This window comes from Amaricoccus sp. (assembly GCF_017995835.1).
Lineage (GTDB): Bacteria > Pseudomonadota > Alphaproteobacteria > Rhodobacterales > Rhodobacteraceae > Amaricoccus.
In genome coordinates this window covers 1-53,946 of sequence record NZ_JAGOID010000008.1, presented here as the reverse complement: position 1 = coordinate 53,946, position 53,946 = coordinate 1, and the positions used below count along the sequence as shown (strand labels likewise).

The window sequence follows — 53,946 nt, the reverse complement described above, 5'->3', positions numbered from 1 at the left end:
GTCGAGATCGAGGCGATCTTCGAGCTTGCCTGAGCTCGCGGCCGCGTTCCTGCGGATGCCGCTCGCGCATCGCGGGCTGCATGACCGCGCCGCGGGGGTGATCGAGAACAGCCGGGCCGCGGTCGCGGCCGCGGTCGCGGCGGGCTATGGCGTCGAGATCGACGTGCAGCGCGCGGCGGACGGCGAGGCGATGGCGTTTCACGACGAGGCCCTGCCCCGCCTGACCGGCGCGCCGGGGCTGGTCGCCGATCACACGGCCGCGGCGCTCGGGCGGATTCGGCTGAGCGGGAGCGACGAGACGATCCCGACGCTGGCGGAGATCCTTGCCATCGTCGCGGGGCGGGCGCCGCTCCTCGTCGAGGTCAAGGACCAGACCGGCGTGCTCGGGCCCGAGGTCGGGCCGCTGGAGGGCCGGGTGGCGGAACTCCTCGCCGGCTATGGCGGGCCGGTGGCGGTGATGTCGTTCAACCCGCATTCGGTGGCGGCGCTGGCGGCGGCGGCGCCGGGGGTGGCGCGGGGGCTGACGTCCTGCGCCTTCGACGGCGAGGACTGGGCCTTGCCCGACTATCGCCGGGCGGAACTCGCCTCGATGGCCGAGGTCGGGCCAACCGGGTCGAGCTTCGTCTCGCACGACAAGGCGGATCTCGCCAGCCCGGCGGTGGCGCGGCTGAAGGCCGGCGGGTTGCCGGTGCTGACCTGGACGGTGCGCTCGGCCGCGGAGGAGGCGCTGGTGCGGCGGGTGGCGGACAACATCACCTTCGAGGGCTACCGCCCCGCCATCCCCCGATGATCCGGGGACTGCTCGCCGGGGCCGCGGTCGCGGGCGTGCTGCTCGCCGCCGGGACCGTTCTCGGCGCGCTGCGCGTCCTCGTCGCCGCGCCCCGGCTGGGGGAAGGGTGGGCGCTGGCGCTGGAGTTGCCGGCGATGCTCGCCATCGCCTGGACCGCCACCGGCCGGTTCCTGCGCCGCCTCGCGGCGCCGGGCGCGCTCGCGGACCGGCTCGCCATGTCCGCGGCGCTGCTCCTCGTCCTTTTCGCCGGCGAGGCCGCGCTCGCCGCCGGCCTCGCCGGCGCCTCTCCGGCGGCCTGGCTCGCGGGGCTCGCCGATTCCGCCGCCTGGCCGGGCCTCGCCGCCCAGATCGCCGCGGGCCTGATGCCGCTCTGGCCACGACGGCATTGACGCCCGCCGGTTCCCGGCCATCACTGGAGGCGATGGACGGCGGCGAAAGCATCGAGATCAGCGTCCTCGGGGGCCTCGGCGAGATCGAGGCGGCCGAATGGAATGCCTGTGCCGCGCCGGAGGCGGCGGACGGGGGGCGGCCGGTTGATCCTTTCACGACGCACCGCTTCCTCGGGGCGCTGGAGGCGTCGGGGTCGGTCGGGCCGGGCGCCGGCTGGGGGCCGCGGCATCTGGTGGCGCGGCAGGGCGGCGTCGCGATCGCGGCGATGCCGCTCTACGTCAAGGGCCACAGCCAGGGCGAGTATATCTTCGACCACGCCTGGGCGGACGCGCTGGAGCGGGCCGGCGGGCGCTATTATCCGAAGTTGCAGGCGGCCGTGCCGTTCACCCCGGCGACCGGGCGGCGGTTCCTGACGCGGCCGGGCTTCGAGGCGGCGGGGCGGGCGGCGCTGATCGAGGCGGCGACGACGATCGCCGAGCGCAACGCGGTGTCGTCCTTCCACGTCACCTTCTGCACCGAGGCGGAGCGGCGCTGGGGCGAGGCGGCGGGCCTGCTGGCGCGCTCGACGCAGCAGTTTCACTGGGTGAACCGGGGCTATACGGATTTCGAGGGGTTCCTCGGCCAGCTCGCCTCGCGCAAGCGCAAGGCGATCCGAAAGGAGCGGGCGCAGGCGCAGGGGTTCGGGGGCGAGATCGTCGAGCTGACCGGGGACGCCATCGAGCCCGGGCACTGGGACGCGTTCTGGCGGTTCTACCAGGATACTGGCGGCAGGAAATGGGGGCGGCCCTACCTGACGCGGGCGTTCTTCGAGCGGGTGCAGGCGACGATGCGCGGCGACGCGCTGCTGGTGCTGGCGCGGCGGAAGGGGCGCTGGGTGGCGGGGGCGCTGAACTTCATCGGGCGCGACACGCTTTATGGCCGGTACTGGGGCTGCGTCGAGGATCACCCGTTCCTGCATTTCGAGCTCTGCTACTACCGGGCGATCGACTGGGCGATCGCCCACGGGCTCGAGCGAGTCGAGGCCGGGGCGCAGGGCGAGCACAAGCTGGCGCGGGGATATCTGCCGGTGGAAACGCACTCGCTGCACTGGATCGCCCTGCCCGCGCTCAGGAAGGCGGTGGCGGCGTATCTCGACGCCGAGCGGCGGGCGGTCGGGCAGGAGATGGAGGCGCTCGCGAGCTGGGGGCCGTTCCGGCGCGGCGAGGGCGGTTGAGGGCTGACAGCGGCGGCGGGAGCGCTATGTTCCGCGGCGACGCAAAAGGAGTGGTCCGATGACCAACGAGATCGTTCTCTACACCAACCCCCGTTCGCGGGGCCGGATCGCGCACTGGATGCTGGAGGAGGTCGACGCGCCCTATCGGACCGAGTTCATCGAGCTCGGCGCCGGGACGCGAACGCCGGAATTCCTCGCCATCAACCCGATGGGAAAGGTGCCGACGCTGGTCCACGGGGCGGAGGTGGTGACGGAGGCGGCGGCGATCTGCGCCTACCTGGCCGACACCTTCCCCGAGGCCGGGCTCGCGCCGCGGCCGGGCGAGCGGGCGGCGTATTATCGCTGGCTGTTCTTTGCGGCGGGGCCGCTCGAGTCCTCGGTGACGAACCGGGCGCTCGGCTTCACCCCGCCGGAGGAGCGGCAGGGGATGGTCGGCTACGGCTCGTTCGAGGCGGTGATGGACACGATCGAGCGGGCTCTGGAGGCGGGGCCGTTCGTGGCGGGCGACCGGTTCACCGCGGCGGACGTCTATTTCGGCTCGCAGGTCGGCTGGGGGCTGATGTTCGGCTCGATCGAGGCGCGGCCGGCGTTCAAGGAATACTGGGGCCGGCTGGCCTCGCGGCCGGCGCTGGCGCGGGCGAACGCGGCGAACGACGCGGCGATGGCGGCGGAGGCGTCGTGACATGGCGGAGTTGCTGACCGCAGCGGAGCGGACGGAGGCGCTGCCGGCGCTGGGCGCGGCGGGCTGGGGCGCGGTCGAGGGGCGCGACGCCATCCGCAAGGTGTGGAAGTTCCGGAGCTTCGTCGAGGCCTGGGGCTTCATGTCGCGCGCGGCGCTGCACGCCGAGAAGCTGAACCACCATCCCGAGTGGACCAACATCTACAACGTGGTGGACGTGACGCTGACCACCCACGACTGCCGGGGACTGAGCGGGCTCGACCTGAAGCTGGCGCGGAAGATGGACGCGCTGGCGGGAGCGGACGTGGAGGTGCAGCGCGATCATTCCGAGCCGGTGGAGTGCCTGTGCGAGATCCACGCGCGGACGGGCGGGGCGGAGTGAGCGGCCCCCGCCCGTATAGGCGCCGGCTGCACACGTCGTGACAGCGCCACGGCCGCGTTGCGGCCTTGCCGTGCGGGGTTGATCTCGCCGGCGCAGGCGGCCAACGTCGATGGAAGCCCGGGGGGGGGACGTCATGGCGGAGACGCTCGCATCGCTGATCGCAGGCCATGCCGAGGACGCGCCGGCGCTGGGGGCGCCGGAGCGGGAGTGGCTGAGCTTCGGGGGGCTCGGGGCGCTGGCGCGCGAGGTGCGGGCGACGCTGGCCGAGGCGGGGATCGCGCGGGGCGACCGGGTGGCGATCGTGCTGCCGAACGGGCCGGAGATGGCGGCGGCGTTCGTGACCATCGCGCAGGCGGCGACGACGGCGCCGCTGAACCCGGCCTATCGACGCGACGAGTTTGACTTTTATCTCGACGACCTCGGCGCCAGGGCGATCGTGCTGGCCGAGGGCGCGGAGGGGCCGGCGGCGGAGGCGGCATTGGCGCGGGGGCTCGCGGTGCTGCGGCTGTCGCCGGACGGGGCGGCGGGGCGGTTCCGGCTCAGGGCGGAGCGCAAGGCGGGGGCGCCGGCCTTCGGGGCGGAGGCCGAGGCCGAGGACATCGCGCTGATCCTGCACACCTCGGGCACGACCTCGCGGCCGAAAATCGTGCCGCTGCTGCAATCGAACCTCGCGGCCTCGGCGCGGCACATCGGGGCGGCGCTGGCGCTGTCGCCGGCGGACCGCTGCCTGAACGTGATGCCGCTCTTCCACATTCACGGGCTGGTCGCCGCGGTGACGGCGAGCCTCGCGGCGGGGGGCTCGGTCTGGTGCGCGCCGGGGTTCGACGCGCTCAGGTTCTTCGGCTGGCTCCACGACGCGCGGCCGAGCTGGTACACGGCGGTGCCGACGATGCACCAGACGATCCTCGGCCGGTCGGCGCGCAACGCGCAGATCGTGCGGGCGGCGGGGCTGCGGCTGATCAGGTCGTCGTCGGCGTCGTTGCCGCCGCAGGTGATGATCGCGCTCGCCGAGACCTTCGCGTGCCCGGTGATCGAGAGCTACGGCATGACCGAGGCGGCGCACCAGATGTGCTCGAACCCGCTGCCGCCGCGGGCGCAGAAGCCGGGCTCGGTCGGGGTCGCCGCAGGGCCGGAGGTGCGGATCGCGCACGAGGTCGAGGACCGGCTGCTGCCGGGCGGGACGGGCGAGGTGGTGATCTCGGGCCCGAACGTGACGCCGGGCTACGAGGCGAACCCGGAGGCCAACGCGAGGAGCTTCTTCGAGGCCGAGGGGCGGCGCTGGTTCCGCACCGGCGACCAGGGGGCGTTCGACGCCGAGGGCTATCTTGGGCTGACCGGACGGCTCAAGGAGATCATCAACCGCGGCGGCGAGAAGGTGAGCCCGCTCGAGGTCGACGCGGTGCTGATGGACCATCCGGCGGTGGCGCAGGTGGTGACCTTCGCGCTGCCGCACCGGACGCTGGGCGAGGAAGTCGCGGCGGCGGTGGTGCTGCGCGAGGGCGCGGCGGCGAGCGAGGGCGAGATCCGCGACTTCGCGCGCGAGCGACTGGCGGAGTTCAAGACGCCGCGGCGGGTGGTGATCCTCGCCGAGATCCCCAAGGGCGCGACCGGCAAGCTGATGCGGATCGGGCTCGCGGCGAAGCTCGGGCTCGGCGGGGGCTGATGCGGATCTGCGTCTTCGGCGCCGGGGCGATCGGCGGCTACATGGCCGCGATGCTGGCCCGGGCCGGGGCGGAGGTGAGCGTCGTGGCGCGCGGGCCGCATCTGGCGGCGATGCAGGCGCGCGGGCTGGCGCTGGTCGCGGCGGAGGGCGAATTCACCGTCCCGGTCCGGGCCACCGACGATGCGGCGGCGCTGGGGCCGCAGGACTACGTGGTGCTGACGCTCAAGGCGCATTCCGTGCCGGCGGCCGTGCCGGCGATCCTGCCGCTGCTCGGGCCGGGGACGACGCTGGTGAGCGGGGTGAACGGCGTGCCGTGGTGGTATTTCCACGGGCTGGAGGGGCCGCTGGCGGACACGCGACTCGAGAGCGTCGATCCCGGCGGCGTGCAGTGGGAGGCGTTCGGACCGGAGCGGGTGCTCGGCTGCGTCGTCTATCCGGCGGCGGAGGTGGCGGAGCCCGGGGTGATCCGGCATGTCGAGGGCAACCGATTCTCGCTCGGCGAGCCGACGGGCGAGCGGTCGGCGCGGGCGCTGCGGCTCGCGGCGGCGCTGGAGGGGGCGGGGCTGCGGGCGCCGGTGCGGCCGCGCATCCGTGACGAGATCTGGGTGAAGCTGTGGGGGAACCTGAGCTTCAACCCGATCTCCGCGCTGACGCTGGCGACGCTCGACCGGATCTGCGCCGATGCGGGGACGCGCGGCGTGGCGCGGGCGATGATGCTGGAGGCGCAGGCGGTCGGCGAGAGCTTGGGCGTGCGCTTCCCGATCGACGTTGACCGGCGGATCGACGGGGCGGCGGCGGTCGGCGCGCACCGCACCTCGATGTTGCAGGACCTCGAGGCCGGGCGACCGATGGAGATCGACGCGCTGGTGGGCGCGGTGCAGGAACTCGGCCGGCTGACGGGCGTGGCGACGCCGGTTCTCGACACGGTGCTCGGGCTGATTCGGCTGCGCGCGCGGGTGGCCGGGCTCCATCCCGGGTGATGTTGCGCTGCGGCGATTATGCCGCGCAGCAGCAAAAATCGTCGCGTTCTCAAGGCGCGCGGGCGGAAAGTTGCCGATAGATCCGGCGCGCCTCGACTTGCTGCAATGCAGCATGGCAGCTTGGGGCTCCCAGGAACGCCCAGGGAGTGCGAGCCATGCGCCTTCTGACCAGAACCTTCGCGACCGTTCTCGTCGCCCTCTCCCTCGCCCCAGTGGCGCAGGCGAACGGGGCTTCCGGGCAGCGTGACCACTCGCAGGCGGATCAGGTCTGCCTGACCGAGGCGATCTATTTCGAGGCGAACCCGCACGCGGAGTCGCAGCAGGCGGTCGGCCACGTGATCCTGAACCGGGCGCGCGATTCGCGGTTCCCGAGTTCGGTCTGCGGCGTCATCAAGCAGGGCTGCCAGTTCTCGTACCGCTGCTCCGGCCGGTCGCTGGCGCTGCGCGACAAGGTGAAGCGGCAGCGCGCGGAGCAGGCCGCGACGGCGGTGCTGGCGGGCAGCGACGACCCGACCCGCGGGGCGCTGTTCTTCCACTCCGCCAAGGCCCGCCCGGGCGGCTTCTTCTCGAAGCGCCCGCGCGTGGGCGAGATCGGCGGGAACGTGTTCTACCGCTGAGCGGCTTTCCCGCCGCTGCGAGGCGTGGCGTCCCCGACAGGACTTGAACCTGTGACCTATCGCTTAGGAGGCGATCGCTCTATCCGCTGAGCTACGGGGACGGCGGGCCCACATAACCGGAAACCGGCGCGAAGGCCAACCCGTCACAGGCGGGCGCGGGTGCTGCGCGGGGTGGTGAGAAGCAGGCTGGTCTCGCTCGTGGCGACGCCCGGCAGCAGGCGGATGCGCCGGAGCGTGGCGTCGAAGTCGGCGAGGCCGGCGGCTGCCAGTTCGACCACCAGATCCCAGCGGCCGTTGGTGGTATGGACCGCGGCCACCTCGGGCATGGCGCCGAGCGTGCGGATCACCCGGGCCGTGGCCTGCCCGTCGATCGCGATCGACATGACGCCGCGCACCGCCGCCTCGACCGCGTCGGCGGGAAGAATGACCGTGTAGCCGAGGATCTCGCCGCGCGCCTCCAGCCGGGCGATGCGGGCGCGCACCGTGGCCCGGGCGACGCCGAGTTCGGCCGCGAGGTCGGAGACCGAGCGGCGGGCGTCGTGGCGCAGCAGCGACACGAGCTTCTGGTCGAGCGGGTCCATCTGTCCGTACTGGTCGATCCGACTGCCGAAATGATAGATCGGCCTGCCGGATGCGCCAATCCTGTCTCTCAACATTGCCGCGACGTGATGTCGATATGGCGGCATGGGACACATCAACGATGCATTGCATATCCGCCTCGTCGGGGCGCCCGTCGAGGAGGGCGCGGGCCGGCCCGGCTGCGCGCTGGGGCCGCAGGCGCTGCGCGCCGCAGGGATCGGCGCGGCGCTCGGGGCCGCCGACCTCGGCGACGTGGCGCCGCGGCCGTCGCGGCCGCTCTGCCACGGCAACGCGGCCCTGAAGGCGCTGCCCGAGGTCTCGGCCTGGACCGAGGCGCTGGCCGAGGCGGCGCTCGCGGCCTCGGACGGCGGCCTGCCGGTCTTCCTCGGCGGCGACCACAGCCTGTCCGCCGGGACGGTGACCGGGCTGGCGCGGCGCGCGGCGGAGGCAGGCCGGCCTCTTTTCCTCCTCTGGCTCGACGCGCATCCGGATTTCCACACGCTCGACACCACGACGAGCGGCAACCTGCACGGGACGCCGGCCGCCTACGCGACGGGGCGGCCGGGGTTCGAGGGCTATTTCCCGGCGCTGGCGGCGCCGGTCGATCCGCGGCGGGTGTGCATGCTCGGGGTGCGCAGCGTCGATCCGGCCGAGGCGCGGGCGCTCGCGGAGGCGGGCGTGGCGGCGCACGGGGTGCGCGGCATGGGGCGGGCGCTGGCGGCGTTCCTGGCCCGGGTGGCGGCGGAGGACGGGTTGCTGCACGTGAGCCTCGACGTGGACTTCCTCGATCCCGGCCTCGCGCCGGCGGTGGGGACGACGGTCCCGGCGGGGGCGAGCCGGCGGGCGGCGCTGGCGGCGATGGACCGGCTGCGGGCGTCGGGACGGGTGACGAGCCTCGACGTGGTGGAACTGAACCCGCGGCTCGATCGCGGCGGCCGCACGGCGCGGCTGATGGTCGAGCTGGTGGCGCGGCTCATGGGAGATCGCAGATGAACACCGCCGCCCTGAACCTCGTCCCCTTCGTCAGCGTCGACCACATGATGCGGCTGGTGCACGCGACCGGGATCGAGCGCTTTCTGTCGGAACTCGCCGCGCGGATCGAGGCGGACTTCGCCCGATGGGAGAGCTTCGACCGGACACCGCGGGTGGCGAGCCACAGCGCCGAGGGCGTGATCGAGCTGATGCCGACCTCGGACGGCGCGACCTATGCCTTCAAGTGCGTGAACGGTCATCCCGGCAACGCCCGGGACGGGCGGCAGACGGTGGCGGCATTCGGGATGCTCGCCGACGTCGCGACCGGGTATCCGGTGCTCCTGTCGGAGATGACGCTCCTGACGGCGTTCCGCACGGCGGCGACCTCGGCGGTGGCGGCCAGGCACCTGGCGCCGCCGGGAGCGCGGACCCACGCGATCATCGGCAACGGGGCGCAGTGCGAATTCCAGGCGCTGGCGTTCCGGGCGATCTGCGGCGCGGCTCTGGGACCTCGACCCGGCGGCGACGGAGAAGAGCCGACGCAACCTCGCCGCGGCCGGGCTGCGGACGACGGCGTGCCGGTCGGCGGAGGAGGCGATCGAGGGCGCGCGGATCGTGACCACCTGCACGGCGGACAAGACGCGGGCGACGATCCTGACGGACAACATGGTGGGCGCGGGCGTCCACATCAACGCGATCGGCGGCGACTGCCCGGGCAAGACCGAGCTGCACCGCGACATCCTGATGCGGGCCGACATCTTCGTCGAGCATCCGCCGCAGACGCGGGTCGAGGGCGAAATCCAGCAGCTCGCGCCCGACCATCCGGTGACGGAGCTGTGGCGGGTGATCGCCGGGCGCGCGCCCGGGCGCCGCTCGGCGGCGGCGATCACGCTGTTCGACTCGGTCGGCTTCGCGATCGAGGATTTCTCGGCGCTGCGCTACGTGCGCGAGCGCCTCGCCGCGACGGGCCTCGGCCAGGAGCTCGACCTCGTGGCCGACCCGGACGACCCGCGCGACCTCTACGGCATGCTGATGCGCGCGGCCGGACCGGGGATGCCTCAGGCATTCATTCAGGTTTGCTAACCTGGAGAGCAGTCGGTTTCGCGCGAACGCGCGCGAAACAGGCAAAGAAGACTCTGCGCGCACCTGCGCGCACCTTGTGGCCGCAAAGGCGGCCTTCCGACGGCGGCGCCGGGCGCGGCGTCAGGCCGGCTCGCGGGCGTGGTCCTGGACGATGCGCTCGGCGGCCTTGCCGTGCATCTCCTCGTAGTGGTCGAAGCTCTCGGAGAACCAGCCGACGCCCTGGGTGGAGGCGCGGACGTCGTTGGCGAGACCCGGGAGCGCCGCCGCCGGCAGGAGCGCCTCGAAGACCTCCCAGCCGCGCGCCTCGGGGTCCGGCTCGAAGCCGAGCGGCTGGCCGTGGAGCGCTGAGACGATCGGGCCGAAGCCGCCGGTGAAGATCGAGGGCGCGTGGATGCGGGCGCGGTGGATCGGCTGGAGGAGGACGGGGCCGGCCGCCTCCAGCGCCTCGCCGACGCCGCGGCGGCCGGCGATGCGGAAGGCCATGTCGGAGCTGTCGACCGCGTGGGCCTGGCCGTCGGTCAGCGTCACCGCCACATCGACGACCGGAAAGCCGAGCGGGCCCTTCTCCATGGCGTCGCGCGCGCCGGCCTCGACGGCGGGGATGTAGTTCCTCGGCACCGCGCCGCCCTTGACCGTCTCGGCGAAGGAGAAGCCGGCGCCGCGGCCGGTCGGGGCGATGGTCATCTTGACGTCGGCGAACTGGCCGGCGCCGCCGGTCTGCTTCTTGTGGCGGTAGGCGACGTCGTGGCTCTTGGTGATCGTCTCGCGGTAGGCGGGGCTCGGGTCGAGGTCGGCGACCTCGAGGCCGAAGGCGTCCTTGAGCCGCTGGCGCACGAGGCGCAGGTGGAGCGGCCCCTGAAGGCTCGCCAGCGCGCCGCCGGTGGCCGGATCCTGGGCGACGCCGAGGCCGCCGTCGGATTCGGCGAGGGTGGCGAGGGCGCCGGAGAGCTTCACGCCGTCGCGCTCGTTCGACGGCGCGATCAGGCGGTGGAGCATGGCGGGCAGCGCCGCGGTCCAGCCGGGGGCGTCGTGGACCGCGCCTTGGGTGACGAGGCGTCCGGGGGCGAGGTGGTCGGCCTTGACCGCCTGGACGATCTCGCCCTCGGCGACCTCGTCGAGGTGGCGCTGTTCGCGCGGGTCGGCGGGCGAGAGCTGGCCGGGGGCGCGGCCGCCGAGCGGACGGGTGGCGGGCAGGGTCTCGAAGGCGCGCAGGAGCGCGATCCGGCCCATGTGCTTGCGATAGCCGCCGGCGAAGACCACGGCGGCGGGGGACTCGGTGAGGCCGGCCTGCTGCTGGAGGCGGGCGCGCAGGGCCTCGGGCTGCGGGGCCTCGTGGCGCAGCGCCTTCAGCAGCCGGACCACGCCGTTGCCGTGCAGGCCGGAGCCGATCAGCGCCTCCTCGACCTTGTTCTCGGCCAGGGCCCGGGCGCAGAGGGCGTAGACCTCGCCGGAGGGGGGAACGCGCTCCTCGATCAGTTCCTCGAGCAGGTGGTCGTCGAACTCGGAGAGCGATTCGAGCAGGCTCTCGCGGGCTTCGTGCTCGCGTTCGATCATGCCGGCGGGAAGCTCGATCAGCTTCGAGGGCTCGCCCTCGCGATAGGACCAGGCGCGCTCGGAGACGAGGTCGACGGCGCCGGTGATGCGGTCGCCGTCGCGGATCGGCACCTGGCGCAGGATGATCGGGTGCTCGGCATAGTCCTGGAGCGCGGCGACGAGGTCGCGCATCCGGGCCGTCGCCTCGTCGATGCGGTTGACGAAGATCAGCGCCGGCGTGCCGGCGGCGGCGACGGCGTGGAGGTAGGGCGCGGCGAGCGGCGCGGCGTCCGGGTCGGGGGTGACGCAGATCACCGCGACGTCGGCGGCGAGCAGCGCCGCCTTGGCGACGTGCAGCGCCTCGATCGAGCCGGGCGTGTCGATCGCCTGCCAGCGCTCGCCGAGATGGGCAAAGCCCGCCACCCGCGCCTCGCCCGGCGCGGCGGCGGGCTGGATAGCGCCGCCCTCGAGGGTGCAGAACCGGTCGACGAGCGTCGATTTGCCGGTGTTCGACGCGCCGAGCACCGCCAGCGTCCGCGTCATGGTCGTCCTCCCCGTCGGTTCTGTTGGAGGGATCATAGGCCGGGGGCGGGCGCGATTCCTAGCGGGGATCCGTGGGAGCCCACGCCGCCGCCGCGGGCCGGGCCGGCCCCGCTGCCGGCCGTATCACGCGTGATAGCTGCGTAAGCTATTGATATGATGAAACGAACGCGACGCCCGCATCGCCGGCGCAAGCTGCGCACTCCGCGCCGCGTTCGATCGGTTCGGTCGATGCGGCGTGGGGATCCCGCCGGTTCCCCGGCGATTTCGCCTTGGCGAGATCGGATGCAGCCCGCGCTTGCGGCGCGGGCCGGCCGGCGCGCGCCGCCGGGTCGCCGACGCTCAGGACGCCATGGGGGCCTTGTAGGCGGCGGTCGCCTTGCTGGCCATCCCCATCGCCTCCTTCGCCTCGGCGGCCGTCAGCAGCTTGACGGTCTCGGACCGCGAGACGGTGCCCGCGGCGGCGACCGCCAGCGCGCCGGCCGCCATCATCCTGTCGTCGGGGCCCTCGATCAGGCAGACGACGTCGAACTTGCCGAACGCGAAGAACAGGTGATGCAGCTTGCCGCCGATCGCCTCGATGAGCTTGGCCGCGGCGGCGGTGCGGTCCTGCGGGTTGGCGACCATCGCCTTGATGGCCTCGGGGGAATAGGCGATCTGATAGAGATAGAAGGGCATGGATTTCCCCTCGTCGCGAAGGGGTCGGCCCAGGCCTTGCGCTCCGGATCCCCACATGCCCGTGACCGCCCGGTCCGCGCGCGCCGCCGGGAAGCGGCATGCAGCCGGAGCCAGGTCTGCGGGCGGAACATACCACGCCCGCAGGACCCGAGTCGCGGGCCTTCGCGCTTCCGGAAGGCCCGGGGCCCTCGCCTACCGACGGTTGCGGGCGGAGAGGAGCTTCAGGCGCAGCGCGTTGAGGCGGATGAAGCCGGCCGCGTCCTTCTGATCGTAGGCGCCCGCGTCCTCCTCGAAGGTGACGTGCTTCTCGGAATAGAGGCTGTCGGGCGAGGAACGGCCGACGACGGTGGCCGAGCCCTTGTAGAGCTTCACCCGGACGCTGCCGTTGACGTGCTCCTGGCTGCGGTCGATGGCGGCCTGGAGCATCTCGCGCTCGGGCGAGAACCAGAAGCCGTTGTAGATGAGCTCGGCATAGCGCGGCATCAGCTCGTCCTTGAGGTGGCCGGCGCCGCGGTCGAGCGTGATCGATTCGATGCCGCGATGCGCGGCGAGCAGGACCGTGCCGCCCGGGGTCTCGTAGACGCCGCGGGACTTCATGCCGACGAAGCGGTTCTCGACGAGGTCGAGCCGGCCGACGCCGTGCCGGCCGCCGAGCTCGTTCAGCCGGGTCAGCAGCGCGGCCGGGGTCAGGCGCGCGCCGTCGATGGCCACCGGGTCGCCGCGCTCGAAGGCGATCTCGACGTATTCGGGCGTGTCCGGGGCCTTCTCCGGGTCGGTGGTGCGCTGGTAGACGTAGTCGGGCGCTTCCTCGGCGGGGTTCTCCAGCACCTTGCCCTCGGAGGAGGTGTGCAGGAGGTTGGCGTCGACGGAGAACGGCGCCTCGCCGCGCTTGTCGCGGGCGATCGGGATCTGGTGCTCCTCGGCGAAGGCGATGAGCCGAGTGCGGCTGGTCAGGCCCCATTCCCGCCAGGGGGCGATGACGCGGATATGCGGGTCGAGCGCGTAGGCCGCGAGTTCGAAGCGGACCTGGTCGTTGCCCTTGCCGGTGGCGCCGTGGGCGACGGCGTCGGCGCCGGTCGCCGCGGCGATCTCGACGAGGCGCTTGGCGATCAGCGGGCGGGCGATCGAGGTGCCGAGGAGGTACTGGCCTTCGTAGAGGGCGTTGGCGCGAAACATCGGGAACACGAAGTCGCGCACGAACTCCTCGCGCAGATCCTCGATGTGGATGTTCTCGGGCCGGATCCCGAGGAGGATCGCCTTCTGGCGGGCGGGCTCGAGCTCCTCGCCCTGGCCGAGGTCGGCGGTGAAGGTCACCACCTCGCAGCCGTACTCGGTTTGCAGCCACTTGAGGATGATCGAGGTGTCGAGGCCGCCGGAATAGGCGAGCACGACCTTCTTCGGTGGGGTCATCGGGCAGGCTCCGCTCTGTCGATGCGCGGGGTAGCGGGATTCGCGGCGCGCGGCAACCGCGGCGGGGCGGTCTGGTCCTCGTCCAGCGCGATCTCGGCGGCGCCGGGCGTCGGGCGGATCACATAGCCCACGGTCCGCGCTCCGGGGGGCGGGGTGTATTCCCAGAAGTCGTCGCTGTGGCGGAGGTTGCGGAAGAGCGCGAGGAGGGCGGGCGAGGTCGCGGCGGCGAAGTGGTCGAGCGGGTCGCCGGCCTCGACTTCCGTGATGTCGTAGATCGTCACCGGCAGGCCGCCGAGTTCGGACTCGTCGCGGAGCGATCCGAGCCGGTCGTGCTCGCCGCGAAGCCATGCCGAGATCCTGAGCGCCTCGTCGTGCTTCGAGGCGAAGACGACGATCGGCACGCCGCGCTCCAGAATCGGCCGGGCCTCCTCCTTGAACACGTCGAGGTCGATGTCGGGCGCCAGCAGGAAGATCGCGTTGATCTTGCGCTCCGCCTCGTCGTAGCCGAGCCGCATCATCGTCGAGAACGTGTCCATCAGCAGGAACGCTCCCATGGAATGGGCGACGAGATTGAATTGCCGCGCGTCGGAACTGGCCACCGACGCGATGGTCTCCTCCAGCGCGCGGCGGGCGAAGAGCGCGCTCTCGCGGTCGTCGAAGTAGCGCCAGGTCTTGGCGGCGGAGGGCCAGGAGAACAGCACCGCGACGTCGTGGCGGTCGTAGTCGTGCTGGATCTGGGCGTGGCGCAGGACGCCCTCGGCGAAGTTCACGTTGAAGCCATGGACGAAGACCATGGCCTCGGCCTCGCCCGAGGGATCGGCGGCAAGGGCGGCGTTCATCGCGGCGCGGAACTCGGGTTCTCCGGCGAAGCGGCGGGCGGACGTGACGAGGAACTGCGTCTCGGGGTCCGGGTGGCGTGGGTCGGGGAAGGTCACGGTCCCTGCGTCGCGGCGCGGCGGGACCGCAACGTCGAAGATGGCGAAGTCGGGCGGCGCCTTGCGGTCGTGGCCGTAGAGCTCCGGGCCTGCGACCGGCGCGCGGGCGGTGCTGACGAAGACCTGCTCGCGCGCGCCCACCGTGGCGGCGGCCGGGTCGAAGACGATCTGCCCGCGGGGCGCGCAGCCGGCCGCGACGGCGAGAGCGACGAATGCGACGGAGCGGGCGCGGCGGCGTGCCGACATCAGGATCCCCGAAGGCGGCCGGGGCCGCCGCGCCGCGCGACCGGTCGCGTCAGAACGGGATCTCGTCGTCGATCTGGCTGGAGGGGCCGGCGCCGCCGCGCGTGCCGGGCATCCCGCGGTCGTCGCCGTAGTCGGGGCCGCCCGCCATGCCGCCATCGCCGCGGCCGTCGAGCATGGTCAGTTCCGAGCGATAAGGGCGCAGCACCACCTCGGTGCTGTAGCGGTCCTGGCCGGACTGGTCCTGCCACTTGCGGGTCTCGAGCTGGCCCTCGAGGTAGACCTTGGAGCCCTTGCGCAGGTACTGCTCGGCGACGCGGACGAGCGGTTCGGAGTAAATCGCGACCGAGTGCCACTCGGTTTTTTCCTTGCGCTCGCCGGTCTGCTTGTCGCGCCACGTCTCCGACGTGGCGATGCGCAGGTTGGCGACCTTGCCGCCGCTCGGGAACGACCGGACTTCCGGATCGCGACCGAGATTGCCGATCAGGATCACCTTGTTGACGCTGCCGGCCATGCCGCTCTCCCAAATGGCTCTTCCGCTGGCCCGGGGTGGGTGCGGGCGGGGCGGAACGTCGCCCTGAATAGGTTAACGCGGCATGAAGGACAACCGGGTAGGTTGACCGCATCCCGACGATAACAGAGAGGCTGACAGCGCGGAAAGTTTTTGCCATAGTCCGCGCAATTCCGGCGCAGGCCGGGCGGCGATCGAGGCGGGCGCCGACAAGCAGGACGAGGGACCATGAGACGGATTGCGATCGCGCTGGGCGCCTGCCTTGCGTTGTCCGGCCCGGCGGCTGCGGAAGTGCAGTTGAGCCGCGTGCTGTCGGGAAGCTCCAGCCTTTCGTCGGAGTATCGCTCGCTGATCCGCGCGCCCGTGCCCGGCGCGCTGAAGGGCCAGCCGCGGCGGCCGTCGCGCATCGCCGAGACCGACGACTGGGCCATCCCGCGCTACTACGGCTCGAACGGCCAGTTCCAGGAGCTGGCGCGGGCGGCGGCGCGCAGGCACAACGTGCCGGAGGATCTGTTCCTGCGGCTGGTGCGTCAGGAATCGAACTTTCACCCCGCGGCGGTGTCGTCCAAGGGGGCGATCGGGCTGGCGCAGCTGATGCCGGGCACGGCGCGGCTGCTGCGGGTCAATCCGCACGATCCCAAGCAGAACCTGGAGGGGGGCGCGCGGTATCTGTCGATGCAGTACCGCAAGTTCGGCGACTGGCGACTGGCGCTCGCCGCCTACAACGCCGGTCCGGGCGCGGTGGAGAAGCACGGGGGCGTGCCGCCCTACGCCGAGACCCAGCAATACGTGAAGAAGATCCTCGGGCGCTGAGGCGGCCCGACCCGGGCGATCCGTCCTCGACCTCCCGGGGGGAGCGCCGCCCTCGGGGACCCCGCAAGGGGGTCCCGCTCGGACGGCGCTGACGGTCGGCCGCCTTTGCGGCCTCCCTGCGAAGGAGCGGCCTTTCGCCGCGAGTCCTCGTTCTCCCCGCCCTTTGGCGGGGCCCCGGCGCCTGCTCGATAGGGTTTCTGCCAGTATGAATGCCTGAAGGCGGAGTGCGGCGCCGGCAGCGCACGCGCCGACGCGGTCACGACTCGGCGGCGAAACGCTCGGCAAGGAGCTCGATCAGGGCGCGGACCCTGGCGGGAGCCGGGTCCGCCGGCGGCGGGCGGACGACGAAGAGGCCGACTTCCGGCATGGCGTGGTCGGGAAGGACGCGGACGAGTTCGCCCGCCTCGATCGCCGGGCGGCACAGGAAGGCCGGCAGTCGCGCGACGCCGAGGCCGAGGCGCGCCGCGGCGAGGAGGGCCGGGCCGCTGTCGGCGAGGAACCGCGCCTGCGGCGCGAGCGTGATTTCGCGGCGGCCTTCGCGGAAGCGCCAGGTCTCGTGCACCTGGGCGAGGATGGCGTGGGCGCGGAGGTCGGCCACGGCGCCCGGCGTGCCGTTCTTGCGCAGGTAGGCCGGGCTGGCGACGAGGACCGCCCGGACCGGGGCGATGCGGCGGGCGACCAGCGTCGAATCGGGCAGGCTGCCGACGCGGATCGCCGCGTCAAAGCCCTCGCCGATCAGGTCGACGACGCGGTCGCTGTAGGCAGCGTGGACGTCGAGCCGCGGCCAGCGCAGCGCCAGTTCCGGCAGGACCGTGGCCAGGTGGGTTGCGAGGAACGAGAGCGGGGCGGACACGCGCAGACGACCGGCGATCTCGCCGCCGCCCCGGCGGATCTCCTCGCGGCCGGCGTCGAGTTCCGCGAGGATGCGGTCGGCATGGGCCTTGAACGCCGCGCCCGCCTCGGTCGGCGCCACGCCGTGGGTGCTGCGCGCGACGAGCGGCGCGGCGAGTTCCGCCTCGAGCCGGGCGAGGCGGCGGCTGACCACGGATTTCGACAGGCCGAGCCGGCGGCTGGCCGGCGTCAGGCCCCGCGCCTCGATGACCTCGACGAAGACGCGCAGGTCGTCGATGTCCACCGCCAGCGTTCCGTTTTCTGCAACACAGATATGCCGGTCGAAAGGCTACCGTTGTGCATCGGGCGACGCCAGATCGTTCCTCAACGAACGAGGAGATTCCAGATGCTCAATATCCTGGCCATAGACAGCAGCTCGGCCGGCTCGGCCTCCGTGTCCCGCCGCCTGGTGGACGAGACGGTTTCGGCGCTGGTCGCCGCTGCGCCGGGGGCCGCCGTCGTCCGCCGCGACCTCGCCGCCGATCCGGTCCCGCACCTGACCGCAGCGACGCTCGCCGGCGTGCGCGGCGAGCCGTCGTCGGAAGCGGAGCTGGCGGCGCGGGCGCTGTCGGACACGCTGATCGCCGAACTCGAGGCGGCGGACGTGCTGGTTCTGGGCGCGCCGATGTACAATTTCAGCGTCCCGACCGTGCTGCGTTCGTGGTTCGACCACGTGCTGCGCGCGGGCCGCACCTTCCGCTACACCGAGGCCGGCCCGGAGGGGCTGCTGAAGGGCAAGCGGGCGATCGTGATCGAGAGCCGCGGCGGCCTCTACAGCGCAGGTCCGGCGCAGGCGATCGACTTCCAGGAGCCGTACCTGCGGCACCTGCTCGGGTTCATGGGCGTCAGCGACGTGCGCTTCGTGCGGGCGGAGAAGATCGGCTTCGGTCCCGAGGCGCGGGCGGAAGCCATCGCCGCGGCGGTGGCCGAGATCGCCGACATAGCCGAGGCCGTGCCCGTCGCGGCCTGACGGCGCGCGGCGTCAGGCCGCTTCGAGCGTCGCGATGTCGAGCTTTCCCATCCGGATCATCGCGGCGAAGACGCGGGGCGCGCGCTCCGGGTCGGCGAGGAGCTCGCCGAAGTTCGCGGGGCAGACCTGCCAGTAGAGTCCGAAGCGGTCGCGGAGCCAGCCGCAGCGGCCATGCTCCCCGCCTTCGGCGAGGGCCGCCCAGAGCCGGTCGATCTCCGCCTGGTCGGCGCAGGCGGCGACGAGCGAGACGATCATCGACGGCGCGGGCTCCGGGCCGGCGTTCAGCGCGAGATGGAGCCGACCGTCGAGTTCGAACTCGACGGTCAGGACCGCGTCCGGTCCGCCCGGCCCGCCGCGGATCGTGCGCAGCCGGCGGGCGCCGGGCAGGACGGCGCAGTAGAAGTCGACCGCCGCCTCGGCCTGGCCGGGAAGGAGGAGGCAGGGGAAGATGCGGTCGGGCATGGCGGTCTCCGGGTGCTTGCGCAGGCGGCGTCGGATCAGGTGGATCAGGCGGAGGGCTGCTCGGGGCCTGACTCGAGGACGCCCCACTGGACGCCGAGGGGATCCTTGAGGAGGCCCCACCAGTCGCCCCAGAACTGCTTCTCGTAGGGATAGACGATGTCGCAGCCGGCCTCGACGGCGCGCTTCCACCAGGCGTGGCCGTCTTCGACGACGAGCTGGAGGTGGAGCCCGGCCGGGCCGGGGCGCTCGTCGGCCGACATGCCGTCGGACATCATCAGCGCGCCGCCGTTGATCTCGATCTGGACATGCATGTGGCGGCCCGGCCTTTGCGGATCCGCCATGCGGCCGAGGTCTTTGGCGCCGAAGGCGCGGGCATAGAAGTCCGCCGCCTCGGCGGCGCGGCCGTTCATGTCGAGATAGGGGATGACGCCGCTCATCACCTCGGCGGAGGGGCGGGCGGTCGTGCGGGGATCGGCGGTCCTGATGTCGTCGGATGGCATGGGTCGGTCCTCCGTTGGCGCCGGTTCGTTGGCGCAGTTTCGGTGGGGCAGGATCGCGCGTCAGGCGGCGAAGGCCGCCTCCAGGCGCGCGATGTCGATCTTCTTCATGTCCATGAAGGCGGCCATGGCCCGGTCGGCGGCGGCGCGGTCCGGCCCGGCGAGCATCTGGAGGGTGTCACGCGGGGTGATCTGCCACGAGACGCCGAAGCGGTCCTTGAGCCAGCCGCAGGCCTCGGCCTCCGGCACGGCGGACATGGCGGCCCAGAGCCGGTCGATCTCGGCCTGGTCCTCGCACAGGACCATCAGCGAGACGGCCTCGTTGAAGCCGAAGTCGTGCGTCAGCGCGCTGTCCATCGCCATGAAAGTCTCGCCAGCGAGGCGGAACTGAGCATGCTTGACCGTTCCGGCCCGGTCGGGGGACTCGGCGCCGTCCCAGCGCAGGACGCCGGCGACCCCGGAGTCCGGCAGGAGGCCGGTCCAGAGGTTCATGGCCTCCTCGGCGCGGCCGGCCTCCGCCCCCGTGAACATCAGGCTCGGGACCAACCGTCGACCGGAGGCGGCGGGATCGCCGAGCGCCACCTGCCAGGTGAGGCCCCATCGGTCGGCGAGCCAGCCGTAGCGCGGGGCCCAGGGGTAGGCGTCGAGCGGCATCAGCGGCCGGCCGCCCTCGATCAACCCGTCCCAGACGCGGTCCACGTCGGCGCGGTCCGGCAGGGTGACGAAGAGCGAGATGGCCGGGGTGAAGCGGAAGAGCGGGCCGCCGTTCATCGCCACGATCTCGGTCCCCGCCAGCAGGAACTCGGCGGTCATCACCGTGCCCTCCCCCTGACCGTGGATCTCCTGGCCCACCTTGCCGTAGCGCGTGATCGCGCCGACCTCCGAGTCAGGGACAAGCGAGGCGTAGAACGCCGCCGCCTCCTCGGCGGCGCCGTCGAACCAGAGGCAGGGGACGATCTTCTGCATGGGCCATCAGGCCTCAACGATCGGCGAGAACCCGCCGTAGATGATACGCTTGCCATCGAAGGGCATGGCGGACATGTCCTGCGGCATGCGGTCGTCCTTCATCATCTTCTCCCAGCCGGCGTTGCGGACCTCCTTGGAGGGCCAGACGACCCAGGAGAACACCGCGGCCTCGTCGTCCTTGCGCTTGACCGCCATGGTGAAGGAGGTGACCTCGCCCTCGGGAACGTCGTCGGCCCAGGCCTCCATCACCTGCAGCGCGCCGAACTCCTTGAAGAGTTCCGCTGCCTGCGCGGCGTGGCTGCGATAGGCCTCCTTGTTGGCCAGCGGCACGGCGCAAACGAATCCGTCGACGTAGCTCATGACTTCTGCTCCGTTGGTTCGGGGTGGGTCCGGGAGAACGCCCGAGTGGGGCGATGGTTTCGTCCGGCGGTGTGCTGACCCGTCACGGCCGGCCCGCCGGCGCGAGCAGGAAGGTCAGGTAGCGGATCAGGTGGTCGACGGTCGCCCGGGCGGTGGCGGGGTCCCCCGTCGCCTTGGCGAGGATGAAGCCGCCCTGGAGCACCGCCTGGATGTGGAGCGCCACGGTCTCCGGCGTGACGTCATCGCGGCCCGTCGCCGCGAGCGCCGCCGTCAGGTCGGGCAGGAGGCGATAGGCATGTCCGAGGATGCCCGCCTCACAGGCGGCGCGGATAGGGTCGGAAGTGGCGTAAGTTTCCTGAACCATGGTGCCGAGGAGGCAGGTGAACTCCTCGAAGGCGCCGCCGATGATGTCCCGGCGGAGCTGGACATAGCCGAGGACGCGCTCCGCGGCGGTAGGCAGACCGGTCCAGGGAGCGTCGTAGAGTCCGTCCGCCATGGCGCAGAAATGCCCCGCGGCCGCGACGGCGAGATCCTCCTTGGAGCGGAAGTGATGGAAGAACGCGCCCTTGGTGACGCCCGCGGCCCGGCACAGCTCGTCAACGGAGGTGGCGGCGAAGCCCTTGCCGCGAACGACAGCCAGCGTCGCGTCGAGGAGGCGGGCACGTGCGTCCCTGCGGGGAGCGGCGGCGGTTTCCATGGGTCGCATCATACCGACCGGTTGGTATGTCGGCAAGGGCAATTCCGGGCGGGGGGAATGGACGGGAGGCGCCGGGGTTCCCGGCCGGGGGCCGGGCGGTCAGCGACGCGGGGGCGTCAGGCGCTGCGCCCGTCGTGGAACTGCGTCGGCAGCGCCAGGGGATCGACGTCGTCGAGGCAGTTGACGTTGATCGCCACCACGTCACGGCCGTCCGGCGTGCGGCCGAAGGCGAAGGGCTCGATCCCGCAGGTGGCGCAGAACTGGTGGCGGATGACGCCGGAGTTGAACCTGTATTCCGTCAAGGCTCCCTCGCCCCGCAGCAACCGGAACCCGTCCGGCGTGGCGAAGGCGAGCCGCGAGCCGAGCCTTCGGCAGCGCGAGCAGTTGCAGACCAGCGGTCTGGAGACGTCCACCTCCGCCTCGAAGGCGACGGCGCCGCATTGGCAGGATCCCGGATGCACGCTCATGACAATCTCCTGACGTCGCCGCGGTGGGAGACCGCTGGATCAGCACGTCGCCCTTGGAGCCAGCCGGCGCGACGGCCGGCAGCGCCGACCCGGGCGCGGGCGCTCCGGAGGCTCCGCGAGAGTGGCGGTTCGTGCCGCATGAACCGGCAGTTAGGCGAAGGCGCGCCACGACCGCAACGGGAATGGCGCCCTCGGATGACCTCATCGCTCCAGGTGACGCCAACGCCAGGTCCGCGCCGCATCATGATTTTACCGTTTGATAAAAGAATCGCGCTGTGAGAGCCTTCGGGAAAAGGCTCGTCCAGGAGAGGTCCATGAAACCCAGCCTTGCGGGCGAAGGTCCGCGCGCCTCCGGAATCGTCGCGGGACGGCTCCCGGCGGAAGCGATCGCTCGAAACTTCTCCGACATCGCGCCCCGGTTCGACGACCACGAGGCGATGGTCGCCGCCGACCGCTGCTACTTCTGCCACGACGCGCCCTGCGTGGCGGCCTGCCCGACCTCGATCGACATCCCGATGTTCATCCGCGAGATCGCCACCGGCGCGGCCGAGTCGGCGGCGCGGACGATCTTCACGCAGAACATCCTCGGCGGCATCTGCGCGCGGGTCTGCCCGACCGAGACGCTCTGCGAGGAGGCCTGCGTTCGCGAGGCAGCCGAGGGCAGGCCGGTCGAGATCGGCCGGCTGCAACGCTACGCCACCGACACGCTGGTGGCCCGCGGCGGCCATCCCTTCGCCCGCGCCGCCGCCACCGGCAGGCGGGTGGCCGTCGTCGGCGCCGGCCCCTCGGGCCTCGCCTGCGCGCACCGGCTCGCCATGCTCGGCCATGACGTGACGATTTACGACGCCCGGCCCAAGGCGGGTGGGCTCAACGAGTACGGCATCGCCGCCTATAAGGCGCCGGGCGGCTTCGCCCAGGCGGAGTTCGACTGGCTGCTCGGGATCGGCGGGATCGAGGTGCGACACGGGGTCGCGCTGGGGCGCGACCTGACGCTCGAGACGTTGCGCGCGGACCACGACGCGGTCTTCCTCGGCGTCGGCCTCGCCGGCGTCAACGCCCTCGGGATCGAGGGCGAGGACAAGGCAGGTGTGCGGCCCGCGGTCGAGTTCATCGCCGAGCTGCGTCAGGCCGCCGACCTTGGCGCGCTGCCCGTCGGGCGGCGCGTGGTGGTGATCGGCGGCGGCATGACCGCGATCGACGCGGCGGTGCAGGCGAAGCTCCTCGGCGCCGAGGACGTGACCATCGTCTATCGCCGCGGCCGCGACCGCATGGGCGCAAGCGAATACGAGCAGGATCTGGCGCTGAGCCGCGGCGTGCGCATCGTTACCGGCGCCGTGCCGCTGCGCGCCATCGGCGACGGCGCGCTGGCCGAGGTCGAGTTCGCCCATGTGCGCGAGGGCGAGGCCGGGCTCGAAGCGACCGGCGAGACCTTCCGTCTCGCCGCCGACCAGGTCTTCAAGGCGATCGGCCAGCGGCTCGGGCCGCTGCCGTCCCGGCTGGCGCTCGCGGGCGGCAAGATCGCAGTGGAGGGGCCGGGGCGGACCAGCCTCCCCGGCGTCTGGGCCGGGGGCGATTGCGCGGCGGGCGGCGAAGACCTGACCGTCACCGCGGTCGCCGAAGGCCGTGACGCGGCGATGGACATCCACGCCGCGCTCTGCGCATGACACGCGCCGTGCGCCACGCGCAGCCTTGCGCCCTCCCGGCTTCGCGGCTAGTCGGGAGGCCGATTCACGAGTTGCGGAGAACGTATGCACGCGGCGTTGGAACGCCTTCTGGACTTCGTGCGGGACAACGCGACCTGGGCCCCCTACATCGCGTTCGCGTTCGCCTTCGCCGAGACGGTGGCCTTCGTTTCCATCCTGATCCCCTCGACCGCGATCCTCTTCGGCGTCGGCGGTCTGGTGGCGACCGGTGCGCTGCAGTTGTTCCCGCTCTGGGTCGGGGCTTCGCTCGGGGCGCTCACCGGCTCCACGCTGTCCTGGTGGCTCGGCCGCCGCTTCGGCCCGAGCATCCTCAGCGCCGGGCCGCTCAGGAACCAGCAGCCGACGGTCGAGCGCGGCAAGGGGCTCTTCGTGCGGTTCGGCCCGGCGGCGGTGCTGATCGGGCATTTCTTCGGCCCGCTGCGCGCGGTCGCCTTCGTGCTGGCCGGCGCGGCGACGATGGCCTTTCTGCGCTTTCAGCTCGCCAACGTGCCCGGCGCCCTCGCCTGGGCCTACGCGATCCCGAAATCGGGCGCGATCGGCGGCGACGTGATCGGCCACCTCTGGCGGACCCTCGCCGGGGGCTGAGCCTCCGACTGCGCCTCCCCTCGCCGGATTTCCTTGCGGCTCGCCCCGGCCGGGCGCGCCGCTTTCCCGTCATGCAACGCGCTTCGGAAAGGTAGGAGCGTCATGGCCGACCTCAGGTGCGACTTCGTGGGCATCCGCTCGCCCAACCCGTTCTGGCTCGCCTCCGCGCCCCCGACCGACAAGGAATACAACGTGCGGCGCGCCTTCGAGGCCGGCTGGGGCGGCGTGGTCTGGAAGACGCTTGGGCTCGACCCGCACATCGTCAACGTCAACGGCCCGCGCTACGGCGCGGTCTGGGGGGCGGACCGGCGTCTGCTCGGCCTGAACAACATCGAGCTGATCACCGACCGGCCGCTGGAGACGAACCTCCGCGAGATCAAGGCGGTCAAGCGCGACTGGCCCGACCGGGCGATGGTGGTGAGCCTCATGGTGCCCTGCGACGAGGCGTCGTGGAAGTCGATCCTGCCGCTCGTCGAGGAGACCGGCGCGGACGGGGTGGAACTCAACTTCGGCTGCCCGCACGGGATGAGCGAGCGCGGCATGGGCTCGGCGGTCGGCCAGGTGCCCGAGTACATCGAGATGGTCGCGCGCTGGTGCAAGGCGAACACGCGGATGCCGGTGATCGTGAAGCTCACGCCGAACATCACCGACATCCGTTTTCCGGCCCGGGCGGCGTTCAGGGGCGGCGCCGATGCGGTCAGCCTCATCAACACGGTGAGCTCGATCACCTCGGTCGACCTCGACACCTTCAGCCCCTTGCCGTCGATCGACGGCAAGGGCAGCCATGGCGGCTATTGCGGCCCGGCGGTGAAGCCGATCGCGCTCAACATGGTCGCCGAGATCGCCCGCGACGCGGAGACCCGCGGACGGCCGATCTCGGGCATCGGCGGGATCACCACCTGGCGCGACGCGGCCGAGTTCATGGCGCTCGGGGCCGGTTCGGTCCAGGTCTGCACCGCGGCGATGACCTACGGATTCCGGGTGGTGCAGGAGATGATCGCCGGGCTTGGGCTCTGGATGGACCGGGGCGGGCACGCCAAGCTCGCCGACATCGTGGGACGCGCCGTGCCGAACGTCACCGACTGGCAGTACCTCAACCTCAACTACGTAGCCAAGGCGCGGATCGACCAGGAGCTCTGCATCAAGTGCGGCCGCTGCTTCGCCGCCTGCGAGGACACCTCGCACCAGGCGATCGCCATGCTGCCGGGCCGGGTCTTCGAGGTGAAGGACGACGAATGCGTCGCCTGCAACCTCTGCGTCAACGTCTGCCCGGTCGAGGGCTGCATCACCATGGAGCGCCTGGCTCCGGGCGCGACGGACCCGCGCACCGGCCGGGTGGTGCCGGCGGAACACGCCAACTGGACCACCCATCCCAACAACCCGATGGCGAAAGCGGCGGAATAGTCGCAGCCGGAACGGGGCGCAGCGGTAGTTCCCTGGAGGGGGACGCGCGGCCGCCCTGCGCAAGCTTGCGAGCGGCAAGACGGCGCCGCATGCGCCACGTCGCCCCACGCCGCGGGCGGAACGGCAGAGCCGCGAGACGGTCGACGCGGCGCCAGGGTCCGACGGGCGGCGCGGATGCGGTCGAGCATGCCCGTGCGCTTGGCCTGCCCCGGCAATGCGCGGGGCCAGCAGCGCCAGCCGGCCGCATCCGTCAGGGCTCCGCCACCTTATGCCGGCGACCGTTTGAGCTGACTCGTGGCGGCTCGATCGTCTCATACCGGCGAGTCTACCAGGCCACCCGGCGCAGCACGGGCTAACACGCGTGATAGATAGGGTAACTACCTGAGTTCAAACGATAAAAGCGTCAAAGGCCAAAAAGCGCCCGCGAGTCGTTTCATGAGCCCGCCGGTATCAGGTCCCTCTGTGCCTACCCGTGGATAGAGAAGATCACGTCATGGACGCGCCGTGCCCGACTCAGCCCCGCGCCTTGCGATAGCTGTCCTTGAGCACGATGTGCTCGCCTTCGAAGGTCAGGATGTCGCAACCGTCGACTTCCGTCCGCCGCCCCGAGGCGTCGGTCCCGGTGAATCGCCAGCGCGAGAGCCCGACGTCGCCTGCCACCGAATGCGCCGGGTCGCGCCACGTCGCATCCGGCCAAGTCGCGAACACCGCGGCAAAGGCGGCCCGCACCGCCGCCCGCCCGAAATGCCGCCGCCCCTCGGCCTCCGGCCCGGCCGAGGCGTTGAAGGCGCAGTCTTCGGCCATGCAGTCCATCAGCGTCTCGAGGTCGTGGGCGTTCCATGCGTCCGCGAATCGCTCCAGCGTCGCCAGCCGGGCGCGGGTGAGGGCGTCATCGACCACCTCGACCTCGAGAAACGAGAGCGGCCCGGCGCCGCCATTCACAACATTGTGCTCCACTCCCTCGCGCCGCGAGTAGGGCACATGCTGCGTCAACGGGGCGTTGCGGACGACGCCGCCGGATTCCTCGAGCCCGAGCACCCCGTCGGTGAGCGGCACGATGACGTAGTCGTGCCCGTGACGGTGCCATCCCGTCTCGGCCCCCGGAGCGAACCGCCACTCCGTGACGCGAAACCGCTCGTCATCGATATGGGTGATCGGAGTTGCCTGGGGCCGCATCACATTCCTCCTCCGCGGGCAAGGCCGGCATCCTACCAGCCAACGCCACTCTTGGCGAAGGCCGACGGAACCGACGCGGGCTCGACGCGGGCGCGAAACACTTGATCAAACCGCGCCGCAACGCTACGAATTTCTCCAGAACGGCGCGGGGGATGTGCACGAATCGTCAGCAGTCCTGACCTGACTTGCCTCGACAACGACGGGGGAGCGGGTCTTGACGCGAAGACGTGTGTCGAATGCCTGGAAGGGTATGTCGACGTTAAGCATACTTGCGTTTCGACAGTGGACTGAGACGGCGGACTTGGGTGAAGTTGTTGCCGTAGGTGGGTGGGTAGTCATGATTAATGCGCGCGGTTTCAAGGTCTTCCGGCAATTCGAGCCAAGCCCGGTTCCGTTCCCGGACGGAAGGGAGCATACGACGGTCGCCATCGTGGGGGCGGGCCCCGTCGGGCTCGCCATGGCGCTCGACCTCGGACGTCGCGGCCATCCCGTCGTGGTTCTCAGCCGACTGGACTTCGTCGCGCAAGCGTCGAAGGCGATCTGCTTCTCCAAGCGGACGCTCGACATCTTCGACAGGCTCGGAATCGGCGACGCCATCATGGCCAAGGGCCTGACCTGGGAGGTCGGCAAGATCTTCTGGCGCGACGCGTCGGACCCGGTCTACCGGTACGACACGCGGCCACTAAAGGATCAGAAGCGGCCCGGCTTCGTCAACATCCAGCAGTACTACATCGAGGAGTTCCTGGTCGAGGCGCTTGCCGAGCTGCCCAACGTCGAGCTTCGCTGGGGCCACAAGGTCGAAGCGGTCACTCCGATGAATGACGGCGTGGACCTGCACGTCACCGCCGCGAGCGGAACCTACGATCTCAGGGCCGAATGGGTGATCGCCTGCGACGGCTCCCGTTCCACCATGCGCCGCGAGCTCGGCCTCGACTTCGACGGGCGCGTGTTCCAGGACAACTTCCTGATCGCCGACATCCGCATGAAGCACGAGATGCCGATGGAACGGTGGTTCTGGTTCGATCCGCCGTTCAACCCGGGCCAGTCCGCGCTGATGCACAAGCAGCCCGACGACGTCTGGCGACTCGACTTCCAGCTCGGCTGGAACGTCGACCGCGACGCCGCGATCCTGCCCGAGAACGTCGAGCCCTATGTCCGCGCCATGCTCGGCGACGACGTCGAGTTCGAGCGCGAATGGTACAGCGTCTACACCTTCCAGTGTCGCCGCATGGACCGCTTCGTCCACGGCCGGACGATCTTCGCCGGCGACGCCGCGCACCTCGTCTCGCCCTTCGGCGCCCGTGGCTGCAACGGCGGCTTCGCCGACGTCGACAATCTCGGCTGGAAGCTTGATTGCGTGATTCGGGGCGTTGCCGGCGAGGCGCTGCTCGAGAGCTACAACGTCGAGGCGACCGCTGCGGCCGAGGAGAACCATATCCACTCGACCCGGTCGTCCGACTTCCTCACCCCGAAGTCGACCGCGAGCCGGGCGCTGCGCGACGCCGTCCTCGAGCTCGCCCGCGACCACGAGTTCGCCCGGCCGATGGTCAATTCGGGCAGGCCCTCGACCGCGATCGTGTTCGACAGCCCGCTTTCGACCCCCGACGCCGAGGAATGGACGGACGGCGTGCGCCCCGGCTCCGTGGTCGTCGACGCCCCGCTCGGCGACGGCTGGCTGCTCGAATCGATCGGCGAGGAGTTCACTCTCCTGAGCCGTGGCTGGCGCGGCAAGGCGCCGGTCGGGCTCCGAGTGGTCGAGGTCGACGACAGGGACCGGCTGGCCATCGAACGCCTCGGCCTCGAGGAAGGCGCCGCCTACCTTGTCCGTCCCGACCAGTACGTCGCCGCGCGCTGGAAGTCCGCGTGCGACGCGGACGTGGAGGCCGCCCTGCACCGGGCGCTGGCGGCATGACCTCCGGCAACCTCGATCTCGCGCCGAACCTCACCGGCGCCGACGACGTCTACGAGGCGCTCGTCGACCTGACGGACGGTCTCGACGAGACTGCGAGCCTGCGCGCGCAGGCCCGGCTGATCCTCATCCTGATCAACCACCTGAACGATCGCGAGACGGTCCTGCAGGCGATCCGCGTGGCGCGTCGTCCGGCCTCGGACAGGCACGGCTGAGGTCGGGCCCGGGGACAAGCAGTTCGAGCGTCCGGCCGGGATGAACGACGCCGTCCACACGGCTCCTGTCATCGAGCCGATCGCGCGTAGCTCTCGAAGCGAGCATGCCAAGCCGCGAACGCCGGATCTATGGCTGACAGGATGGCGAGTTGCTTGACGTGGATGGCGTGATAGTGCGGCGACGCGCGCCGGCCATGAATGTCGTATGCCGACCAATCGCCCAGATCGAACCTGTGCAGCAGTTCCAGAGCGGCTTCCATCCCCCTCCCGGCAAGCTCCATGGCAGCCGACGATGGCGCCCGTTCGCCGACATCCCTGAGTCCGAGGATAGTGAAGAGCAGTCCGTTCAACACTTTGGGCTGCTGATTTCCCACGTCCGCCATTTTCTCGAACCAGAGGTTTCCTCCTTGGGTCCGTGTCGAAAGGCCGCCGGCCGCGATTTCGACCCGGAACGCGGCGACGAGATCGCCCAGCGGCTCGACGTACGCGATGTTGCCAGTGGTCTCGGCTGCCCGAACCAGAAGCTGCGCGCCGACCGCCTGGGCATGAGATGACCGCCATCCCGGCCCGGTCTCGTACGAGAACGGATAGGAATAGACCCAAACGGCGAAGCCGCCGCGTCGTTGCAAGCCGGCGAGCAGCCAATCGGCGCAGCATGTGAGCATTCGTCGCGCTTCGGCCTCGTCCGATGGCCGGAACTCGGCAAAGTTCTCCGGCCATCTCGTCCAGTCGTAGCTCAGCAGAACCGGCGGCTCCCCCCCGCGAAGGAGCTCGTTCCAGTACCACAGGCCCCGCTCCGCCACCGCAAGTATGCTTCGCTGACGACCTATGACGAGCCCGCGATACGTCCCGTAGTCGCTGTATGGGACGCCGTTAGCGTCGACGAACATCTTGAATGCCATGCGCCGCCTGCCTAGAGCGAAAAGCCGAAAGTGCCGATCTCCTTTCGGGCGAGATCGGCGATCAACGCGCGTTGACTCGCCGAGAGCGAGTCCGTCGTGTCGCCGCTTGACCGAATGCCTGCCTTCGCTCGGGGAAGCCCGCCATCGTACTCAATTCCAACCTGCGCCAAGGCTTCGGCGACTCCGGCTTCGAGGCGATCATAGAGAACCAACCGATCTACAGCGATTCTGTCTTCGATGGTGTAGATCGGCCAGTTCGACCAACCATCCGCATTCGCGGCCTTCAGCCGATCCGGGGAGCCGTCGGCAATCGCGTCGAGAAACGCCTGGAGGGAGATAGCGGCGTTGCGGTGGCTCTGACGCCATCGCCATAGCGAGATCAACCGATCCCACGGGTTTCGCTCGATGGCAAACTTGAAGTAGCTGCGCCATATGCCGTCGCCGATCAGGGATCGGACCTCGGCCGCGGTGGCATGGGGCTTGAGGCCCCGTGGTTTCAGCCTCGACGCCAGATCGGGTCGGTGGTCCCTCAAATCGGCAGTCAGCGCCGCATGGTCGGCTTCCGGGTCAAGGTAGGGCGCCAGCCAGATCTCCACTGAGGATCCTGCGGTCTTTCGGGTCTTCAGGAAGATCATGCGATGACGGTGGGAAACGATCCCCATGATGTGAGCTCCGGACGGATTCGGTCGGACGTTTCATCGTTACCGGCATCCATCGGGTGGGAAGGCTGCATCTATCCCAGCCTTACGCCCCTGCGTCCCGCCAGATCGGTGACGTACTGCCAGGCCACGCGGCCGGAGCGGCCGCCACGGGTCTGGCTCCACTCGATCGCCTCGGCGCGCATCTCCTCGCCGGAAATTGCGACTCCGTAGGCGTCGCAATAGCCGCGGATCATCGCGAGGAAATCGTCCTGCGAGCAATTGTGGAAGCCAAGCCACAATCCGAAGCGATCCGAAAGCGAGACCTTCTCCTCGACGGCCTCCGAAGGGTTCACGCCGGTCTGGCGCTCGTTCTCGATCATGTCCCGAGGCATCAGGTGCCGTCGGTTCGAGGTGGCATAGAGCACGACGTTCCCGGGCCGCCCCTCCACACCCCCGTCGAGCACGGCCTTCAGGCTTTTGTAGTGCGCGTCGTCCTTCTCGAAGGAAAGATCGTCGCAGAACAGCAGGAAACGCTGGGCGGCCCCCCGCAGGAGCGCGAGCAGCCGGCCGATGCTGGGCAGATCCTCGCGGTGCAACTCAACCAGCTTGAGACCGGGCGTCTCGGCCGCGGCGGCGGCGTGCGCCGCCTTCACCAGCGACGACTTGCCCATGCCGCGCGCGCCCCAGAGCAGCACGTTGTTAGCCGGGAAACCGCGCGCGAACTGCCTGGTGTTGGCGAGCAGCGTGTCGCGGGCGCGATCGACGCCCACGAGGAGCGACAGCGCGACGCGCGAGACCTGCGGCACCGGGTCGAGCCGGTCGGGGTCAGGCCTCCAGACGAAGGCGTCCGCGGCGTCGAAGTCGGGCGGCGGCGCCGGTGGTGGGCTCAGGCGCTCGAGCGCGGCGGCGATGCGCTCCAGCGCATCGTCATCCCTGGTCACGTGCCGTCCCTGGCGCCCTCGAGATCCTCGTCCCACAGCCCGGCGGCGCGAAGCTCGGCCTCACGCTTGCGCTCGACCGAGCGGACGAGAAGGATGGAGATCTCGTAGAGCGGATATATGGCGGCGAAGAGGATAAGCTGCGAGATGACGTCTGGCCCGGGAGTCACCATCGCCGCGGTGATCAGCATCAGGACGACCGCATAGCGCCGGAACTTCGACAGCGACCGCGCGCTCACCAGACCCGCTATGCCCATCAGCGTCAGCGCCACCGGCAACTGGAAGCAGAGGCCGAAGGCGATCATGAACTTCATCGTCAGCGAGAGATACTCGTTGATCGTGCCAAGGAACTGGATCTCGACGTCCTGCTGCCCTTCGACCGGCGTGCCGGTCCCGAACTGCTGGAAGCCGAGGAAGAAGTCGTAGGCGAGCGGAATCACCACGTAGAAGGCGAAGGCGCAGCCGAGCAGGAACAGGAGCGGCGAGGCGAGGATGAAGGGCAGGAAGGCCCGCTTCTCCTTGCGGTAGAGGCCCGGCGCGACGAAGCGCCACAACTGGTAGCCGATCACCGGGAAGGCGGCGATGAAGCCGCCGAAGACCGAAATCCGCACCTGGGTCATGAAGCCTTGCTGGAGGCCGGTGAAGATCAGCTGCGGCTCCTGCCCGTGGGCGACGAGCAGACCGGCGATCGGGGCCGCGAGAAAGTTGAAGATCGGGCCGGCGATCGCGAAGCAGGCGACCATCGCCACCGCGAAGGCGACCACCGAGTAGATGAGCCGGCTCCGCAGTTCCGCGAGATGCTCGATCAGCGGCGCCGTCGAGTCGTCGATCTCGTCCCTGTCCGTCGTCATGGCTTGCCGCCGTCCGGCGCCGCCGCGGGCTCGGGCTTCGGGTCGTCCGCCACGGCCGCGGCTGGCGCCACGGCCGGTTCGGCCGCGGGCGGGTCAGCGGCAGGCGCCGCCTTCTCTACGGTGTCGTCGATGTCCTTCACCATGCTCGCCGCATACTTGCGCGCCGAGTTGGTGGCCGAGTAGTTCAGCCGGTCGAGCGCCTTCAGTTGTTGCGTCGCGTCCTTGAAGCCGCTCTCGTCGGCGGCGGCCTCCATGGAGCGCTGGAAGTCCCGCGCCATCGCACGGGCGCGTCCCATGAACTGCCCGGCCGCGCGGAACAGCCCGGGCAGGTCCTTCGGACCCACCACGATCAGCGCGACGACGCCGATCAGGAACAGTTCGCCCCAGCCGATGTCGAACATGACGCGCGGCGACCCCTAGCGGGTCATACCTTCTCCTTCTCGGGCGTCACGTCGCGGGCCGCCTCGGCTGCGGCGTTGCGCCGGTCGTTCTCGATCTCGTCGGCGCCTTCCTTGATGCCGCGCTTGAAGCTGGTGATGCCCTTGCCCACCTCGCCCATCAGGCCGGCGATCTTGCCCCGACCGAACAGGACCAGAACCACGATGGCGACGAGCAGCAGACCTGCCGGGCCGATATTGTTCAGCATGTCTCTCTCCCCATGCGACGCGGGCCGCCCCGAAAGGCGGCTGCGCTCCCCTTCTCACATAAGCCTGCGCGGGGGGATGATCAAACCCGAAACCGCCGCCTCGCGCGAACGCGACCGGCGCGTCATCCCTGGCGCGGGAACACGAAGCAGCGGTCGCGCGGCGCGGTGAGCCAGAACGGCGTGCCCGGGCGGGGCAGGAAAACGCCGGGAACCTTCGCCTTGAGGGTCGAACCGTCGTGGTCGAGTCGAAGCTCGACGATCGACTGGTCGCCGACGAACCGCGCCCGGGCCACGCGGCTCAGCGCGGCGACGCCGTCGCGCGCCGTGGGCAGAGGCCCCGCGCCGTTGCGGTCGAAGTCCATGCGCAGGTGCTGCGGACGGATCACCACCTCGACCTCGGCGCCCTCAGGCCGGCTGCCGGTCGGAAAGCGGCCGAACGCGGTCTCGGCCTCGGCGCCGCGCACCACGCCGGGAATGACGTTGATGTCGGAAAAGAACATCGCCGCCTGCTTGTCGGCGGGCGCGTTGTAGATGTCGTAGGGCGCGGCCTGCTGGACGATGCGCCCGTTGCGCATCAGCGCGATGCGGTCGGACATGCGCATCGCCTCCTCGGGCTCGTGCGTGACCATCAGCGCGGCCGTCCCCTCCTCCTTCAGGATGTCGAGCGTCTCGTCGCGCACGCCGTCGCGCAGCCGGTCGTCGAGGCCGGAGAACGGCTCGTCCATCAGCAGGATGCGCGGTTGCGGGGCGATGGCGCGGGCGAGCGCCACCCGCTGCTGCTCGCCGCCGGAAAGCTGGTGAGGGTACTTGTCCTCGTGCCTGCCCATCCCGACCCGGTCGAGCAGCGCGCGCGCCCGACGCTCCCGCTCGGGCCGGGGCGCGCGCAGGCCGAAGGCGACGTTGTCGACGACCCGGAGGTGTGGGAACAGCGCGTAATCCTGGAAGACGAGCCCGATCGCGCGCGACTCGGGGGGAAGGTGGCGCGTCGCCTTCGACACGACGACCCCGTCGATCGCGACGGCGCCGCTCGACTGGCGCTCCACGCCGGCGGCGATCTTCAGGAGCGTCGACTTGCCGCACCCGGACGGCCCGAGCAGGCTGACCACCTCGCCGGCGCGCAACTCCAGCGAGACGTCCTCGAGCACCAGCGCGCCGTCATAGGCGTGCGACACGCCGGCGAACGCGAGCCGGACCTCGCCAGCCGCGCCGGAACCCAGCCGCCCGGCCCCTATTCCGACCATTTCCATCGAGTTTTCGCATAGCGCGCCGCCGCCGCGCGCGCAAGGGCGCCGCTGGTTGCCCTCTCGGCGCGGCGCTGGCATCAGGGTCGGATGGGAGACGCACTTCAGCACGATACCTTCTTTCACGTTCGGGTCGTCATCGGCGTCGTGGTGGGCCTCACCCTGACCCGGCTCCTCCTGTCGCTGGCGCGGCTCGTGCAGCACCCCGGCCACGCCAGGTTCTCGGCGATCTGGGTCGGCTGGGCTGTGTTCCTGCTGGTTGCGGTCCTGAATCTCTGGTGGTTCGAGTTCGGCCTCTCGGTCGTCGTCTGGCGGTTCGAGATCTATGCCTTCGCGGTCTTCTACGCCGCGCTCTACTTCTTCACCTGCGCAGTGCTGACGCCGGACGCGATCGAAGACTTCGCGCGGCTCGACGCCTGGTTCGACGCGCGGCGGGTCTGGTTCTACGGCCTGCTCGCCGCGCTGCTGCTCTGTGACCTGCTCGACACCGCGTTGAAGGGCCCGGCGCATTTCGCGGACCTCGGCCCGCTCTACCCGGTGCGCCAGGTCGGGCTTGCAGCCGCCGCGCTCGCCGCCGCCTGGGCGCGCGATCGGCGGTTCGATGCGGCCCTGGTCGTCGTTGCGCTGGCCTCTCAGTTCGCCCTTATCGCCGGACACTACGACCTGATCGACTGACGCGCCGCTTCCGCGGGCGCTGCGAGGGGCAGGGTCGCCTCGATCCAGAAGACCGAGCCGCCGCCCGGCGCGTCCTCGACGCCGATCCGGCCGCCCATGCGGCGCATCACCTCCGCGCAGATGGCGAGGCCGAGCCCCGAACCGCCCACCCTGCGGCCCGAGTCGACCTGCTCGTAGGGCAGGAAGATGCGCTCGCGGGCGTCCCGCGGCACGCCCTCGCCGGTGTCGCGCACCTCGATGCGCAGCCCCTCGCCGACCAATGTGCGGACCCGCACCGTCACCGCGCCCGTCTCGGTGAACTTGGCCGCGTTGCCGACGAGGTTCGTCAGCACCTGGCGCAGGCCCATCCGCTGGCCGGCGCGTCGCGTCGGCAGGCCGGGCTCGATCTCGGCCGTGAAGTCGAGGCCGGCGGCGTAGGGCAGGAACCGCGCCTCGGCCAGCACCTCGTCGACCAGCCCGCCGACGTCGAACGCCACGGGCTCCGGCTCGCCACGGCGGCTCTCCAGCCGGGTGAAGTCGAGAAGCCGGGTGATGACGTCGAGGAGATGCGCGCCCGACGTGCGGATCACGCCGACGGAACGGCGCAGGTCGGGGTCGAGATCCCGATCCGCGAGAATGACGCTCGCCATGCCGAGGATGCCGTTCAGCGGCGTCCGGACTTCGTGCGAGACCGTGGCGAGGAACCGCGTCTTGGCCGCGTCGGCGGCCAGCGCGCGCTCGGTCATCGCGGTCAGCCGGGCCGTGCGCTCGACCACCCGCGTCTCGAGGTCGCGCTTGCGCGCCTCCACCTCGGCGAGCGCGGCGAGCCGGTCGCGGTTGACCGCATGGACCAGTTGGCAGGTCGCCACCAGCACGGTCAGGTAGATCACCGCGACCACGAATTCGGACCGCGCCACCGCGCCGACCTCGTCGAGGAGCATCGCCAGCGCGGCCAGCGCCGCGACGAACGACAGCGCCGCGCCATCGAGGCTCCGCGGCTGCATGGCGATCCACAGGCAGAACGGGATTGCGCTCGACACCAGGATCCCGCCCGGGCTCGGTCCGGGGATCCGTGCGTCGAGCAACGCCCAGAACCCGCCCAGCAGCAGCGCCCCCAGCGCCGCGGTGGCGTAGGCCGGGCGCGGGTCGGCCCGCACGAGCCGCGCCTCGTCGAGGCTTGCGATCGCGGCGCCGGCGATGAAGAGTCCGAGCGGCTCCAGGACCAATGCCAGGCTGGCCGTCGCCAGCGGCGGCAGCGACGACAGCGGCGACCCGGCGAGCTCGGCGGCGAGGAAGCACGCGGCGACGACGACGGCAAAGATCGTCACGCCCGCGAGGAAGATCAGCCAGTCGCCGGTGCGGCTCCGCGTCCTGCGGCGGCGCGCCAGCCCGCGCATCGCGCCGGCCCCCGCCAGAGCGGCGAGTCCGTGGGCGGCGGCGTCGATCAGCGCGAGCGCCGGCCCGAGCCCGGCGGCGAGGTCGGCGAGCCCGATGCCCGCGGTCGCGATCGCCGCTCCGCGCCCGCGCCGGATCACCGCCGCAAAGAGCGCCACCCCCGACGCGGGGGTGGCGCCGAGCAGCACGCCGTCGCCGAAGCCGAGGGCGCGGCAGGCGAGCGCGGCGCCGAAGGTCGCCAGGAGAATCACGGCGTCCGACATCGGCGCCGGCGCGGCGCCCGGCGGCGGGCGCACCTCACTGGCGCCGGTTCGCCTCGCGTCGGCGTCGCCTTGCGTGGCGCCGGGCGCCGAGGCGGGCTGTCCGTGATGCACGCAGCCACCTGACGCCAACCGTATAGGTTGTCAACTTCACGAGCGACGCAATCTGGACGTCCGGCGACTCCTGGCCGACGTTCCTGTCGTCGCCGAGTCGGCGCCTATGCCGCTTGCGGCGTGGTCGGGTGGAACAGTCCGGCGGGAGAAAGCGTGAAGATCTCGACGCCGGTGTCGGTGACGCCGACCGAGTGCTCGAACTGCGCCGAGAGCGACCGGTCGCGCGTCACGGCGGTCCAGTCGTCCTCGAGGATCCGCGTCTCCGGCCGGCCGAGGTTGATCATCGGCTCGATGGTGAAGAACATCCCCGGCTCCAGAACCGGCCCCGCCCCCCAACGGCCGTAATGCAGCACGTTCGGCGCGGCGTGGAACACCTGCCCCAGCCCGTGCCCGCAGAAATCCCGCACGACGGAACAGCGGTGCGCCTCGGCGAAGCGCTGGATCGCGGCGCCGATGTCGCCGAAGGTGTTGCCGGGGCGGACCTGCGCAATCCCTTCCATCAGCGCGTCATGGGTTATGTCGACGAGCCGCTCCGCCTTGCGGTTCGGCTGGCCGGCCACGTACATGCGGCTCGAGTCGCCGTACCAGCCATCGACGATCACCGTCACGTCGATGTTGAGGATGTCCTCGTCCTTCAGGACATCGCTCGACCGCCCCGGGATCTTGTTGCCCGGAATGCCGTGGCAGACCACATGGTTGATGCTGATGCAGGAGGCGTGGCGATAGCCCTTGTAGCCGACGGTCGCGGAGGTCGCGCCGGCGTCCTTCACCATGCGGTGGATTTCGGCGTCGAGGTCGCCGGTAGACACTCCCGGAGCGACGGAGCCGCCGATGCGGTCCAGGATGTCCGCCACGACGCGCCCCGCGGCGCGCATCCCGTCGAAATCCCCCGGCTGGTGGATCTTGATGCCGTCCTTGTTGAGACGGCTTGGCGACGGACCTTCCAAGGCGGCTCCTCCGGCGTGACGCTTCCGAATTTAAGCCATGCGGCCGGCGATGCAAACCCCCTGCGCCCCGCGGGCTCCGCCAGGCTCACGAGGCTGAGGGCGGCGGGCGCGCCAGCGGCGGCCGCAGACCCGGCTTACCAGCGCTCCGGCCCCTTGCCGCGGAAGTGCTCGGCGAGGAAGTCCACGAAGGCCCGAAGCTTCGGCTGCGGATAGCGCCCGGGCGGATACAGCGCCCAGATGCCCATCAGGTCCGGGGCCCGGTGGGGCAGGATCTCGACGAGCCGCCCCGTCGCCAGCGCGTCGCCGAGGATGAACGACGGCAGGAGCGCGATGCCGAGCCCCTGCTCGGCCGCCTTCATGAGGCAGTCGCCGTTGTTGACCGTGAGCCGCCCGCCCACCCGGACGTGCCGCTCCTCGCCGCTTGCGCCCTGGAGGCGCCAGAAATTGCCGGTCGCGAGGTTGGAATAGTGCAGAAGCCGGTGCTCGCCGAGATCGTCGACGCTCCGCGGCGTCCCCAGTCGCTCGACGTAGTCCGGCGAGGCGGCGAGCACCCGGCGCGCCTCGGCGAGCTTGCGGGCCTTGAGCGAGGAATCCGCCAGCACGCCCACCCGGATCGCAAGGTCGAAGCCCTCCGCCACCACCTCGACGAAGCGGTCGTCGAGCACCAGGTTGACGTCGACCTCTGGACAGGCGCGGAGGAAGAGCGCAACCGCCGTCGAGAGGTGTCCGATCCCGAAGCTGACCGGCGCCGAGACGCGCAGCGACCCCTTCGGAGTCGACTGCATCGAGGTGACCATCGCGTCGGCCTCCGTCGCCTCGGCGAGCACGACCCGGGCCCGGTCGTAATAGGCGAGGCCGACCTCGGTCGGGCTCACGCGCCGCGTCGTCCGGTTGAGGAGCCGGACGGCGAGCCGCGCCTCGAGCGCCGCGACGTGCTTCGACACCGCAGATTTCGACAGTCCCATCTTGCGCGCCGCCTCGGTGAACCCGGCATGGTCCACGACGCGCACGAAGGCCTCCATCTCGGTCAGGCGGTCCATCGCGGCGGCCTCCTGCCCGGGCCGCGGATCGGATCGGGCGTCAGCGCGAGCAGGTCTGCAACTGCGCTTCGTACCGGTTGGCCTGGGCCTGCACGTCACGCGCCACCGGCGGCAGCCAGGGCTTGTTGCGGTAGGTGCCGCGCGCGTAGCCGGCCTTGCCCTCGTGATACGCCAGGTACTGGTTGTAGGCGTCCCGGGTCGAGACGCCGTTCAGCCTCTGGTTCAGGTTCATGTACCAGCCGATGAAGTCCGAGGCGTCGGCGAAGTCGTCCCGGTCGGCGCCACGCGCGCCGGTGTCGCGCACGTACCAGTCCCAGGTGCCGTCAATCGCCTGCGCATAGCCGTAGGCCGAGGACCGCTGCACCTCGCGGGTGAAGAACAGACCCTTGACCTTCCTGGTCGGACGCGCGTCGCCGACGAAGCTCGACTCGCGCGAGATCGTGGCGAGCTGCACCGAGACCGGGACGCCCCACTTGGACTCGGTCTTGCGCATCGCCTTGAACCAGTGCGGCCGCTCGGTCTGCATCCGGCAGGCGTCGATCGTCGTGCTCGGCGGCTTCTCGACGCCGCCGCAGGCGCCGAGCGCCAGGAGCGCCGCATAGATGAAAAGGCGACGGAGTCGCACTGGAACTGCCTCTGGGTATCTCTGCTCGCGTGTCTTTGCGCACGTCCGAAGAAATGATGCCGGAATCGGCGCGAAAATCAACCCCCTGTCCAACGCAATTCGACGTATGTGGCTGGGCTGCGGTTTCGGTGCCGCCCACGGTTCCCGGTCGGCTCTGAAGCGATCGGCTCAAGGGCCGATTTGGAAGATCGCCATCATGTCGAGGACGGCGCTTCTCGGCGCGCAGCGACGGAAGCGCGGAGGAGATGCGTTAGAGGATCAGGCAACCCGGGAGACCGCCAATGACCACAGCCGTCCCAGTCAGCTACAGCCGGGCGCAGAAACTCCTGCACTGGGCCATCGCAGCCCTCGTGCTGGCGCAGTACGTGCTTCTCGACGGCATCGCGCGCGCGTTCGGCGCGGGGATGCGCGAGGGGACGTTCGCCTATTCGGGCGTCGTCGTGGGCCACATCGTGGTCGGCGTGCTGATCGCCGTTCTCACGCTCTGGCGGCTCGGCCTGCGGCTGACCCGGGGCGCACCGCCCGCCCCCGCGTCCGAGCCGGCGCCGCTTCGGGCCGTCGCGGCGCTGGCGCACTGGGCCTTCTACGTCATCCTGATCGCGATGGCGGCCTCGGGCGCGGTCGCCTGGTTCGGTCAGTTCGGTCCCGCCGCGGCGGCGCACATGCTCGGCAAGACCGTCCTTCTCGCGTTGATCGCGCTCCACGTCGGTGCGGCGCTCTACCACCAGCTCTGGCTCCGCGACGGGCTCATCGCCCGCATGACCTGACAGGGTCTGCCGGACGACGCATCCGACGAGCTTCACCCGCGCCGCCCGGCGCGCGCCTGCGTGGCGCAACCGGGCGTCGCCGTGATAGGCTTCGCTGGTGGCGGCTGGGAGTGGCGGCGGTGACGGACGGCACAGGGCCGGCGAGCCCGTCGGAGGACATCGGCGCGCGGCGCGCCTGGCGCGGGGCGACGCTCGCCGACGGCGTGCTGACGCCCGAGATCGCGGCGCATTGCCAGATGGGCGTCGCCGTCATCGTCGCGGCCTGCGCCGCAGGGCGGCCGCTTGCGGGGCGCGGCTTCGCGGCAAGGATCGACGAGGCCGGCACGGTCCGCCTGCTGCTGCGCCGGACCGGGCACCACGCGCTGCTCGCGGCCTGGCAGGCGGGGGCGCAGATCGCGGCGACGTTCACCGAGCCGACGCGGCACCGCTCAATCCAGCTCAAGGGCAGGGCCGCCCGCGTGTCGCCGGCGAACGTCGCGGACGGGATGGCGCTCGAAGTCCAATGCCGCGCGTTCCGCGCGGGCCTGATGGCGATCAAGTATACGAAGGAACTGACGGACCATTATGGCGTCACCGATCCCGACGACGTCGTCGCGGTCGAGTTCACCCCCGTGGAAGCCTTCGTCCAGACGCCGGGGCCGGGCGCCGGATCCGCGCTGCGCCCATGACGCCGCTCGCGCTCGACACGCTGCGCGACTGCATGGAGGGGGTGGTGCCGGCCGTCCTCGCCACCTGCGACGAGACCGGCGTGCCGAACGTCTCGTTCATCAGCCAGGTCCACTACGTCGACCCGGAGCGCGTCGCGCTCAGCTACCAGTTCTTCAACAAGACGCGGGCGAACCTGCTCGCCACGCGGCAGGCCTCGGTCCAGATCTTCGACCCCGTCGCCCTCGCCGACTACCGGCTCGAACTCGATTTCGAGGAGACCCGCACCGAGGGGCCGCTCTTCGAGACGATGAAGGCCAAGCTCGCCGGCATCGCCTCGCACAGCGGCATGGACGGCGTGTTTCGCCTGCTCGGGGCCGACGTGTTCCGCGTCCGCTCGATCGAGACGATCTTCCCGCCTTCGACGATCCCGCCGCCCCCGAGCCGCAACCTGCTCTCCGCCGCGCGCCGCACCAGCCAGGAGCTAGCGGGAAGCGGCAGCCTCGGCGAGCTCTTCGACCGCGTGCTCTCCTGTCTCCGGCGGCACTTCGGCATCGAGCACGCCATGGTGCTCATGCTCGACGAAAACGGACGCCAGCTCTTCACCGTGGCCTCGCTCGGCTATCCGACCGCGGGCATCGGCTCGGAGGTCGAGGTCGGCCACGGCGTCGTCGGCGTCGCCGCCCGCGAGCGGTCGCCGATCCGCATCTGCCAGATGGCCTTCGACTACAGCTATGGCCGCGCGATCCGCGACGGGGCGCGCAGCGTCGGGGTGGAATGGTCGGGCGCGACCGAGATCCCCTATCCGGGCCTGCCCGCGCCCGAGAGCCAGATCGCCCTGCCGATCCTCTCGGAGAGCGGGGTGATCGGCGTGCTCTTCGCCGAGAGCCCGGAGCCCATGCGCTTCCGCTACGACGACGAGGACGCGCTGATGCTGGTCGCCGACAGGATCGCGTCGCTGATCCCGCTGGCGAAGGCAAGCGACGACGCGCCCCGGGCGACGGCGCCTGCCGCCCCGTGCCCGGATGCGCCCGCGGGCCCGCTCGTGGTCCGCCACTACGGCGCCGACGACAGCGTCTTCCTGAACCACGACTATCTGATCAAGGGCGTCGCCGGCGCGATCGTCTGGATGCTCGTCGGCGAGTTCGCGCGGACCGGGCGGACGGAGTTCACCAATCGCGAGCTCCGGCTCGACCCGCGGTTGCGCCTGCCCGAGTTCGCCGACAACCTCGAGGCGCGCCTCCTGCTGCTCCAGCGCCGCCTGCGCGAACGGATGTGCCCGGTCCGGATCGAGAAGACCGGGCGCGGACGCTTCCGCCTCGACGTTCCCTGCCCCCTCGTGCTCGAGGAGATCGAGCGCCAGTAGTTACGAAACTCTTAGGGTTTCTTGCAGGAAGACTTAGCGGGCGCACGGGCCGGCGTTGCGCTATGGTCTCTCAGTCCCGGCACTACGCCGGACCAATCCAGTGAAGGCCCCCGTGGCTTCGGCCCGGGGGCAAGCACGAGAGACCCGAGCCATGACCGGATGCCGCGTCGGCGCCGATCCCGGCGACAGCCGGACGCCACGTCGCCGATGCGTCGGCGCGGACTGACCGACAGACCGCAACCTTCGTTCAGCAGACGGACCGTGGACGCGAACGGCGGCCGCCACGGCCGCCGGAGTGTCGCCACCGACCAGCCAGGAGCCACAAGATGAACCGCTTCCTCCGCCTCGCCCTGCTCGTCGCCCTCGCCCTGCCGGCGCCGGCGCTCGCCCACGGCCTTCCCGTCGAGATCGCCGCCCGGATCGACGCCTCGTCCGAGCCGGCGCCCGGCGAGCCGTCGCTCGCCGAAATCCGCGCCGTGACCGAGCGCTTTCGCCATGTCGAGGAGGCTCTCGCCGAGGGCTATATCCGCGACCCCGGCAACATGTGCGACGACGCGGCGATGATGGGCAAGTCCGCCGAGCTCGGGGCCATGGGCGTCCACTACTTCCGCCCCGACCTCCTCGGCATCTCGGCTCCGCCGAACCCGCGGGTCGACGGCGTCGGCACCCACACCGAGTTCCGCCAGCCCTCGGTGCTGATCTACGAGCCGAAAGCCGACGGCAAGCTCGAACTGGTCGCCGTCGAGAACCTCGTCTTCGCCAGGGCCTGGGCCGAGGCCGGCAACGACGCGCCGCCGAGTTTCCACGGCCGGCCCTGGGACCGCATGGCGGACGACCCCGCCACCGACCTCGACGAGGCGCACGGCTTCGAGCCGCACTACGACCGTCACGTCTGGCTCTACCGCGAGAACCCGAACGGCGTCTTCGCCCAGTACAACCCGACCGTCACCTGCGCCCACCACGGCGCGGCGGGGGACGCCCACGCCCACGATTCCTGACCTTTCCCCCCTCTTTCCGCGCATGATGGCTGTCATCGAAGCGCCGCCCGCCGCCCTCCGCGGCGCGTCGCGAGACGGTCCTTCTCCGATGAGCCTCCGATGCGGAGAACCGCGATGCCCTTCGGGGGCGCATGACGGGGGGATCTGGTCGGAGTGAGAGGATTCGAACCTCCGACCCCCTGCTCCCGAAGCAGGTGCGCTACCAGGCTGCGCTACACTCCGAACCGGGGCGGTCCTTACTCCGGTTGATGGCCCGCTGCAACGGGGTTTGCCGCGGGAACCGCGGAAACCGGGCCTACGTCTCGAAAACGAACACCCGGTCGGGACGGAAGACGCCGCCGCGCCAGACGCCGAGCGCGAGCGGGCGTCCCTCGGCGCTGGCCCAGGCCGTCTCGCCGTCGCGCAGTCCGGCGTCCGGCAGCGCGACGGCGCCGCCGTTGGCGAGCGTCTGCGCCTCGCGCCGGCCTACCGGCAGTTCGGAGAGCCCCGCGAGGCCGGCGGTGACGGGCAGGAGCCGGGCCTCGAGTTCCGGCGTGCGGGCGAGGCGTTCGAGTTCCTCGATGCCGATCGCCTCCTCGATGCCGAAGGGGCCGGCGCGCAGGCGGCGCAGTTCGGCGACATGGCCGAGGCACCCGAGCGCCGCGCCGAGGTCGCGCGCCACCGCGCGGACATAGCCGCCCTTGCCGCAGGTCATCTCCAGCACCGCCGTATCCGGGTCCGGGGTGGCGACGAGATCGAGCCGCGCCACGCGCAGGGGCCGCGCCGCCAGCTCGGGCGCCTGCCCCGCCCGCACGAGCGCATAGGCGCGCTTGCCGTCCACGTGCACGGCCGAGACGGCGGGCGGGATCTGAAGGATGTCGCCGCGAAAGTCGCCCAGCGCGGTGCGGATCGCCGCCGGGTCGGGACGCTGCGCGCTCCGGGCGATCACCTCGCCCTCGGCGTCGTCGGTCGAGGTGGCGGCGCCCCAGCGCACCGCGAAACGGTAGGTCTTCTCGGCGTCGACGGCATGGGCGGCGGTCTTGGTCGCCTCGCCGAAGGCGATCGCCAGCACGCCGGTCGCGGCGGGGTCGAGCGTCCCGGCATGGCCGGCCTTGCGCGCCGCGAGCGCCCAGCGCGCCTTGGCCACCATCGCGGCGGAGGAGGGTCCGGCCGGCTTGTCGAGGACGAGCCAGCCATGCACCGGCCGGCCGCTCTGACGGCGCGCCATCGGCGGATCTCCCCGGCTCAGAGCGTGTGAATCTTTCGGAAAATCGGCCGATTCTGGCCGACTAACTGATTGATTTCATTTGGCATGGTTTCGTCAACCTTCGAAAGATTTACGCGCTCTCAGTCTTCCGCGAGGTCGCGGCTGACCGACGGCGAGCGCAACAGTTCGCGCGTCCGGTCCATGCGGTCGAAGCTCGCATCGGCGCGGAAGTTCAACTCCGGCGAGAAGCGCAGGTCGATGCGCCCGGTGACGAGGCGGCGCAGCTCGGCGCGATTGCGGTTCAGCGCCTTGACGACGGCTTCGGTATCGACGCCCCCGAGCGGCAGGACGTAGGCCGTCGCCTGCCGCAGGTCGGGCGAGGCGCGCACTTCCGAGACCGTGATCGAGGCGCGGCCGAGATCGGGGTCGTGCACGTCGCCGCGCGCGAGAACCTCGGAGAGCGCGCGCCGGATCACCTCTCCCACGCGGAGCTGGCGCTGCGACGGGGCGCCGCCGGTCTGATCCCTTGCCCTGGACATCGGATTGACATCCACCCGCGCTCCCCCGAAGTCAAGATCGACCCGGAACGGGGGAGGCGGAGATGACGGAGACGGTCGGGATCGCGGTGCTCGGCGCCTCGGGCCGGATGGGACGAATGCTGGTCGACACGATCCTCGCGACGCCGGGCGCGCGCATCTCGGGGGCGACGGAGCGGCCCGGGCACCCGTGGATCGGCGTCGATCTTGGCGTGGCGCTGGGGAGGGCCGCCCTCGGCGTCGTGGTCACCGACGAGCCGATCGAGTCCTTCGCCGTCTCGCACGCGGCGGTCGATTTCACCGCCCCCGCCGCGACGGTCTTCCACGCGGAGCTGGCCGCCCAGGCGCGCATCGTCCACGTGGTCGGCACGACCGGCCTCGAGCGCGAGGACATGGAGAAGCTGGCCGCGGCCTCACGACACGCGGCGATCGTGCGCGCGGGCAACATGAGCCTCGGGGTGAACCTGCTCACGGTGCTGGCGCGCAAGGTCGCGCAGGCGCTGGGCCCGGACTGGGACATCGAGATCCTCGAGATGCACCACCGTCACAAGGTCGACGCGCCCTCGGGCACGGCGCTGATGCTGGGCGAGGCGGCGGCGGCCGGGCGGCGCGCGAACCTGGCCGACCTCGGCGTCCGGTCGCGCGACGGCCAGACCGGGCCGCGGCCCGAGGGCGCGATCGGCTTCGCGACCCTGCGCGGCGGCGACGTGGTGGGCGAGCACGAGGTGATCTTCGCGGGCCCGGGCGAGCGGATCGTGCTGCGCCACATGGCGACCGACCGGGCGATCTTCGCCCGCGGCGCGGTGCGGGCCGCGCTCTGGGGTCAGGATCGGGAGCCCGGGCTCTACGACATGATCGACGTCCTCGGCCTGCGCGAGCCCGGCGCCGGGACGCCCGACCGCTAGGCCGAGCCGGCGGTCCGGCCCACGACGCGAAGGGCCCACGGAAGGCCGCCGACCCGCTCCCCGATCGGCTTCGGGTTGCCTTTCGCATCATGTTCTTGTATCGGCGTTGCCGGCAGCACCGCCCCACGTGAACTCTCTGCTCGTCTTCCGGCCGGTCAGACTTCTCGAAACTGGTCGGACTGCCCGAGCCGCCGCATGCCGCGGGCGGAAGAGCGGAGAGACGACTTAATGGCCACCGGAACGGTGAAATGGTTCAACGCCACCAAGGGTTTCGGGTTCATCCAGCCCGATGCCGGCGGCAAGGACGTGTTCGTGCACATCTCGGCCGTGGAGCGCGCCGGCCTGCGTGAGCTTCCCGACGGCACCAAGGTGAGCTACGAGCTCGAATCGGGGCGCGACGGCCGCGCCTCCGCGGGACATCTCGCCCTGATCCGCTGAACGCGCTCCGGCGCGCAGGCGCCGGCGTCGCGATTGCGTAGCCCGGCCCCACGTGGCCGGGTTCTTTTTTTTCGCGAGGACGCGGCGCGGGCATGATCCGGCGCCCCGGCATTCGGAAGGCGGGCGGTCGACCCGCCGAGGGGAACGGAAACGCCATGGCGACGCAGTCCCGCACGGGAACGCCACGCCCGCCCGCGGTCTGGCTCGACCGGCGGACCCCGCCGCATGTCGTCACGCTGGTTCTGATGACGGGGCTTTCCGCCCTGAACATGAACATGGTGCTGCCGTCGCTGCCGTCGCTCGCGGCGCACTACCATGCGGACTATGGCGTCGCGTCGCTGACGGTCTCGGCCTACCTCGGGCTGACCGCGGTGTTGCAGCTCGTTCTCGGCCCGCTCTCGGATCGCTACGGACGGCGGCCCGTGACCCTCGGCTGCTTCGCGGTGTTCCTGCTCGCGACGCTCGGCTGCGCCTTCGCGCCGACGATCGAGTGGTTCCTCGCCTTCCGCATGGCGCAGGCGACGGTCGCCTCGGCCTTCGCGCTCAGCCGCGCCATCGTGCGCGACATGGTCGGCACGGACGAGGCGGCGAGCCTCATCGGCTACATCACGATGGGCATGTCGCTTTCGCCGATGATCGCTCCGGTGATCGGCGGCTTCGTCGACGAGGCCTTCGGCTGGCGCGCCGTGTTCGGACTGACCTTCGCGGTGGGCGTCGCCGTGACGGCGCTGATCTGGGCCGACCAGGGCGAGACCAACACGACTCCGTCCGAGAGCCTGACCGCGCAGTTCCGCGCCTATCCCGAGCTGCTCCGCTCGCCGCGCTTCTGGGGCTACACCGCGACGGCGAGCTTCGCCTCGGGAACCTTCTTCGCCTTCCTTGGCGGCGGGCCGCTGGTCGCCACCGAGTTCCTGCACATGGGCCCGGCCGAGGTCGGGGCGTATTTCGGCGTCATCGCGCTCGGCTATCTCCTCGGCAACTACCTGTCGGGCCGCTTCGCCGCGCAGGTCGGGCTCAACCGGATGATGCTGTCGGGCAGCCTCGTCGCGACCGCCGGGATGGCGCTGGCGCTGGGGCTCTTTGCCCTCGGGTTGCAGTCGGCGACCACGTTCTTCGGAACGATAGGGCTCGTCGGCGTCGGCAACGGCCTGCTGCTGCCGAGCGCCAACGCCGGCATCGTGTCGGTGCGGCCGCATCTGGCGGGCTCCGCCTCCGGGCTCGGCGGCGCCCTGATGATCGGCGGCGGCGCGGCGCTCTCCGTCCTCGCCGGGGCGATGCTCGGACCCGGAACCGGCGCCTGGCCGCTTCTGTGGCTGATGTTCGTCTGCTCCGTCGTGAGCATCGGCACCACGCTCTGGGTGATGCAGGTCGCCCGCCGGCGGGCCGCCGAGGCGGCCGGGCGGTGACGCCGGCCGCCTCGCGCGCCGCCAATCTTCGCGGCGCGGCCTTCATGAGCGCCTCGATGATCGGATTCTCGCTCAACGACGCGCTGATCAAGACGCTCGCCGACGACCTGCCGCTCTACCAGGCGGTCTTCCTGCGCGGGATCTTCGCGTCGATCTTCGTCGGCGGGCTTGCCTGGGGGCAGGGCGCGCTGCGCTTTCGGCCCGGCCGGCGGGACCGACGACTGGTCGGGCAGAGGGCCTTTGCGGAGATCCTCGGGACGGCGTGCTTCCTGACCGCGCTCTTCAACATGCCGATCGCCAACGCCACCGCGATCCTCCAGTCGGTCCCGCTGGCGGTGACGCTGGGCGCCGCTGCGTTTCTCGGCGAGAAGGTCGGGTGGCGGCGATATGCGGCGATCCTGGTCGGCCTTCTCGGCGTTTTCGTCATTGTTCGCCCGGGCTCGGAAGGGTTCACCCCCTACGCGCTTCTCGTCGTCGCGACCGTCGTCCTGGTCGTCCTGCGCGACCTCTCGACGCGCGCGCTTTCGCCGGACGCGCCGGCGACCTGGGTCGTCACGGTGACCTCGGTCGCGATGACCGTCGCGTTCGGCCTCGCCGCGGCGGCGACCGAGTGGCGGCCGGTCGAGCCCGGGCATCTGCTCGTCCTCGCGGCCGGGGCGGCCGCGCTCCAGGTCGGCTACGTCTTCGGCGTGGTCAGCATGCGGACCGGCGAGATCGGCTTCACCCAGCCGTTCCGCTACACGCTGATCCTGTGGGCGATCCTGCTCGGCATCCTGCTTTTCGATGAATGGCCGGACGCCTGGACGCTCGCCGGCGCCGCCATCATCGTCGGCGCCGGGATCTTCACGCTCCGCCGCGACCGCCTGGGCTCCGAGGGCCGACTGCTCGGGACGAGCGGGGCCGAGGCCGACTGACCAAGGGGGTTTACGTCTCCGCCGCCCGGGTTAAGTCTGGAGTGACCCGGAGGAGGAGTGAGGCCATGAGCTGGAACCCGACCGCCGATCCCATCTGCCCGAGCGTCGCAGAGATGGATCACATCGAGACGCTGATCATCCCCCGCGCCCGCGACCTCGGCGACTTCGAGGTGCGCCGGGCGCTGCCGGCGCCAAAGCGGCAGATGGTGGGGCCTTTCATCTTCTTCGACCAGGCCGGCCCGGCGGAGTTCGTCACCGGCCAGGGCGTCGACGTGCGGCCGCATCCGCATATCGGGCTCGCGACCGTGACCTATCTTTTCCGCGGCGAGTTCCATCATCGCGACAGCATCGGTTCGGACCAGGTCATCCTGCCCGGCGCGGTGAACTGGATGACCGCCGGCGAGGGCGTGACCCATTCCGAGCGCACCAGCGACGAGACCCGCAAGCGCCCGCATTCGCTGTTCGGCATCCAGACCTGGGTGGCGCTGCCCGAGGCAGCGGAGGACAGGCCGGCGAGTTTCGAGCATCAGGGCAGGGAAGCCCTGCCGGAGATCGAGGCCGAGGGCGCGACGGCGCGGCTGATCCTCGGCGCGGCCTGGGGCCGTCGCTCGCCGGTCGCGGTGTCGAGCGAGATGTTCTACGCGGACGTGACGCTCGCGCCCCATGCCCGCGTGCCGTTGCCCGACGACCACGAGGATCGCGGCGTCTACATCGTCAGCGGCAGCGTCTCAATCAGCGGGCAGGACTTCGAGGCCGGGCGGATGATGGTGTTCCGTCCCGGCGACCGCCTCGCACTCGCCGCCGGCGCCGAGGGCGCCCGGCTGATGCTGCTCGGCGGCGCGACGATGGCCGGCCCCCGCTACATCTGGTGGAACTTCGTCGCCTCGTCGAAGGAGCGCATCGAGGCGGCGAAGGAGGCGTGGCGCTCGGGCGATTTCACCCACGGCCGCTTCCGCCTGCCTCCCGGGGACGACGAGGAGTATATCCCCCTCCCCTGACCGCGAGCGCCGAGGTTCCGGGCCGCGCGCCGCGCGCTGTTCGGGCGCCGGCGGCAACTATGCGCGGCTGCGTGATACGGACGTGCCCCAGCATCGCAGGAGGCGCGTCGATCCCGTGTACAAGTCCCCGAACCTCAGCCTGTCCTTCATCGCCCCGGCCCAGGCCCAGAAGCACGTGACTGTGAACGAGGCCTTCTCCGAGCTCGACGCGCTGGTGCATTGCGCCGTCCTCGCCATGGACGCGACTACGCCGCCCGCGACCGCTGTCGAGGGCGACCGCTATCACCTCGGGGCGACGCCGGGCGGCGACTGGAGCGGCGAGGCGGGCAACATCGCCTCCTGGCGCAACGGCGGCTGGGCCTTCAGCACGCCACGGCCCGGCTGGCGCGTCTACGACATGGCGACCGACCGGTTGCTCCTGCGCACCTCCGCCGGGGTCTGGACCGCGCTCGGCGGCGCGCCGACCGAGCTTCAGAACGCGACGCGGTTCGGCCTCGGGGCGACGGCCGACGCGGCAACCCCGTTCGTTGCGAAACTGAACGACGCGCTCTGGGACGCGCGGGGCACGACCGAGGGCGGAACCGGCAGCCTGCGGCTGTCGCTGAACCGGCAGGCGGCGGACAAGGATGCGGGCTTCGCGCTGCAGACGGGGTTCGTGACCCGTGCGGTGGCGGGACTGTTCGGCTCGAACCGCTTCCGCGTCTCGGTCTCGCCCGACGGGGCGAACTTCCGCGACGCACTCTCGATCGACGACGCGACCGGCGTCGTCGACCAGCCGCGCCTGCCGCGGTTCAAGGCCTCGACCAACTTCGACAACTACGCCGCGCTCGACGTCTGGACGAAGATCGCGATCAACACGGCCGAGTCCAACGATCAGAACGCATTCGACCCGGCCACTAACCAGTTCCGCGCGCCGGTCGCGGGCTTCTACGCGCTCGGGGCGACGCTCCTGCACCGGATCAACGCCAGCACGACGGCGAGGATGCGGGGGCGACTGGTGAAGAACGGCACGACCGAGATCCCCGGCTCGCTCGGCGAGATTTCCGGAGCGCATGTCACGCTCGCCACCGCGCTCTGGATCCAGACGGTCGCCGCGCTGGCCAAGGACGACACGGTGGAGCTACAGGGATTCTACCGCGGCGCGGACGGCTATTTCGCGGCGAACCACACCAGCTTCTGGGGCTACAAGGTCGGCTGAGACGCCGTCGGGCCGCCCTGAGCGGGACTCCCGTCAGTCCGCCGCGGCAGCGGCGCAGGAAGGCCCATCGTGTCGCGAACGAGCTGGCGCGAGCGCTCGCGATCGAGGCGCGCCCGGGCGTGCTCGCGGGCGTTCGCGCCGAGACGCCGCGCCAGCGCCGGGTCGGCGAGGAGGCGCGCCATCGCCTCTCCCATGCCGGCCACGTCCCCTTCCTCGACGATCAATCCGGTCTCGCCGTCGATCACGTGCTCGGGGATGCCGCTGTGGCGGGTCGAGACGGTGGCGAGCGCCGAGGACATCGCCTCGGCGATCGCAGTCGGGAAGCCCTCGATGTCGCCGCTCGGGGCCGTGACCGAATGCTGCGCGAAGATCGAGGCCCGCTGCATCAGGCGGTTCACCGCATCGTGCGACAGCGAACCGTGCAGCGTCACCCGGTCTCCCAGCCCGTGCGCCGCGATCGCCTCGCGGCAGCGCGCCGCCAGCGGCCCGTCGCCGACGAGGTCGAGCCGCGCCTCGGGGTAGCGCGCGGCGATGCCGGCGAAAGCCGCGATCGTCAGGTGCGGGGCCTTCTTGTCCACGAGCCGCCCGACGGCGAGGATGCGGTTGGGGTCCGGGTCGCCCGGCTGGAACCGGTCGACAAGGACGCCGCTCGCGTTCACCGTGATCAGCCCCGGCGAACAGCCCATCGCCACCACCCGGTCCGCGATTGCCTGCGACACGCAGAACACCCCCTTCACCTGCGCGAACAGCTTGCGATAGCGTCGCTGCATGTGCCCGCGCGTCGCGGTGGCCGAGGCGTCCATGCCGCGGAAGTAGACGTAGAGAGGGATGTCGAGCCTCCGGCAGACGTCGGCCACCATCACGGCGGAATAGCCGAACTCGCCGAGCACCCGGTCGACCTCGTGGTCGCGGAAGAACGCGATAAGCCGCATCCGGTCGTCGTAGCCGAGCGAGGGGCCGTACTTGCGCCGCAGGCGCTGGACGATGTGCTTCAGCCTGGCGTCGAGCCTGCCGAACGCAACCGGCTCCGGCGCCATGTGGCTCAGCACCGGCAGACCGTACTTTTCCGCGCCGACGCTTTCCCGGCAGACGAGCACCGTGTCGGCCGGCGCGAGGGTGCGGACGTGATCGGCGATGAAGGTCTCGGAGACCGCATCGAAGCTCGGGGCGACCAGGGCGAGGGTCACGGGCGTCCTCCCGGACGCGCTGCTGGCGTTGCGCTGGCGCGCGCACTCGGGTCGATCATCGCCAACGGATACCGCTTACTCATGGCACGCGCGTCCTTTATCCTGCCCGCCGCTCCGGATCAATCGCGGCGTCGCGGCTCCGGACCCACCCGCTCAACGTCCCTCGAAGCGCGGAACGCGCTTTTCGCGCTGGGCCGCGAGGCCCTCGGCGTGGTCGGCCGAGGCGAAGCACGCGCGGATCCGGGCGCGGGCGGCGTCGGCGTCGAGCGCGCCCCGCGACAGCTCGACGATCGTGCGCTTCATGCCGCGCACCGCGAGCGGCGCGAGGCCGGACGCGGTCGCGGCGACCTCGTCGGCCTTCGCTTGCAGCGCCTCCGGGGCCACCAGCCAGTCGAGGAAGCCGGTGGCGAGCAGCGCCTCGGCGTCGAAGGTCTCGGCGAGGAGAAACATCCGCCGCGCCGTCTGCGCGCCGAGCCGGTCGATCGCGCGACGGATGCCGGCCGGATCGTAGTGGATCCCGAGCCGCGCCGGCGGCGCGAAGGCCCGCATCCCGGTCACGCCTACGCGAAAGTCGCAGGCGAGCGCGATCTCGACGCCCCCGCCGTAGGCGCCGCCGTTCAGCGCCGCGATGGTCGGTGCCGGAAAGGCCTCGAGCGCGTCGCAGAGCGCGGTGAGCGGGTTCTCCGACCAGTCCTGCCCGGCGACGTCGCCGAGCGCCGCCCCGGCGCAGAAGCTGCGGCCGCGCCCGGTGAGGACGAGGGCGCGGATCTCGGTCCGCTCCGACCAGTCGGCGAGAAGCGCCGTGAGCCGGCGCATCGCCTCCTGGTCGAGCGCGTTGTGCGCCTCCGGCCGGTCGAGGACCATGCGGGCGACGGGGCCTTCGATCCCGGCTGAAATCATGCGTCGAACTCCGCGAGGACCGGGACATGGTCCGAGGGCGCGTCCCAGCCGCGGACCGCGCGCAGGATGCGACTGCCGCCGGAGCGATCGGCAAGGTCGGGGGTGGCCCAGACATGGTCGAGCCGGCGGCCCTTGTCGGCCGCCGCCCAGTCCGGCGCGCGATAGGACCACCAGGAGTAGAGCCGGCCGTCGGGGATATGCGCCCGGGTGACGTCGACCCAGCCGCCGGCCCCCTGCGTCGCCGCCATCGCCTCGACCTCGACCGGCGTGTGCGACACCACGCGCAGGAGCTGCCTGTGGCTCCACACGTCGTCCTCGCGCGGCGCGATGTTGAGATCGCCGACGAGGATCGCCGCGCGCGGCCGTTCGGTCGCGAACCAGGCGCGCATCTCGTCGAGGAAGTCGAGCTTGTGGCGGAACTTCGGGTTGGCCGCGGGGTCCGGCACGTCGCCGCCGGCCGGGACGTAGAAGTTGTGCAGGATCGCGCCGGACGGCAGCCGCGCCGCGACGTGGCGGGCGTCGTCGCGGGCGCAGAATCGGGGGCCTCCGGCGTCCTCGATCGGCACACGCGACAGGATCATCACGCCATTGTAGCCCTTCTGCCCGCGCGCGACGACATGACTCCAGCCCATGGCGGCGAAGGTGTCGAGCGGGAGCTTCTCGACCGGGGACTTGGTTTCCTGCAAGCACAGGATGTCGGGCGCCTCCTCGCGCAACAGCCGGGCGACGGCCTCGGCGCGCAGGCGCACGGAATTGATGTTCCAGGTGGCGATGGTCAGGGTCACGCGCTCCCCTTCGCACGTGCAGCGCCTCCGGCGCAACCCGCGCGCCGCCGCGCGGGCGCGCCTTCAGGCGAGGCTCATCGCGGCCAGGCCGAGCGCGAGGATCAGGCCGGCGTCGCGGTTGGCGCGGAAGAGCGCGAGGCAGAGCCCGGGGTCGTCGATGTCGAGCCGGCGGAGCTGCCAGCCGAGATGCGCGCCGAAGCCGGCGACGCCGGCGAGCCCCGCGGCGAGGGCGCCGCCGGACAGCGCGGCGAGCCAGACCGCGAGGCCGGCGCAGGCCACGGCGATGGCGAGGAACCCGCCGAGCCAGGGCCTCGTCCGCGCGCCGAACAGCCGGGCGGTCGAGCGCACGCCGATCAGCGCGTCGTCCTCGCGATCCTGATGGGCATAGATCGTGTCGTAGAACAGCGTCCAGGCGACGCCCGCCGCATAGAGCAGCGCCGTGGCGGCGGTGACCGGCGTCCCGTGCGCCGCCCAGGCGAGCCAGACGCCCCAGTTGAACGCGAGCCCAAGAAAGACCTGCGGCCACCAGGTGAACCGCTTGGCGAAGGGATAGACCGCGACCAGCGCCAGCGAGGCCACGCCGAAGGCGATCGCGGTCGGCGGGAAGCTCAGGAGCACGCCGAAGGCGAGAACCGCCTGGGCGCAGAGCCAGACCAAGGCGGCGCGGGGCGTGACCTGCCCGGAGGGCAGCGGCCGCGACCGTGTCCGCGCCACGCGCGCGTCGAAGTCGCGGTCGGTCAGGTCGTTCCACGTGCAGCCGGCCCCCCGCATCAGGAAGGCGCCGATGGCGCAGCCCGCGAACACCCAGAGGTCGAACGGCCGTGGCCCGGCCGGATCGGCGGCGAGGGCGAGCGCGAGACCCCACCAGCAGGGAATGAGCAGGAGCCACGTCCCCGCCGGCCGGTCGGCCCGGGCCAGCCGCAGGTAGGGCAGGACGCGGACCGGCGCCCGGCGATCCACCCAGTTGTCGGGCGGCGCGTCGGTCACCCTTCCCTCGACCCCCCGGCCTCGCATAGCTTGCCTGCTCATCAGTGCACCCTTGCGGTGGTTGAGCTTTTCACCCCGCATGCGGGGTGAAAAGCTCGGCCCGCACCGAGCGCCCGCCGCGACGGCCAAGCTCGCTTGCCAGCGAACGGCCAGCATGAGACCC

The 53,946-nt window shown here is 71.3% G+C and carries 58 protein-coding genes, 2 tRNA genes and 2 pseudogenes (1 of these 62 only partly in view); 29 read left to right on the top strand and 33 right to left on the bottom strand.

Going from position 1 to position 53,946, the window contains the following annotated elements; all coding sequences use genetic code 11:
- The 9 genes and pseudogenes from KBA23_RS02755 to KBA23_RS02715 all read left to right on the top strand — a co-directional run.
- Window positions 1-33, top strand: partial view of a RidA family protein gene (locus KBA23_RS02755; RefSeq protein WP_290736609.1) — the end only. The gene continues 429 nt to the left of window position 1, outside the view; the window shows 33 of its 462 coding nt (coding positions 430-462); the start codon falls outside the window, past its left edge; the stop codon is at window positions 31-33.
- Window positions 34-55: 22 nt separating this feature from the next.
- Window positions 56-790: a glycerophosphodiester phosphodiesterase family protein gene (locus KBA23_RS02750; RefSeq protein ID WP_290736618.1), complete on the top strand. Its 735-nt coding sequence runs from the start codon at window positions 56-58 to the stop codon at window positions 788-790.
- Window positions 787-1,179, top strand: coding sequence for a hypothetical protein (locus KBA23_RS02745; RefSeq protein WP_290736606.1), 393 nt, complete (start codon window positions 787-789; stop codon window positions 1,177-1,179). The genes KBA23_RS02750 and KBA23_RS02745 overlap by 4 nt, the downstream gene beginning before the upstream one ends.
- Window positions 1,180-1,211: 32 nt before the next feature.
- On the top strand, window positions 1,212-2,393 hold the full coding sequence (locus KBA23_RS02740; protein WP_290736604.1) for a GNAT family N-acetyltransferase: 1,182 nt from the start codon (window positions 1,212-1,214) through the stop codon (window positions 2,391-2,393).
- A gap of 58 nt (window positions 2,394-2,451) precedes the next feature.
- The gene (locus KBA23_RS02735; protein WP_290736602.1) at window positions 2,452-3,075 is read left to right on the top strand and encodes a glutathione S-transferase family protein; all 624 of its coding nucleotides are present in this window, start codon (window positions 2,452-2,454) and stop codon (window positions 3,073-3,075) included.
- Window position 3,076: 1 nt separating this feature from the next.
- Window positions 3,077-3,370 (top strand): annotated as a pseudogene (locus tag KBA23_RS02730) (4a-hydroxytetrahydrobiopterin dehydratase); the annotation flags it as partial.
- Window positions 3,371-3,587: 217 nt separating this feature from the next.
- A complete protein-coding gene (locus tag KBA23_RS02725; protein ID WP_290736596.1) occupies window positions 3,588-5,117 on the top strand; it encodes an acyl--CoA ligase in 1,530 nt (509 codons plus the stop codon).
- Window positions 5,117-6,097, top strand: a complete 981-nt coding sequence (locus KBA23_RS02720) for a 2-dehydropantoate 2-reductase (protein ID WP_290736593.1) — start codon at window positions 5,117-5,119, stop codon at window positions 6,095-6,097. The genes KBA23_RS02725 and KBA23_RS02720 overlap by 1 nt, the downstream gene beginning before the upstream one ends.
- 155 nt (window positions 6,098-6,252) lie before the next feature.
- Window positions 6,253-6,714, top strand: coding sequence for a cell wall hydrolase (locus KBA23_RS02715; protein ID WP_290736590.1), 462 nt, complete (start codon window positions 6,253-6,255; stop codon window positions 6,712-6,714).
- Between the two features lie 25 nt (window positions 6,715-6,739).
- Here KBA23_RS02715 and KBA23_RS02710 read toward each other — a convergent pair.
- Both KBA23_RS02710 and KBA23_RS02705 read right to left on the bottom strand, forming a co-directional pair.
- A tRNA-Arg gene (locus tag KBA23_RS02710) sits at window positions 6,740-6,815 on the bottom strand.
- A 42-nt stretch (window positions 6,816-6,857) separates the two neighbouring features.
- Window positions 6,858-7,295, bottom strand: a complete 438-nt coding sequence (locus KBA23_RS02705; RefSeq protein WP_290736587.1) for an Lrp/AsnC family transcriptional regulator — start codon at window positions 7,293-7,295, stop codon at window positions 6,858-6,860.
- Window positions 7,296-7,398: 103 nt separating this feature from the next.
- On the opposite strand from KBA23_RS02705, the gene rocF reads away from it, so the two are divergent.
- Window positions 7,399-8,286, top strand: coding sequence for an arginase (gene rocF / locus KBA23_RS02700; protein ID WP_290736584.1), 888 nt, complete (start codon window positions 7,399-7,401; stop codon window positions 8,284-8,286).
- Window positions 8,283-9,348: pseudogene (locus KBA23_RS02695) on the top strand (ornithine cyclodeaminase). The gene rocF and the pseudogene KBA23_RS02695 overlap by 4 nt, the downstream one beginning before the upstream one ends.
- Before the next feature lie 120 nt (window positions 9,349-9,468).
- On the opposite strand, the gene KBA23_RS02690 reads toward KBA23_RS02695, so the two are convergent.
- The 5 genes from KBA23_RS02690 to ssb all read right to left on the bottom strand — a co-directional run bounded on the left by KBA23_RS02690 (window position 9,469) and on the right by ssb (window position 15,201).
- Window positions 9,469-11,424: an elongation factor G gene (locus KBA23_RS02690; protein WP_290736581.1), complete on the bottom strand. Its 1,956-nt coding sequence runs from the start codon at window positions 11,422-11,424 to the stop codon at window positions 9,469-9,471.
- 339 nt (window positions 11,425-11,763) lie between these two features.
- Window positions 11,764-12,099 carry a GYD domain-containing protein gene (locus KBA23_RS02685; RefSeq protein WP_290736578.1) on the bottom strand — a complete coding sequence of 112 codons (336 nt, stop codon included), beginning with the start codon at window positions 12,097-12,099 and terminating at the stop codon, window positions 11,764-11,766.
- A 192-nt stretch (window positions 12,100-12,291) separates the two neighbouring features.
- Window positions 12,292-13,509 (bottom strand): argininosuccinate synthase, encoded by a 1,218-nt coding sequence (locus tag KBA23_RS02680; protein ID WP_290736575.1) that lies wholly within the window; start codon window positions 13,507-13,509, stop codon window positions 12,292-12,294.
- Complete coding sequence (locus KBA23_RS02675; protein ID WP_290736572.1) at window positions 13,506-14,690, bottom strand: alpha/beta hydrolase; 1,185 nt, start codon at window positions 14,688-14,690, stop codon at window positions 13,506-13,508. Before KBA23_RS02675 ends, KBA23_RS02680 begins: the two co-directional genes overlap by 4 nt.
- A 49-nt stretch (window positions 14,691-14,739) precedes the next feature.
- Window positions 14,740-15,201: a single-stranded DNA-binding protein gene (gene ssb, locus KBA23_RS02670; RefSeq protein ID WP_290736569.1), complete on the bottom strand. Its 462-nt coding sequence runs from the start codon at window positions 15,199-15,201 to the stop codon at window positions 14,740-14,742.
- Between the two features lie 225 nt (window positions 15,202-15,426).
- Between ssb and KBA23_RS02665 the strand changes: the two genes are divergently transcribed.
- On the top strand, window positions 15,427-16,011 hold the full coding sequence (locus KBA23_RS02665) for a lytic transglycosylase domain-containing protein (protein WP_290736566.1): 585 nt from the start codon (window positions 15,427-15,429) through the stop codon (window positions 16,009-16,011).
- Window positions 16,012-16,267: 256 nt separating this feature from the next.
- Here the strand turns inward: KBA23_RS02665 and KBA23_RS02660 are convergent, their stop codons facing one another.
- Window positions 16,268-17,146 carry a LysR family transcriptional regulator gene (locus tag KBA23_RS02660; RefSeq protein WP_290736563.1) on the bottom strand — a complete coding sequence of 293 codons (879 nt, stop codon included), beginning with the start codon at window positions 17,144-17,146 and terminating at the stop codon, window positions 16,268-16,270.
- Window positions 17,147-17,248: 102 nt separating this feature from the next.
- Here KBA23_RS02660 and KBA23_RS02655 point away from each other — a divergent pair, with 102 nt between their 5' ends.
- Window positions 17,249-17,872, top strand: coding sequence for an NAD(P)H-dependent oxidoreductase (locus KBA23_RS02655; RefSeq protein WP_290736560.1), 624 nt, complete (start codon window positions 17,249-17,251; stop codon window positions 17,870-17,872).
- Between the two features lie 12 nt (window positions 17,873-17,884).
- Here the strand turns inward: KBA23_RS02655 and KBA23_RS02650 are convergent, their stop codons facing one another.
- From KBA23_RS02650 to KBA23_RS02625, 6 genes are all read right to left on the bottom strand, one after another.
- The gene (locus KBA23_RS02650; protein WP_290736557.1) at window positions 17,885-18,334 is read right to left on the bottom strand and encodes a VOC family protein; all 450 of its coding nucleotides are present in this window, start codon (window positions 18,332-18,334) and stop codon (window positions 17,885-17,887) included.
- Window positions 18,335-18,378: 44 nt separating this feature from the next.
- The gene (locus KBA23_RS02645) at window positions 18,379-18,834 is read right to left on the bottom strand and encodes a glyoxalase/bleomycin resistance/extradiol dioxygenase family protein (RefSeq protein ID WP_290736554.1); all 456 of its coding nucleotides are present in this window, start codon (window positions 18,832-18,834) and stop codon (window positions 18,379-18,381) included.
- Between the two features lie 60 nt (window positions 18,835-18,894).
- A complete protein-coding gene (locus KBA23_RS02640; RefSeq protein ID WP_290736551.1) occupies window positions 18,895-19,797 on the bottom strand; it encodes a VOC family protein in 903 nt (300 codons plus the stop codon).
- A gap of 6 nt (window positions 19,798-19,803) precedes the next feature.
- Window positions 19,804-20,157, bottom strand: coding sequence for a DUF1428 domain-containing protein (locus KBA23_RS02635; RefSeq protein WP_290736548.1), 354 nt, complete (start codon window positions 20,155-20,157; stop codon window positions 19,804-19,806).
- Window positions 20,158-20,239: 82 nt separating this feature from the next.
- Window positions 20,240-20,854 carry a TetR/AcrR family transcriptional regulator gene (locus KBA23_RS02630; protein WP_290736545.1) on the bottom strand — a complete coding sequence of 205 codons (615 nt, stop codon included), beginning with the start codon at window positions 20,852-20,854 and terminating at the stop codon, window positions 20,240-20,242.
- 116 nt (window positions 20,855-20,970) lie between these two features.
- Window positions 20,971-21,321: a GFA family protein gene (locus KBA23_RS02625; RefSeq protein WP_290736542.1), complete on the bottom strand. Its 351-nt coding sequence runs from the start codon at window positions 21,319-21,321 to the stop codon at window positions 20,971-20,973.
- 314 nt (window positions 21,322-21,635) lie between these two features.
- Between KBA23_RS02625 and KBA23_RS02620 the strand changes: the two genes are divergently transcribed.
- The 3 genes from KBA23_RS02620 (at window position 21,636) to preA (ending at window position 25,013) form a co-directional block, all read left to right on the top strand.
- Window positions 21,636-22,985: an NAD(P)-dependent oxidoreductase gene (locus tag KBA23_RS02620; RefSeq protein WP_290736539.1), complete on the top strand. Its 1,350-nt coding sequence runs from the start codon at window positions 21,636-21,638 to the stop codon at window positions 22,983-22,985.
- 96 nt (window positions 22,986-23,081) lie between these two features.
- A complete protein-coding gene (locus KBA23_RS02615) occupies window positions 23,082-23,609 on the top strand; it encodes a DedA family protein (RefSeq protein WP_290736536.1) in 528 nt (175 codons plus the stop codon).
- 102 nt (window positions 23,610-23,711) lie between these two features.
- Window positions 23,712-25,013: an NAD-dependent dihydropyrimidine dehydrogenase subunit PreA gene (gene preA / locus KBA23_RS02610; protein WP_290736533.1), complete on the top strand. Its 1,302-nt coding sequence runs from the start codon at window positions 23,712-23,714 to the stop codon at window positions 25,011-25,013.
- A gap of 513 nt (window positions 25,014-25,526) precedes the next feature.
- Here the strand turns inward: preA and KBA23_RS02605 are convergent.
- Complete coding sequence (locus KBA23_RS02605) at window positions 25,527-26,189, bottom strand: nuclear transport factor 2 family protein (protein ID WP_290736530.1); 663 nt, start codon at window positions 26,187-26,189, stop codon at window positions 25,527-25,529.
- Window positions 26,190-26,526: 337 nt separating this feature from the next.
- Here KBA23_RS02605 and KBA23_RS02600 point away from each other — a divergent pair, with 337 nt between their 5' ends.
- Window positions 26,527-28,101 (top strand): FAD-dependent oxidoreductase, encoded by a 1,575-nt coding sequence (locus KBA23_RS02600; protein WP_290736527.1) that lies wholly within the window; start codon window positions 26,527-26,529, stop codon window positions 28,099-28,101.
- Window positions 28,098-28,313 carry a DUF2783 domain-containing protein gene (locus KBA23_RS02595; RefSeq protein WP_290736524.1) on the top strand — a complete coding sequence of 72 codons (216 nt, stop codon included), beginning with the start codon at window positions 28,098-28,100 and terminating at the stop codon, window positions 28,311-28,313. The genes KBA23_RS02600 and KBA23_RS02595 overlap by 4 nt, the downstream gene beginning before the upstream one ends.
- 68 nt (window positions 28,314-28,381) lie before the next feature.
- Here KBA23_RS02595 and KBA23_RS02590 read toward each other — a convergent pair whose 3' ends face one another.
- The 7 genes from KBA23_RS02590 to KBA23_RS02560 all read right to left on the bottom strand — a co-directional run bounded on the left by KBA23_RS02590 (window position 28,382) and on the right by KBA23_RS02560 (window position 33,538).
- Window positions 28,382-29,215 carry a D-glucuronyl C5-epimerase family protein gene (locus KBA23_RS02590; RefSeq protein WP_290736521.1) on the bottom strand — a complete coding sequence of 278 codons (834 nt, stop codon included), beginning with the start codon at window positions 29,213-29,215 and terminating at the stop codon, window positions 28,382-28,384.
- Window positions 29,216-29,226: 11 nt separating this feature from the next.
- Window positions 29,227-29,877, bottom strand: a complete 651-nt coding sequence (locus KBA23_RS02585) for a sulfotransferase family 2 domain-containing protein (protein ID WP_290736518.1) — start codon at window positions 29,875-29,877, stop codon at window positions 29,227-29,229.
- 71 nt (window positions 29,878-29,948) lie between these two features.
- Window positions 29,949-30,797 carry an ATP-binding protein gene (locus tag KBA23_RS02580; protein WP_290736515.1) on the bottom strand — a complete coding sequence of 283 codons (849 nt, stop codon included), beginning with the start codon at window positions 30,795-30,797 and terminating at the stop codon, window positions 29,949-29,951.
- Window positions 30,794-31,645, bottom strand: a complete 852-nt coding sequence (gene tatC, locus KBA23_RS02575) for a twin-arginine translocase subunit TatC (RefSeq protein ID WP_290736512.1) — start codon at window positions 31,643-31,645, stop codon at window positions 30,794-30,796. Before tatC ends, KBA23_RS02580 begins: the two co-directional genes overlap by 4 nt.
- Window positions 31,642-32,046, bottom strand: a complete 405-nt coding sequence (tatB, locus tag KBA23_RS02570; protein ID WP_290736508.1) for a Sec-independent protein translocase protein TatB — start codon at window positions 32,044-32,046, stop codon at window positions 31,642-31,644. The genes tatC and tatB overlap by 4 nt, the downstream gene beginning before the upstream one ends.
- Window positions 32,047-32,069: 23 nt before the next feature.
- Window positions 32,070-32,291, bottom strand: a complete 222-nt coding sequence (locus KBA23_RS02565) for a twin-arginine translocase TatA/TatE family subunit (RefSeq protein ID WP_290736504.1) — start codon at window positions 32,289-32,291, stop codon at window positions 32,070-32,072.
- Window positions 32,292-32,413: 122 nt separating this feature from the next.
- A complete protein-coding gene (locus tag KBA23_RS02560; RefSeq protein WP_290736501.1) occupies window positions 32,414-33,538 on the bottom strand; it encodes an ABC transporter ATP-binding protein in 1,125 nt (374 codons plus the stop codon).
- 84 nt (window positions 33,539-33,622) lie between these two features.
- Here KBA23_RS02560 and KBA23_RS02555 point away from each other — a divergent pair, with 84 nt between their 5' ends.
- Window positions 33,623-34,207, top strand: coding sequence for a hypothetical protein (locus KBA23_RS02555; RefSeq protein ID WP_290736497.1), 585 nt, complete (start codon window positions 33,623-33,625; stop codon window positions 34,205-34,207).
- Here KBA23_RS02555 and KBA23_RS02550 read toward each other — a convergent pair.
- The 4 genes from KBA23_RS02550 to KBA23_RS02535 all read right to left on the bottom strand — a co-directional run bounded on the left by KBA23_RS02550 (window position 34,189) and on the right by KBA23_RS02535 (window position 38,567).
- Entirely contained in the window at window positions 34,189-35,832 is a 1,644-nt protein-coding gene (locus KBA23_RS02550) for an ATP-binding protein (protein WP_290736494.1), read from the bottom strand. The genes KBA23_RS02555 and KBA23_RS02550 overlap by 19 nt on opposite strands.
- 227 nt (window positions 35,833-36,059) lie before the next feature.
- Complete coding sequence (gene map, locus KBA23_RS02545) at window positions 36,060-36,902, bottom strand: type I methionyl aminopeptidase (protein WP_290736491.1); 843 nt, start codon at window positions 36,900-36,902, stop codon at window positions 36,060-36,062.
- A 134-nt stretch (window positions 36,903-37,036) separates the two neighbouring features.
- The gene (locus KBA23_RS02540) at window positions 37,037-37,942 is read right to left on the bottom strand and encodes a LysR family transcriptional regulator (protein WP_290736488.1); all 906 of its coding nucleotides are present in this window, start codon (window positions 37,940-37,942) and stop codon (window positions 37,037-37,039) included.
- A 40-nt stretch (window positions 37,943-37,982) separates the two neighbouring features.
- On the bottom strand, window positions 37,983-38,567 hold the full coding sequence (locus tag KBA23_RS02535) for a lytic transglycosylase (protein ID WP_290736485.1): 585 nt from the start codon (window positions 38,565-38,567) through the stop codon (window positions 37,983-37,985).
- 281 nt (window positions 38,568-38,848) lie between these two features.
- Between KBA23_RS02535 and KBA23_RS02530 the strand changes: the two genes are divergently transcribed.
- From KBA23_RS02530 to KBA23_RS02515, 4 genes are all read left to right on the top strand, one after another.
- Window positions 38,849-39,334 carry a cytochrome b/b6 domain-containing protein gene (locus KBA23_RS02530; protein WP_290736482.1) on the top strand — a complete coding sequence of 162 codons (486 nt, stop codon included), beginning with the start codon at window positions 38,849-38,851 and terminating at the stop codon, window positions 39,332-39,334.
- 119 nt (window positions 39,335-39,453) lie between these two features.
- Window positions 39,454-40,002, top strand: coding sequence for a hypothetical protein (locus KBA23_RS02525; protein ID WP_290736479.1), 549 nt, complete (start codon window positions 39,454-39,456; stop codon window positions 40,000-40,002).
- Window positions 39,999-41,345, top strand: coding sequence for a GAF domain-containing protein (locus KBA23_RS02520; RefSeq protein WP_290736476.1), 1,347 nt, complete (start codon window positions 39,999-40,001; stop codon window positions 41,343-41,345). The genes KBA23_RS02525 and KBA23_RS02520 overlap by 4 nt, the downstream gene beginning before the upstream one ends.
- Before the next feature lie 326 nt (window positions 41,346-41,671).
- Window positions 41,672-42,343, top strand: a complete 672-nt coding sequence (locus KBA23_RS02515; RefSeq protein ID WP_290736474.1) for a hypothetical protein — start codon at window positions 41,672-41,674, stop codon at window positions 42,341-42,343.
- A 145-nt stretch (window positions 42,344-42,488) separates the two neighbouring features.
- Here the strand turns inward: KBA23_RS02515 and KBA23_RS02510 are convergent.
- From KBA23_RS02510 to rbfA, 3 genes are all read right to left on the bottom strand, one after another.
- A tRNA-Pro gene (locus KBA23_RS02510) sits at window positions 42,489-42,565 on the bottom strand.
- Between the two features lie 73 nt (window positions 42,566-42,638).
- Window positions 42,639-43,550 (bottom strand): tRNA pseudouridine(55) synthase TruB, encoded by a 912-nt coding sequence (gene truB, locus KBA23_RS02505; protein ID WP_290736471.1) that lies wholly within the window; start codon window positions 43,548-43,550, stop codon window positions 42,639-42,641.
- Window positions 43,551-43,669: 119 nt separating this feature from the next.
- A complete protein-coding gene (gene rbfA / locus KBA23_RS02500; protein ID WP_290736467.1) occupies window positions 43,670-44,068 on the bottom strand; it encodes a 30S ribosome-binding factor RbfA in 399 nt (132 codons plus the stop codon).
- Between the two features lie 62 nt (window positions 44,069-44,130).
- On the opposite strand from rbfA, the gene dapB reads away from it, so the two are divergent.
- The 6 genes from dapB (at window position 44,131) to KBA23_RS02470 (ending at window position 49,924) form a co-directional block, all read left to right on the top strand.
- Window positions 44,131-44,970, top strand: coding sequence for a 4-hydroxy-tetrahydrodipicolinate reductase (gene dapB / locus KBA23_RS02495; protein ID WP_290736463.1), 840 nt, complete (start codon window positions 44,131-44,133; stop codon window positions 44,968-44,970).
- 228 nt (window positions 44,971-45,198) lie between these two features.
- Complete coding sequence (locus tag KBA23_RS02490) at window positions 45,199-45,408, top strand: cold-shock protein (RefSeq protein ID WP_290736460.1); 210 nt, start codon at window positions 45,199-45,201, stop codon at window positions 45,406-45,408.
- A gap of 155 nt (window positions 45,409-45,563) precedes the next feature.
- Window positions 45,564-46,814: a multidrug effflux MFS transporter gene (locus KBA23_RS02485; protein WP_290736456.1), complete on the top strand. Its 1,251-nt coding sequence runs from the start codon at window positions 45,564-45,566 to the stop codon at window positions 46,812-46,814.
- Complete coding sequence (locus KBA23_RS02480) at window positions 46,811-47,728, top strand: DMT family transporter (protein WP_290736453.1); 918 nt, start codon at window positions 46,811-46,813, stop codon at window positions 47,726-47,728. The genes KBA23_RS02485 and KBA23_RS02480 overlap by 4 nt, the downstream gene beginning before the upstream one ends.
- Before the next feature lie 65 nt (window positions 47,729-47,793).
- Complete coding sequence (locus tag KBA23_RS02475) at window positions 47,794-48,726, top strand: pirin family protein (RefSeq protein WP_290736450.1); 933 nt, start codon at window positions 47,794-47,796, stop codon at window positions 48,724-48,726.
- Between the two features lie 115 nt (window positions 48,727-48,841).
- Window positions 48,842-49,924 carry a DUF2793 domain-containing protein gene (locus KBA23_RS02470; RefSeq protein ID WP_290736447.1) on the top strand — a complete coding sequence of 361 codons (1,083 nt, stop codon included), beginning with the start codon at window positions 48,842-48,844 and terminating at the stop codon, window positions 49,922-49,924.
- Here KBA23_RS02470 and KBA23_RS02465 read toward each other — a convergent pair.
- The 4 genes from KBA23_RS02465 to ubiA form a co-directional block, all read right to left on the bottom strand.
- On the bottom strand, window positions 49,909-51,111 hold the full coding sequence (locus tag KBA23_RS02465) for a glycosyltransferase (RefSeq protein ID WP_290736444.1): 1,203 nt from the start codon (window positions 51,109-51,111) through the stop codon (window positions 49,909-49,911). The two genes, KBA23_RS02470 and KBA23_RS02465, sit on opposite strands and share 16 nt — an antisense overlap.
- A 153-nt stretch (window positions 51,112-51,264) precedes the next feature.
- Complete coding sequence (locus tag KBA23_RS02460) at window positions 51,265-52,011, bottom strand: enoyl-CoA hydratase/isomerase family protein (RefSeq protein WP_290736441.1); 747 nt, start codon at window positions 52,009-52,011, stop codon at window positions 51,265-51,267.
- Window positions 52,008-52,796, bottom strand: coding sequence for an exodeoxyribonuclease III (locus KBA23_RS02455; RefSeq protein ID WP_290736436.1), 789 nt, complete (start codon window positions 52,794-52,796; stop codon window positions 52,008-52,010). Before KBA23_RS02455 ends, KBA23_RS02460 begins: the two co-directional genes overlap by 4 nt.
- A gap of 63 nt (window positions 52,797-52,859) precedes the next feature.
- On the bottom strand, window positions 52,860-53,825 hold the full coding sequence (gene ubiA / locus KBA23_RS02450; protein ID WP_290736433.1) for a 4-hydroxybenzoate octaprenyltransferase: 966 nt from the start codon (window positions 53,823-53,825) through the stop codon (window positions 52,860-52,862).
- Window positions 53,826-53,946 lie beyond the last annotated feature (121 nt).

Bases quoted from the DNA above. Each gene is read 5' to 3' on its own strand.
- KBA23_RS02750 (WP_290736618.1), top strand. From the start codon at position 56: ATGCCGCTCGCGCATCGCGGGCTGCATGACCGCGCCGCGGGGGTGATC.
- KBA23_RS02745 (WP_290736606.1), top strand. From the start codon at position 787: ATGATCCGGGGACTGCTCGCCGGGGCCGCGGTCGCGGGCGTGCTGCTC.
- KBA23_RS02740 (WP_290736604.1), top strand. From the start codon at position 1,212: ATGGACGGCGGCGAAAGCATCGAGATCAGCGTCCTCGGGGGCCTCGGC.
- KBA23_RS02735 (WP_290736602.1), top strand. From the start codon at position 2,452: ATGACCAACGAGATCGTTCTCTACACCAACCCCCGTTCGCGGGGCCGG.
- KBA23_RS02725 (WP_290736596.1), top strand. From the start codon at position 3,588: ATGGCGGAGACGCTCGCATCGCTGATCGCAGGCCATGCCGAGGACGCG.
- KBA23_RS02720 (WP_290736593.1), top strand. From the start codon at position 5,117: ATGCGGATCTGCGTCTTCGGCGCCGGGGCGATCGGCGGCTACATGGCC.
- KBA23_RS02715 (WP_290736590.1), top strand. From the start codon at position 6,253: ATGCGCCTTCTGACCAGAACCTTCGCGACCGTTCTCGTCGCCCTCTCC.
- KBA23_RS02705 (WP_290736587.1), bottom strand. From the start codon at position 7,295: ATGGACCCGCTCGACCAGAAGCTCGTGTCGCTGCTGCGCCACGACGCC.
- rocF (WP_290736584.1), top strand. From the start codon at position 7,399: ATGGGACACATCAACGATGCATTGCATATCCGCCTCGTCGGGGCGCCC.
- KBA23_RS02690 (WP_290736581.1), bottom strand. From the start codon at position 11,424: ATGACGCGGACGCTGGCGGTGCTCGGCGCGTCGAACACCGGCAAATCG.
- KBA23_RS02685 (WP_290736578.1), bottom strand. From the start codon at position 12,099: ATGCCCTTCTATCTCTATCAGATCGCCTATTCCCCCGAGGCCATCAAG.
- KBA23_RS02680 (WP_290736575.1), bottom strand. From the start codon at position 13,509: ATGACCCCACCGAAGAAGGTCGTGCTCGCCTATTCCGGCGGCCTCGAC.
- KBA23_RS02675 (WP_290736572.1), bottom strand. From the start codon at position 14,690: ATGTCGGCACGCCGCCGCGCCCGCTCCGTCGCATTCGTCGCTCTCGCC.
- ssb (WP_290736569.1), bottom strand. From the start codon at position 15,201: ATGGCCGGCAGCGTCAACAAGGTGATCCTGATCGGCAATCTCGGTCGC.
- KBA23_RS02665 (WP_290736566.1), top strand. From the start codon at position 15,427: ATGAGACGGATTGCGATCGCGCTGGGCGCCTGCCTTGCGTTGTCCGGC.
- KBA23_RS02655 (WP_290736560.1), top strand. From the start codon at position 17,249: ATGCTCAATATCCTGGCCATAGACAGCAGCTCGGCCGGCTCGGCCTCC.
- KBA23_RS02650 (WP_290736557.1), bottom strand. From the start codon at position 18,334: ATGCCCGACCGCATCTTCCCCTGCCTCCTCCTTCCCGGCCAGGCCGAG.
- KBA23_RS02645 (WP_290736554.1), bottom strand. From the start codon at position 18,834: ATGCCATCCGACGACATCAGGACCGCCGATCCCCGCACGACCGCCCGC.
- KBA23_RS02640 (WP_290736551.1), bottom strand. From the start codon at position 19,797: ATGCAGAAGATCGTCCCCTGCCTCTGGTTCGACGGCGCCGCCGAGGAG.
- KBA23_RS02635 (WP_290736548.1), bottom strand. From the start codon at position 20,157: ATGAGCTACGTCGACGGATTCGTTTGCGCCGTGCCGCTGGCCAACAAG.
- KBA23_RS02630 (WP_290736545.1), bottom strand. From the start codon at position 20,854: ATGGAAACCGCCGCCGCTCCCCGCAGGGACGCACGTGCCCGCCTCCTC.
- KBA23_RS02625 (WP_290736542.1), bottom strand. From the start codon at position 21,321: ATGAGCGTGCATCCGGGATCCTGCCAATGCGGCGCCGTCGCCTTCGAG.
- KBA23_RS02620 (WP_290736539.1), top strand. From the start codon at position 21,636: ATGAAACCCAGCCTTGCGGGCGAAGGTCCGCGCGCCTCCGGAATCGTC.
- preA (WP_290736533.1), top strand. From the start codon at position 23,712: ATGGCCGACCTCAGGTGCGACTTCGTGGGCATCCGCTCGCCCAACCCG.
- KBA23_RS02605 (WP_290736530.1), bottom strand. From the start codon at position 26,189: ATGCGGCCCCAGGCAACTCCGATCACCCATATCGATGACGAGCGGTTT.
- KBA23_RS02600 (WP_290736527.1), top strand. From the start codon at position 26,527: ATGATTAATGCGCGCGGTTTCAAGGTCTTCCGGCAATTCGAGCCAAGC.
- KBA23_RS02595 (WP_290736524.1), top strand. From the start codon at position 28,098: ATGACCTCCGGCAACCTCGATCTCGCGCCGAACCTCACCGGCGCCGAC.
- KBA23_RS02590 (WP_290736521.1), bottom strand. From the start codon at position 29,215: ATGGCATTCAAGATGTTCGTCGACGCTAACGGCGTCCCATACAGCGAC.
- KBA23_RS02585 (WP_290736518.1), bottom strand. From the start codon at position 29,877: ATGGGGATCGTTTCCCACCGTCATCGCATGATCTTCCTGAAGACCCGA.
- tatC (WP_290736512.1), bottom strand. From the start codon at position 31,645: ATGACGACGGACAGGGACGAGATCGACGACTCGACGGCGCCGCTGATC.
- tatB (WP_290736508.1), bottom strand. From the start codon at position 32,046: ATGTTCGACATCGGCTGGGGCGAACTGTTCCTGATCGGCGTCGTCGCG.
- KBA23_RS02565 (WP_290736504.1), bottom strand. From the start codon at position 32,291: ATGCTGAACAATATCGGCCCGGCAGGTCTGCTGCTCGTCGCCATCGTG.
- KBA23_RS02560 (WP_290736501.1), bottom strand. From the start codon at position 33,538: ATGGAAATGGTCGGAATAGGGGCCGGGCGGCTGGGTTCCGGCGCGGCT.
- KBA23_RS02555 (WP_290736497.1), top strand. From the start codon at position 33,623: ATGGGAGACGCACTTCAGCACGATACCTTCTTTCACGTTCGGGTCGTC.
- KBA23_RS02540 (WP_290736488.1), bottom strand. From the start codon at position 37,942: ATGGACCGCCTGACCGAGATGGAGGCCTTCGTGCGCGTCGTGGACCAT.
- KBA23_RS02530 (WP_290736482.1), top strand. From the start codon at position 38,849: ATGACCACAGCCGTCCCAGTCAGCTACAGCCGGGCGCAGAAACTCCTG.
- KBA23_RS02520 (WP_290736476.1), top strand. From the start codon at position 39,999: ATGACGCCGCTCGCGCTCGACACGCTGCGCGACTGCATGGAGGGGGTG.
- KBA23_RS02515 (WP_290736474.1), top strand. From the start codon at position 41,672: ATGAACCGCTTCCTCCGCCTCGCCCTGCTCGTCGCCCTCGCCCTGCCG.
- truB (WP_290736471.1), bottom strand. From the start codon at position 43,550: ATGGCGCGCCGTCAGAGCGGCCGGCCGGTGCATGGCTGGCTCGTCCTC.
- rbfA (WP_290736467.1), bottom strand. From the start codon at position 44,068: ATGTCCAGGGCAAGGGATCAGACCGGCGGCGCCCCGTCGCAGCGCCAG.
- dapB (WP_290736463.1), top strand. From the start codon at position 44,131: ATGACGGAGACGGTCGGGATCGCGGTGCTCGGCGCCTCGGGCCGGATG.
- KBA23_RS02490 (WP_290736460.1), top strand. From the start codon at position 45,199: ATGGCCACCGGAACGGTGAAATGGTTCAACGCCACCAAGGGTTTCGGG.
- KBA23_RS02485 (WP_290736456.1), top strand. From the start codon at position 45,564: ATGGCGACGCAGTCCCGCACGGGAACGCCACGCCCGCCCGCGGTCTGG.
- KBA23_RS02475 (WP_290736450.1), top strand. From the start codon at position 47,794: ATGAGCTGGAACCCGACCGCCGATCCCATCTGCCCGAGCGTCGCAGAG.
- KBA23_RS02460 (WP_290736441.1), bottom strand. From the start codon at position 52,011: ATGATTTCAGCCGGGATCGAAGGCCCCGTCGCCCGCATGGTCCTCGAC.
- ubiA (WP_290736433.1), bottom strand. From the start codon at position 53,825: ATGAGCAGGCAAGCTATGCGAGGCCGGGGGGTCGAGGGAAGGGTGACC.